The 56,878-nt window shown below is 66.0% G+C and carries 58 protein-coding genes, 1 tRNA gene and 1 pseudogene (2 of these 60 cut by a window edge); 21 read left to right on the forward strand and 39 right to left on the reverse strand.

From position 1 onward, the window contains the following. Positions 1–286, forward strand: partial view of an SDR family oxidoreductase gene (locus tag AC0KTM_RS13155; RefSeq protein WP_064939694.1) — the end only. Its footprint begins 512 nt before the window's first position; the window shows 286 of its 798 coding nt (coding positions 513–798); its start codon lies beyond the left edge, outside the window; the stop codon is at positions 284–286. A gap of 59 nt (positions 287–345) precedes the next feature. Further along, a complete protein-coding gene (locus AC0KTM_RS13160; RefSeq protein WP_080588022.1) occupies positions 346–1,458 on the forward strand; it encodes a cytochrome P450 in 1,113 nt (370 codons plus the stop codon). 1 nt (position 1,459) lies between these two features. Here the strand turns inward: AC0KTM_RS13160 and AC0KTM_RS13165 are convergent. Beyond that, a pseudogene (locus tag AC0KTM_RS13165) lies at positions 1,460–1,674 on the reverse strand (acyl-CoA synthetase); the annotation flags it as partial. 81 nt (positions 1,675–1,755) lie between these two features. On the opposite strand from AC0KTM_RS13165, the gene AC0KTM_RS13170 reads away from it, so the two are divergent. Continuing rightward, complete coding sequence (locus AC0KTM_RS13170) at positions 1,756–2,373, forward strand: isochorismatase family protein (protein ID WP_064939690.1); 618 nt, start codon at positions 1,756–1,758, stop codon at positions 2,371–2,373. Here the strand turns inward: AC0KTM_RS13170 and AC0KTM_RS13175 are convergent. Further along, complete coding sequence (locus tag AC0KTM_RS13175; RefSeq protein WP_064939688.1) at positions 2,357–2,968, reverse strand: TetR/AcrR family transcriptional regulator; 612 nt, start codon at positions 2,966–2,968, stop codon at positions 2,357–2,359. The two genes, AC0KTM_RS13170 and AC0KTM_RS13175, sit on opposite strands and share 17 nt — an antisense overlap. Continuing rightward, positions 2,958–3,971 (reverse strand): Rieske 2Fe-2S domain-containing protein, encoded by a 1,014-nt coding sequence (locus AC0KTM_RS13180; protein ID WP_472415752.1) that lies wholly within the window; start codon positions 3,969–3,971, stop codon positions 2,958–2,960. The genes AC0KTM_RS13175 and AC0KTM_RS13180 overlap by 11 nt, the downstream gene beginning before the upstream one ends. Positions 3,972–4,148: 177 nt before the next feature. Here AC0KTM_RS13180 and AC0KTM_RS13185 point away from each other — a divergent pair, with 177 nt between their 5' ends. From AC0KTM_RS13185 to AC0KTM_RS13195, 3 genes are all read left to right on the forward strand, one after another. Continuing rightward, positions 4,149–5,144 (forward strand): LLM class flavin-dependent oxidoreductase, encoded by a 996-nt coding sequence (locus tag AC0KTM_RS13185; RefSeq protein ID WP_472415754.1) that lies wholly within the window; start codon positions 4,149–4,151, stop codon positions 5,142–5,144. 76 nt (positions 5,145–5,220) lie between these two features. Further along, positions 5,221–6,000 carry a FadR/GntR family transcriptional regulator gene (locus tag AC0KTM_RS13190; protein WP_041785021.1) on the forward strand — a complete coding sequence of 260 codons (780 nt, stop codon included), beginning with the start codon at positions 5,221–5,223 and terminating at the stop codon, positions 5,998–6,000. A gap of 37 nt (positions 6,001–6,037) precedes the next feature. Continuing rightward, positions 6,038–7,267, forward strand: a complete 1,230-nt coding sequence (locus tag AC0KTM_RS13195) for a CaiB/BaiF CoA transferase family protein (RefSeq protein WP_472415755.1) — start codon at positions 6,038–6,040, stop codon at positions 7,265–7,267. Positions 7,268–7,870: 603 nt separating this feature from the next. On the opposite strand, the gene AC0KTM_RS13200 is transcribed toward AC0KTM_RS13195, so the two are convergent. From AC0KTM_RS13200 to AC0KTM_RS13245, 10 genes are all read right to left on the reverse strand, one after another. Then, positions 7,871–8,545, reverse strand: a complete 675-nt coding sequence (locus AC0KTM_RS13200; protein WP_472415757.1) for a hypothetical protein — start codon at positions 8,543–8,545, stop codon at positions 7,871–7,873. A gap of 62 nt (positions 8,546–8,607) precedes the next feature. Further along, on the reverse strand, positions 8,608–9,288 hold the full coding sequence (locus AC0KTM_RS13205) for an Mce protein (protein ID WP_472415759.1): 681 nt from the start codon (positions 9,286–9,288) through the stop codon (positions 8,608–8,610). Further along, positions 9,252–10,724: an MCE family protein gene (locus AC0KTM_RS13210; protein ID WP_472417476.1), complete on the reverse strand. Its 1,473-nt coding sequence runs from the start codon at positions 10,722–10,724 to the stop codon at positions 9,252–9,254. Before AC0KTM_RS13210 ends, AC0KTM_RS13205 begins: the two co-directional genes overlap by 37 nt. 1 nt (position 10,725) lies before the next feature. Then, positions 10,726–11,886, reverse strand: coding sequence for a virulence factor Mce family protein (locus AC0KTM_RS13215; RefSeq protein WP_472415761.1), 1,161 nt, complete (start codon positions 11,884–11,886; stop codon positions 10,726–10,728). Next, positions 11,883–13,223 (reverse strand): virulence factor Mce family protein, encoded by a 1,341-nt coding sequence (locus AC0KTM_RS13220; RefSeq protein ID WP_472415763.1) that lies wholly within the window; start codon positions 13,221–13,223, stop codon positions 11,883–11,885. Before AC0KTM_RS13220 ends, AC0KTM_RS13215 begins: the two co-directional genes overlap by 4 nt. Beyond that, the gene (locus tag AC0KTM_RS13225; protein ID WP_064939887.1) at positions 13,220–14,611 is read right to left on the reverse strand and encodes an MCE family protein; all 1,392 of its coding nucleotides are present in this window, start codon (positions 14,609–14,611) and stop codon (positions 13,220–13,222) included. The genes AC0KTM_RS13220 and AC0KTM_RS13225 overlap by 4 nt, the downstream gene beginning before the upstream one ends. Next, positions 14,608–15,636 (reverse strand): MCE family protein, encoded by a 1,029-nt coding sequence (locus AC0KTM_RS13230; protein WP_014385057.1) that lies wholly within the window; start codon positions 15,634–15,636, stop codon positions 14,608–14,610. Before AC0KTM_RS13230 ends, AC0KTM_RS13225 begins: the two co-directional genes overlap by 4 nt. A gap of 28 nt (positions 15,637–15,664) precedes the next feature. Further along, on the reverse strand, positions 15,665–17,137 hold the full coding sequence (locus tag AC0KTM_RS13235) for an MCE family protein (RefSeq protein WP_064939666.1): 1,473 nt from the start codon (positions 17,135–17,137) through the stop codon (positions 15,665–15,667). Positions 17,138–17,142: 5 nt separating this feature from the next. Beyond that, the gene (locus tag AC0KTM_RS13240) at positions 17,143–17,958 is read right to left on the reverse strand and encodes an ABC transporter permease (protein WP_051019785.1); all 816 of its coding nucleotides are present in this window, start codon (positions 17,956–17,958) and stop codon (positions 17,143–17,145) included. Positions 17,959–17,993: 35 nt separating this feature from the next. After that, entirely contained in the window at positions 17,994–18,779 is a 786-nt protein-coding gene (locus AC0KTM_RS13245) for an MlaE family ABC transporter permease (RefSeq protein WP_014385060.1), read from the reverse strand. A gap of 1,299 nt (positions 18,780–20,078) precedes the next feature. Here AC0KTM_RS13245 and AC0KTM_RS13250 point away from each other — a divergent pair. The 3 genes from AC0KTM_RS13250 to AC0KTM_RS13260 all read left to right on the forward strand — a co-directional run bounded on the left by AC0KTM_RS13250 (position 20,079) and on the right by AC0KTM_RS13260 (position 22,250). Then, entirely contained in the window at positions 20,079–20,708 is a 630-nt protein-coding gene (locus AC0KTM_RS13250; protein WP_064939662.1) for a TetR/AcrR family transcriptional regulator, read from the forward strand. 121 nt (positions 20,709–20,829) lie between these two features. Beyond that, positions 20,830–21,270, forward strand: a complete 441-nt coding sequence (locus AC0KTM_RS13255) for a lipoprotein LpqH (RefSeq protein WP_064939660.1) — start codon at positions 20,830–20,832, stop codon at positions 21,268–21,270. 293 nt (positions 21,271–21,563) lie between these two features. After that, on the forward strand, positions 21,564–22,250 hold the full coding sequence (locus tag AC0KTM_RS13260) for a CAP domain-containing protein (RefSeq protein WP_014385063.1): 687 nt from the start codon (positions 21,564–21,566) through the stop codon (positions 22,248–22,250). 296 nt (positions 22,251–22,546) lie between these two features. Here AC0KTM_RS13260 and AC0KTM_RS13265 read toward each other — a convergent pair whose 3' ends face one another. Continuing rightward, on the reverse strand, positions 22,547–22,894 hold the full coding sequence (locus tag AC0KTM_RS13265) for a hypothetical protein (protein WP_472415765.1): 348 nt from the start codon (positions 22,892–22,894) through the stop codon (positions 22,547–22,549). Positions 22,895–23,401: 507 nt separating this feature from the next. On the opposite strand from AC0KTM_RS13265, the gene AC0KTM_RS13270 reads away from it, so the two are divergent. The 3 genes from AC0KTM_RS13270 to AC0KTM_RS13280 all read left to right on the forward strand — a co-directional run bounded on the left by AC0KTM_RS13270 (position 23,402) and on the right by AC0KTM_RS13280 (position 25,919). Further along, positions 23,402–23,797, forward strand: coding sequence for a hypothetical protein (locus AC0KTM_RS13270; protein WP_472415767.1), 396 nt, complete (start codon positions 23,402–23,404; stop codon positions 23,795–23,797). A 295-nt stretch (positions 23,798–24,092) separates the two neighbouring features. Next, a complete protein-coding gene (locus AC0KTM_RS13275; protein ID WP_472415768.1) occupies positions 24,093–24,485 on the forward strand; it encodes a hypothetical protein in 393 nt (130 codons plus the stop codon). Between the two features lie 78 nt (positions 24,486–24,563). Then, on the forward strand, positions 24,564–25,919 hold the full coding sequence (locus tag AC0KTM_RS13280; protein ID WP_472415770.1) for an AAA family ATPase: 1,356 nt from the start codon (positions 24,564–24,566) through the stop codon (positions 25,917–25,919). Positions 25,920–26,389: 470 nt separating this feature from the next. Here AC0KTM_RS13280 and AC0KTM_RS13285 read toward each other — a convergent pair whose 3' ends face one another. After that, positions 26,390–26,668: a helix-turn-helix domain-containing protein gene (locus AC0KTM_RS13285; RefSeq protein ID WP_041785028.1), complete on the reverse strand. Its 279-nt coding sequence runs from the start codon at positions 26,666–26,668 to the stop codon at positions 26,390–26,392. Between the two features lie 627 nt (positions 26,669–27,295). After that, positions 27,296–27,520, reverse strand: coding sequence for a plasmid mobilization protein (locus AC0KTM_RS13290; protein ID WP_472415772.1), 225 nt, complete (start codon positions 27,518–27,520; stop codon positions 27,296–27,298). 554 nt (positions 27,521–28,074) lie between these two features. On the opposite strand from AC0KTM_RS13290, the gene AC0KTM_RS13295 reads away from it, so the two are divergent. From AC0KTM_RS13295 to AC0KTM_RS13310, 4 genes are all read left to right on the forward strand, one after another. Beyond that, the gene (locus tag AC0KTM_RS13295) at positions 28,075–28,218 is read left to right on the forward strand and encodes a hypothetical protein (protein ID WP_472415774.1); all 144 of its coding nucleotides are present in this window, start codon (positions 28,075–28,077) and stop codon (positions 28,216–28,218) included. A gap of 660 nt (positions 28,219–28,878) precedes the next feature. Next, entirely contained in the window at positions 28,879–29,313 is a 435-nt protein-coding gene (locus AC0KTM_RS13300) for a septation ring formation regulator EzrA (RefSeq protein WP_472415776.1), read from the forward strand. Between the two features lie 205 nt (positions 29,314–29,518). Then, a complete protein-coding gene (locus tag AC0KTM_RS13305; protein WP_008257535.1) occupies positions 29,519–29,728 on the forward strand; it encodes a helix-turn-helix transcriptional regulator in 210 nt (69 codons plus the stop codon). Continuing rightward, entirely contained in the window at positions 29,728–30,933 is a 1,206-nt protein-coding gene (locus tag AC0KTM_RS13310) for a tyrosine-type recombinase/integrase (protein ID WP_472415778.1), read from the forward strand. The genes AC0KTM_RS13305 and AC0KTM_RS13310 overlap by 1 nt, the downstream gene beginning before the upstream one ends. A 37-nt stretch (positions 30,934–30,970) precedes the next feature. On the opposite strand, the gene AC0KTM_RS13315 is transcribed toward AC0KTM_RS13310, so the two are convergent. The 7 genes from AC0KTM_RS13315 to AC0KTM_RS13345 form a co-directional block, all read right to left on the reverse strand. After that, positions 30,971–31,047 (reverse strand) — tRNA-Pro (locus AC0KTM_RS13315). Positions 31,048–31,243: 196 nt separating this feature from the next. Continuing rightward, complete coding sequence (gene der / locus AC0KTM_RS13320) at positions 31,244–32,644, reverse strand: ribosome biogenesis GTPase Der (protein WP_225328518.1); 1,401 nt, start codon at positions 32,642–32,644, stop codon at positions 31,244–31,246. After that, a complete protein-coding gene (cmk, locus tag AC0KTM_RS13325) occupies positions 32,641–33,312 on the reverse strand; it encodes a (d)CMP kinase (RefSeq protein WP_225328517.1) in 672 nt (223 codons plus the stop codon). The genes der and cmk overlap by 4 nt, the downstream gene beginning before the upstream one ends. Then, positions 33,309–34,052 (reverse strand): pseudouridine synthase, encoded by a 744-nt coding sequence (locus AC0KTM_RS13330; protein WP_014380296.1) that lies wholly within the window; start codon positions 34,050–34,052, stop codon positions 33,309–33,311. The genes cmk and AC0KTM_RS13330 overlap by 4 nt, the downstream gene beginning before the upstream one ends. Next, the gene (gene scpB, locus AC0KTM_RS13335) at positions 34,052–34,930 is read right to left on the reverse strand and encodes an SMC-Scp complex subunit ScpB (RefSeq protein ID WP_472415780.1); all 879 of its coding nucleotides are present in this window, start codon (positions 34,928–34,930) and stop codon (positions 34,052–34,054) included. Before scpB ends, AC0KTM_RS13330 begins: the two co-directional genes overlap by 1 nt. After that, complete coding sequence (locus AC0KTM_RS13340) at positions 34,927–35,745, reverse strand: segregation/condensation protein A (protein ID WP_225328515.1); 819 nt, start codon at positions 35,743–35,745, stop codon at positions 34,927–34,929. The genes scpB and AC0KTM_RS13340 overlap by 4 nt, the downstream gene beginning before the upstream one ends. Next, positions 35,742–36,605, reverse strand: a complete 864-nt coding sequence (locus AC0KTM_RS13345) for a ParA family protein (protein WP_225328514.1) — start codon at positions 36,603–36,605, stop codon at positions 35,742–35,744. Before AC0KTM_RS13345 ends, AC0KTM_RS13340 begins: the two co-directional genes overlap by 4 nt. Positions 36,606–36,840: 235 nt before the next feature. Between AC0KTM_RS13345 and AC0KTM_RS13350 the strand changes: the two genes are divergently transcribed. Then, entirely contained in the window at positions 36,841–37,590 is a 750-nt protein-coding gene (locus AC0KTM_RS13350) for an O-methyltransferase (RefSeq protein WP_472415782.1), read from the forward strand. Positions 37,591–37,602: 12 nt separating this feature from the next. Here the strand turns inward: AC0KTM_RS13350 and xerD are convergent, their stop codons facing one another. From xerD to AC0KTM_RS13420, 14 genes are all read right to left on the reverse strand, one after another. After that, entirely contained in the window at positions 37,603–38,544 is a 942-nt protein-coding gene (gene xerD / locus AC0KTM_RS13355) for a site-specific tyrosine recombinase XerD (RefSeq protein ID WP_225328512.1), read from the reverse strand. Further along, positions 38,541–39,164: an NUDIX domain-containing protein gene (locus tag AC0KTM_RS13360; RefSeq protein ID WP_472415784.1), complete on the reverse strand. Its 624-nt coding sequence runs from the start codon at positions 39,162–39,164 to the stop codon at positions 38,541–38,543. Before AC0KTM_RS13360 ends, xerD begins: the two co-directional genes overlap by 4 nt. Then, positions 39,157–40,908: a CTP synthase gene (locus tag AC0KTM_RS13365; RefSeq protein ID WP_472415786.1), complete on the reverse strand. Its 1,752-nt coding sequence runs from the start codon at positions 40,906–40,908 to the stop codon at positions 39,157–39,159. Before AC0KTM_RS13365 ends, AC0KTM_RS13360 begins: the two co-directional genes overlap by 8 nt. Positions 40,909–41,032: 124 nt before the next feature. Beyond that, on the reverse strand, positions 41,033–41,986 hold the full coding sequence (locus AC0KTM_RS13370; RefSeq protein ID WP_225328509.1) for a copper transporter: 954 nt from the start codon (positions 41,984–41,986) through the stop codon (positions 41,033–41,035). After that, positions 41,987–43,168, reverse strand: coding sequence for a putative cytokinetic ring protein SteA (steA, locus tag AC0KTM_RS13375; protein WP_225328508.1), 1,182 nt, complete (start codon positions 43,166–43,168; stop codon positions 41,987–41,989). Positions 43,169–43,360: 192 nt separating this feature from the next. Further along, positions 43,361–45,133, reverse strand: a complete 1,773-nt coding sequence (gene recN / locus AC0KTM_RS13380; protein ID WP_225328507.1) for a DNA repair protein RecN — start codon at positions 45,131–45,133, stop codon at positions 43,361–43,363. A 25-nt stretch (positions 45,134–45,158) separates the two neighbouring features. After that, a complete protein-coding gene (locus AC0KTM_RS13385; RefSeq protein ID WP_225328506.1) occupies positions 45,159–46,085 on the reverse strand; it encodes an NAD kinase in 927 nt (308 codons plus the stop codon). Beyond that, positions 46,082–46,891, reverse strand: coding sequence for a TlyA family RNA methyltransferase (locus tag AC0KTM_RS13390; RefSeq protein WP_472415788.1), 810 nt, complete (start codon positions 46,889–46,891; stop codon positions 46,082–46,084). Before AC0KTM_RS13390 ends, AC0KTM_RS13385 begins: the two co-directional genes overlap by 4 nt. 8 nt (positions 46,892–46,899) lie before the next feature. After that, positions 46,900–47,085 carry a hypothetical protein gene (locus AC0KTM_RS13395; protein ID WP_472415790.1) on the reverse strand — a complete coding sequence of 62 codons (186 nt, stop codon included), beginning with the start codon at positions 47,083–47,085 and terminating at the stop codon, positions 46,900–46,902. Between the two features lie 23 nt (positions 47,086–47,108). Continuing rightward, complete coding sequence (locus AC0KTM_RS13400; protein ID WP_472415792.1) at positions 47,109–48,116, reverse strand: HAD-IIA family hydrolase; 1,008 nt, start codon at positions 48,114–48,116, stop codon at positions 47,109–47,111. Positions 48,117–48,134: 18 nt separating this feature from the next. After that, entirely contained in the window at positions 48,135–48,935 is an 801-nt protein-coding gene (locus AC0KTM_RS13405) for a tetratricopeptide repeat protein (protein WP_225341143.1), read from the reverse strand. A gap of 28 nt (positions 48,936–48,963) precedes the next feature. Beyond that, positions 48,964–49,338 (reverse strand): DUF732 domain-containing protein, encoded by a 375-nt coding sequence (locus tag AC0KTM_RS13410; RefSeq protein WP_225327545.1) that lies wholly within the window; start codon positions 49,336–49,338, stop codon positions 48,964–48,966. Positions 49,339–49,437: 99 nt separating this feature from the next. Beyond that, on the reverse strand, positions 49,438–50,700 hold the full coding sequence (gene tyrS / locus AC0KTM_RS13415; protein WP_238957303.1) for a tyrosine--tRNA ligase: 1,263 nt from the start codon (positions 50,698–50,700) through the stop codon (positions 49,438–49,440). A gap of 93 nt (positions 50,701–50,793) precedes the next feature. After that, positions 50,794–51,438, reverse strand: coding sequence for a DNA-3-methyladenine glycosylase (locus tag AC0KTM_RS13420; protein ID WP_225327544.1), 645 nt, complete (start codon positions 51,436–51,438; stop codon positions 50,794–50,796). 95 nt (positions 51,439–51,533) lie between these two features. Here AC0KTM_RS13420 and AC0KTM_RS13425 point away from each other — a divergent pair, with 95 nt between their 5' ends. From AC0KTM_RS13425 to AC0KTM_RS13440, 4 genes are all read left to right on the forward strand, one after another. Continuing rightward, the gene (locus AC0KTM_RS13425) at positions 51,534–52,811 is read left to right on the forward strand and encodes an ammonium transporter (protein ID WP_225327543.1); all 1,278 of its coding nucleotides are present in this window, start codon (positions 51,534–51,536) and stop codon (positions 52,809–52,811) included. 142 nt (positions 52,812–52,953) lie between these two features. Next, positions 52,954–53,718, forward strand: coding sequence for an ABC transporter ATP-binding protein (locus AC0KTM_RS13430; RefSeq protein ID WP_225327542.1), 765 nt, complete (start codon positions 52,954–52,956; stop codon positions 53,716–53,718). Then, positions 53,652–54,470, forward strand: a complete 819-nt coding sequence (locus AC0KTM_RS13435) for an ABC transporter permease (protein ID WP_225327541.1) — start codon at positions 53,652–53,654, stop codon at positions 54,468–54,470. The genes AC0KTM_RS13430 and AC0KTM_RS13435 overlap by 67 nt, the downstream gene beginning before the upstream one ends. An 18-nt stretch (positions 54,471–54,488) precedes the next feature. Then, positions 54,489–55,112 carry a TetR/AcrR family transcriptional regulator gene (locus tag AC0KTM_RS13440; RefSeq protein ID WP_225327540.1) on the forward strand — a complete coding sequence of 208 codons (624 nt, stop codon included), beginning with the start codon at positions 54,489–54,491 and terminating at the stop codon, positions 55,110–55,112. Here AC0KTM_RS13440 and AC0KTM_RS13445 read toward each other — a convergent pair. Then, positions 55,078–55,305: a Trm112 family protein gene (locus AC0KTM_RS13445; RefSeq protein WP_225327539.1), complete on the reverse strand. Its 228-nt coding sequence runs from the start codon at positions 55,303–55,305 to the stop codon at positions 55,078–55,080. The genes AC0KTM_RS13440 and AC0KTM_RS13445 overlap by 35 nt on opposite strands. Then, positions 55,302–56,878 carry the 3' portion of an acyl-CoA synthetase gene (locus tag AC0KTM_RS13450; protein ID WP_225327538.1) on the reverse strand. 1,471 nt of this gene lie beyond the right edge of the window, so only the last 1,577 of its 3,048 coding nucleotides appear in the window; its start codon lies off the right edge, out of view; it ends in the stop codon at positions 55,302–55,304. The genes AC0KTM_RS13445 and AC0KTM_RS13450 overlap by 4 nt, the downstream gene beginning before the upstream one ends.

Genomic DNA, 56,878 nt, shown 5'->3' on the forward strand with positions numbered 1-56,878 from the left:
GACCGTCTCCGACGAGTACGCCCGATACGGGATCACCGTCAACACCGTCGCACCCGGCTGGATCGAGACCGAGAACGCGCTGGCCTATTTGGATCAACACCTCGGCGCGAGCACCGAGCAGGAGCGCCGCGACTTCATGCTCACCCAGGCCCGCGTACCGGCGGCACGGATGGGGAAGCCTCGGGAGATCGCCTCGCTCATTGCCTACTTGTGCTCAGCCCCTGCTGGGTACGTCACCGGCAGTTGGATCGAAGTCGACGGCGGCTTGCATCGCTCGGCGTTCTGACGGGAGGAGAACACGTGAAACCCCATGCCGTACCGGAACTCTCCTTCGCAGGGCTGCCGATGGCAGCGGACCGCGGGGTGGGATGGAAGACCGTGCGCGACGCCGGGCGGGTGGTGTTCATCGACGGCTGGTACTACTTAGCGCACCGCGAGGACGTGCTTGCCGCGCTGCGCAATCCGGAGTTGTTCTCGTCAAAGAAGGCCTTCGACGTGCTCGGCGCCCCGTTGCCGTTGGTACCCATCTCCTTCGACCCGCCCGAGCACACCCGATTCCGCAAGATCCTGCAGCCCTTCTTCAGTCCGCACACTTTAAAGGCAATGCTGCCCTCCCTCCAGAGACAGGCGATCGACATCGTCGACGACATCGCCAAGAAGGGCGAGTGCGAAGTCGTAGCCGACCTGGCAATCCCCTACCCGTCACAGGTGTTCCTGACCTTGTTCGGGCTGCCTCTGGAAGATCGCGACCGGCTCATCGCATGGAAGGACTCAGTCATCGCGCTTGCAGAGTCACCGACGCTCGAAGGCGCTGACCTCACGCCCGCAATGGAATTGCTCGCCTACGTCTCCGAGGCGATCAACGAACGAAGGGCCAACCCCGGACCGGACATCCTGTCCCAAGTGCTCACCGGTGAAGACGCCCTCGACGATGCCGAGATGATGGGGCTGAGTTTCCTGTTCGTGCTCGCCGGGCTGGACACCGTCACGGCGGCGATGAGCACGGCGCTGTTGGAACTGGCCCGTAACCCTGAGCTGCGCACCACGCTGCGCGAGGATCCCAACCAGATGAGCGTGTTCGTCGAGGAGATCGTCAGGTTGGAGCCCCCCGCGCCGATGTTGCCCCGGGTCACCACCGCGGAGGTCACCATCGGCGACATCACCCTTCCCGCCGATACCCGGGTGCGGCTGTGCATCGCCGCGATCAATCGTGACGACAGCGACGAGACCTCGACCGACGACGTGGTGATGGACGGAAAGGTCCACCGGCACTGGGGCTTTGGCGGAGGGCCGCACCGCTGCCTCGGCTCTCACCTGGCACGCATGGAGCTCACGCTCGTCCTCGACGAATGGCTCAAGCGCATCCCCGAGTTCTCGGTAGAGGACGGCTACGAACCGCACATCGTGTTCCCCGCGCAGACCTTCTCGCTGGAACGCCTGCCGCTGAAGCTGGGCTGAGCTAGTTGCCGTGCGAGTATTTCTTGTCGAGTTCCTGTTTGTACAGCTTGCCGGTGTCCGTCCGGGACAGCTGCGCTTCGAACGAGAGCGACCGCGGACACTTGTAGTGCGCCAACCGGTTTCGTAGCCAGCCCAACAGCTTCTCGTTGATGTCGGCCGGATCGATCCTCTGCACCACACCTTGCCAGCTTGACTCATCTCATCGTCCGGAGTGACCACAAGAGCCGAATCTCCGTAGCGTGTAAGGAATCTACCGACTGTTTCATCACGGGTGTCAAAATCGACTAAGGTTGAGAGATGGCTGCGACACCATGGGACCCCGAGACTACGGCCGTTATCTGCGTGGAATGCCAGAACGGTGTACTGGGTCCCGAGTCCGTCCTGCCCGCCCTGGCCGCCGACAGCTCCGAACTCGTATCCAGCGTGCGCCGACTTCTCGATTCAGCCCGCCAGTTCGGCGCGCGGGTGGTGCATGCGACCTACGAGGGCAGCCTCGGCGGCCGGCCCACCGGGACGGCGCGCATCTGGCGCGCACTGGGCCCGGCAACCGCACAGTGGGCTCCCGGAAGCGCTGCCACCACAGTGCTTCCCGAGCTACTGGCGCCGACCGACCTGGTGCTACCACGTCATCACGGGCTATTCCCCACGCTCGATTCCGAATTACTGCCGGTACTCAAGGGCTTGGGCGTGAGTACCATCGTCCTCGTCGGCGTTTCGCTCAACCTGGCGATCACCCACACCGCCGGGCACGTCACACAGGCCGGCTTCGACCTCATCGTGCCGCGCGACGCCGTCGGCGGCACTCCTCAAGACTATGCACAACAAGTGCTGGACAACACCATTGCCGTGCTGGGCCGGCTGACCACGGTCGATCAGCTGATCGGCGAATGGACCCCGGTCAAGTCTGACCATTGACCGTTCGCCATAGCATTTCGCCGGCCGCGACCAGCACCGCTTGGCGCGTCGTCGATGGAATCTCGTTGTGCTGGACCATCAGCCACGAGCGCTCGAGCATCGCCATCACCACCAGCCCGGTTGCCACCGGATCCACGTCAGGCGGGGTCGGCGCCAACTTTGCGATACCCTCACCAAGTGCGGCGGCAGTCCGCCGATGCGAGCGTGCCACCGCTGCGCGGAATTTCCGATCGGGAGGCATGTCCGCTGTGGACCGGATGACGAACGCGCCGTTGCGGTCGAGGTAGCTGAAGTACCTGGCAACCCAGGTATCGATGTCCTCCCTGCTCGGCGGGCTCCCCTGCTCCATGAAACCGTCGACGATCGCAAGTGCTTGGCGGTAGGTATCGGTGCCGAGTTCGATGAAGAGCTCGGTCTTGTCGGAGAAGTAGTAGTAGAAGTTCGCCCGGGTGACAGCAGCGAGGTCAGTGATGTCCCTGATGGTGACGCCCGAGAAACCCTTGCGCGCGAATGCCGTCCGCGCGGCGTCGAGAATTGACTCTCGGGTGCGGTCGGATTTCCGTGTTGCCCGCCGGGCCGAGCCCTCAGGCGCCATGCGTGACCGGTTCTGCTGCGGCCTGCGGTTCTGGATAGAACCCGCTCGCCCACCGGCGCAGTGCGCGAAAGCCCGCCCCCTCCGAGGTTGCCAGGCCCGGCCGTTCGAGATACTTCTGGTGCTCCCAGATCCGGATGTCGTCGGGCAGGGCGAGTTTCGCAGCGGCCAGCCGCGCCTCGAAATCACCCGGGCCTTCGGATGCTTCCTCGCTGATCCAGTAGCCGGCGAAGATGTCGGATCTGGTGTCGTCCACCGGTGTCGCGCAAATCGAGATGACCCGGATTCCGTCGCGGACGTGTTCGCCGTTGTAGCTGAGACCAACGCCTGACCAATAGATCTCGATCGTGTTCATCGTGTCGCCGTCGCGGTCCAAGCCGTCGCTCCACCTCCGGCCAAAGCCGACCTTGGCCGACCAGGTAGAGCTGTCAGTCCTCTCACGCAGCACCACGGGGCTGATCGCGGTGCTGTGTACGAACTGGAAGTGGTGCGGGTCGACGGCGTTCTCGGCGATTACCTGGGGATGCACCTTCACTCGCTCGTGCCGCGTCCGGCAATCGCTGCCCAGCGGGTGGAACCGCTGCGATCGGACGTGATCGCCAAGCACCGTGAAAGCGTCTGGTGCTTCCCATAGTGGCTCCCTGCCGGCGCTGTCATGCCAGATCAAAATCGAATCGTTGAGCTCCGCGACTGGATAGGAACGTACTCGTCGGGCCTTGTTGGGCCGATCCTGGTACGGAATGCGGACGTTGCGGCCAGCTCCGTTCCACACCCAGCCGTGAAATGGGCACTGGATGCCGTCTTCGACCACGCAGCCACCATGGGCCAAACTCGCGCCAAGGTGCTGGCAGTGCGCGTCCAGCACCTTCACCACCCCGTCCAGCTGCCGGAAGGCGACCAGATCCCGGCCGAAGTAGTGCAGCGGGACCACCTCGGCGACGGCGATGTCGCCACTCCAGGCGACCTGAAACCAACCGGTGGGCAGCATGCTCGGCAAGCTTTGCATTATCGGAACGTCCCTTCCACGTACGACACCTGGCACAGCAATACCTCGAGGCTACTCATTTTTGACACAATTGTCGAAAAAAATTGGCCGCCGGGCAATCGACTATGGCTGCCAATCGGGACGTACAATCACATGTATTACTAGGTAAGTGATGTTTGGCGACGGATGCGAGGACACATGGACTGGGGTCTGCCATGGCCAGGGGCCGCGCTAGCGGCGCAGGCCGAAATCTCCGGGGCGCAGGCATTTTGCGCCGGCGAGTTCGCCAATCTGAACGCCTACATCACCGCGACTGAGATGGCCCTCGGTACCTCGCAGGCGAAGGTCGGCCCTGGGATCGCCTATGCGTTCGCCCGGTCCCCGTTCGTGCACGCCGCTGCGGTCCGACACCTCGCCACGCTCGCCCCGGGCAGGGTCTTTCTGGGACTCGGGTCCGGAACCTCACGGATGAACAAGGACTGGTTCGGTGTCGACGCCGCCCACCCCGCACCCCGGATGGCCGAACTGATCGAGGTGATCAGGGCGTTCCTCCACGCCGAGAACGGCGAACACATCCGCTACGAGGGCCGGTTCTACAGGGTCGACGCCGACATCCGTGCACCGGTGCTCGGCCGCTTGGACGTGCCCATCCTGATCGGAGCCTTCAACAAGACCATGGTGCGGACGGTAGGTCGCACCGCCGATGGCGTGCTCGGACACGGACTGTTCACCGATCGGTGGTGGACCGAACTCGTAGAGCCCGAACTGGCCCGCGGCGCCGAATCAACCGGACGCGATCCCGCGGAGCTACGACGATGGGGCTGGCTGATCACCGCGATCGACAACGATGACCCGGCCCGGGCTGTCCGGGACGCGCGGCTTCAGATCGGCTTCTACCTCACTGTGAAGACCTACGACTCACTCGTCGAACTGCACGGCTGGGGGGACGCGGTCGCCAGGATTCGTTCGGCCTTCCGTAGCGGCCATCCAGAAACGATCGCCGACCACGTTAGCGACGATATGCTGTGGTCGATCGCGATCTGCGGCAACGAGACACAAGCCCGCGAGATGCTCGCGGCTCGCAAACGACTGCCCGACATGGCGTTTGCATCACCGCCAAGCTTCTTGGTCGGACGCCGACGACGCGCTGACTATAGTGCAGCCGCGACACGCGTTCTGTCGCGGCTGCACTGACGAAAGCCACGAATGTCCCAGATCAGCGTCCTACATGGTGTACTGAGTAGTACACGTCGAGATTCAGGAGGTCGCGATGCCCAAACGGGAACCTCTCGCGCCGATGACCACGTCAGAGAACGGTGCGGTGCGGTCGCCCAAGACGGCCGAGATCGTGGCGGATACATTACGGCGGATGATCGTCGAGGGACAGCTCAAAGACGGTGACTTCCTCCCCTACGAAGCCGAACTCATGAATCACTTTCAGGTCAGCCGGCCATCGCTACGAGAAGCGGTGCGGGTCTTGGAGTCCGACCGACTCGTGGAGGTGCGGCGCGGCTCACGCACCGGCGCCCGGGTTCGGGTCCCGGGCCCCGAGATCGTCGCGCGACCGGCAGGCTTCCTGCTCGCTCTGGCAGGAACGACGCTCGCCGACGTGATGACGGCACGGATGGGTATTGAACCGTATGCAGCCCGACTGCTTGCAGAAAATGGCACCGTAACAGCCCACCGCGAGTTACGGGACCTCATCGAAGAGGTCCCCGCTGCGTGGGAGACGGGCAAATTAGCCGCAGCCTCCACTACCTTGCACCGTCGGCTGGTGGAACTGTCGGGCAACGCGACCCTGACCGTGATCGCCGGCATGCTGCACGAGATCTTCGAAAAGCACATGACCGCAGCATTTCTGAGTGTCCAGAACGTTGTGCCCAAGGCTCAGTACACCAAGCTGATGCGATCGTATACACGGCTCGCCGACCTGGTGGCCGCCCGCGAAGGCGCTGAGGCCGAAGCGCATTGGCGGCGACATATGGAGAACGCCAGTGCGGCACTGCTCAAAGGCTACGAGAAGACGAAGGTTCAGGACATCATGCATTGAGTGGGCACCGCGCCCACTTCCACTCGAAGGACACCTGATGCACAAGCCGCTCAACGGAGTTCGCGTTCTGGAGGTTGCACAGTTCACCTTCGTGCCATCGGCGGGCGCGGTGCTCGCCGACTGGGGCGCCGACGTGGTGAAGATCGAGCATCCCGTCACCGGCGATGCCCAGCGCGGGTTGGTCAAGGTGTTGGGCGCCGCGGCGACGGTACCCGGATCGTCGTTCGCGCCGATCATGGAGGCGCCCAACCGCGGAAAACGCAGTGTCGGGTTGGCCCTCGACAATTCCGAGGCTCGACCTCTGCTCGACGAACTGATCCGGCGAAGCGACGTGTTCCTGACGAACTACCTGCCGTCATCGCGCAAGAAGCTGTCCATCGACGTCGACGACGTCCGCCGCGTCAACCCCGACATCATTTATGTCATCGGCAACGGCTTCGGCTCCGACGGACCTGACCGCGATGCCGGTGCCTACGACGCGACGGCTTTCTGGGCCCGAGGCGGCAGCGCGGACGGCCTCACATCGCTTGACGCCCCACACAGCCCGTTCATGCCCGCCGGGGCTTACGGAGACAACATCGGCGGGATCACCATCGCTGGGGGTGTCGCGGCGGCACTCTACGGCAGGCAGGCCACGGGGGAACCGTCGGTGCTCGATGTTTCGCTGCTGGCGGTCGGTGCTTGGGCAACCCAATTCAACGTGAACATGGCGATGCTGATGGGCGGCCCGCTGCCGAAGATGGAGCGCCGAACCCAGGCCCCGGGCAACCCGCTGACCGGCGCCTATAGAACGTCGGACGGACGGTTCGTCCAGTTGTCGATGCTGCAGCCGACGCGGTATTGGCCGGAGTTCTGCCGGCTGATGGGTCTGCACGATGTCGCCGAAGATCCACGGTTCACATCGATCGAGGCGATGGCCGAGCACAGCGAAACTGCTCAAAGCATCGTCGGCGATGTGATCGGCAACTTGACCTTCGAGCAGTGCCAAGCCTTGTTACGCAAGGGCAGAGGGCAGTGGGCGCCGGTACAGGATGCCTGGGAAATAGCCAATGACGAGGCACTGACCGCCAACGGTCGCATAGCCGAAATCATCGATGCCGAAGGTCATCCGCAAAGGCTGGTAGCCAATCCGGTGAAGTTCGACGATGATGCGGCAAGCCTGGCCAGGGCGCCGCAGTTCGCTGAGCACACCGACGGGGTGTTGCGCGAACTCGGCGTCGACGACGACCGCCTCATTGAGCTCAAGATCGCCGGCGCAATCACCTGATCACCGCGTTGTAGCGCCGACGAGGCGCGTAATCTCCCGGGCGGGTTTGGGCCGGCAGACGGTGTCGTCGTAGCACACCACTCGTGGAACTATCGGCTTCCTGAAGACATATAAACATATAACGGATATCATCTTTCGCATGTCGGCGTTAAGGTCACTGGCAGCGCTCTGGGCCGGTCTATCGACGGCATTCATTGCTGTCTATCCCGCGGGCGTCTCACGTGCGTCGCCATCCGGCGACGACGGACCCGGACAGTGCTCCTTCATCCTCACGCCGCCGAAAGTCGTGCAGGTGTCCGGATTGAGCATCGTGTCAGCCACTTTGCGGCCTGGCCCGTGCACGATCCACGCCAGCCCCAACTTGTCGGTGGTATGTCTGTCCGTGGCCGGCGGGGGTTCGCAGGGAGAGTGCGCATCGATGAACGGGCAGAACCCGGCGGAGGTGCGCTATCCGTACCAGCCTGGCACGACCTACGTCGTCAAGGCCCAGGGATGCGCCAGCACCTTCCAGCCACCGTATACGCTTTGCCAAAATTTCGGCCCAACGCAAACCACCCTCTGAGGTCAGGGCGGGACGACGTCGCGTCGCCCAGGGTATTCCATCTAGACAGGATCGAACGAGGAAATAAGCCAGCGGGCACCGGTCTTGTCCAAAGTCACCCGGACGGTGGACGCGGTTTCGGTGGGTGCGTCGTTGCCAACGGTCACCGTCTGGTCGACGCACACCAGGACGACCGCATGCTGTGGAGTCGCCGAAACCGAAGCGGCAGCGGGAACGGTGGCGACCGCCGAGATGTGCTGCTTCTTCGCGCCGGGGATCACCACGTCGTGGGTCAACTGCGTGTAGGAATCCTTGAAGGTGCCGGTCAACCGATCGCGGGCAGCCCCCAAATCCTTATCGACGGTGTCGGGCTGGTAGGACAATAACGCCGCGGTGGAATCTTTTGCCGCCGCAACGGACTCGAGGCTGGCGACTCCAGACCCGCGGATCCATGCGTCTTGCCACTTCAGATAACCTGCGGCCGCCGCTATCACTAGCGCCAAGACCGGCAGCACTCCAAAGGCCAACACTCGCGACCACCTAACCCGGCGCCAACGTGCTGGTGGCTCAATATCTTCGGTGTCCTCCGATTCTGCAATCTGTTCGGTGTCTCTGGTGTGCTCGGTGGCGTCCCCGGTGTCTTCGGGGTCGTCAACCTCTATCGCAAACTGCTCGGTTTTCTCCGCGAAGACCTCGGCCGCGTCCTGGCCGGTCTCGCGTTCCGTTTCAACCCGCACGGGGAGGGTTCCTTCTCTGGTTCGTAGGATCGGTAGTCGGCGCATGCCCTTCTGCCATTTCCTCACTGCACAAACTCGACGTTGGAGACCTTTGCCTCGTCGCCGACTTTTTTCACTGAAATTCGCATTCGCCAATGTCGCGGCTCCTCTTCGGGCGCACCGGCATTCGAGGTTTTGACGGTAACGGCAACCAGCACCTGGCCCTCATCGCCCGATTGCGACTCGAGGCCCGCCTCAACGACCGTCCCCGCTGACTTCGACTGCGCCTTCTTGACCACTTCAACGAAGGGTTTCGAGCGCTTGGAGAAGTCGTCGTAAAAGCTGCCTGTGGCGGAATCCAGAATGCGCTGTATGTCGCTGTCGGCGTGCTGCCAGTCGATCGTTGTGAGGTTCAGCGCGCCCTGCCGCCCCACCTGAACCAACAGCGCGCGCTGTTGCTGGATCTGATGTGCCTGATAATCCCGTAATCCCAGCCAGCCGGCCAGCGCGGTCGAGGCGGTCACCAAGACCAGACCCAACACTATTGCCAGCCGGACCGGCGACATCGGTTTCTTCTTAGTGCCAACGTCTTTGGGCGCGTCGTCCACATCGGCGTCAACTGCGCCGTCGTAATCCTCGGCGTCCTCGGTTTGGACTTCCGCCGCCTCGGAACCTGTCTCCTCGGCGGCGACCTCATCGGGCGATTCAGATGCACCCTCGTCGGTGTTCAATTCTTCGGGGGAGGCATCAGCATGCTCTGCCATGTTTGCTCCTTTACGGCGCCTGGGGTCAACTCGGCCTTTGTGTAAACATGGCCGTCGGGCCCCATGTACATACCGGTGCCTGGATCGTATTGAAAGGCCGCTATCGGTGGTGGCGGTGGACCGGGGGGCAGCCGAGGTGGCGCCTGACCCGGCGGCTCCTCGCCTGGCCTGTACTGCGGGACACCCTGCCCCGTATATGTTGCGTTCGGATCACCCTTCCAGTTCCACCCGTCGTTGAGCGGAACGTAGGCCTGGTCGCTCTCGCACATTTTCACCGTCGGGGCGCGCTTGCCCGGACGGGTCTCGCACGGATAGTTGCGCGCGCCGCGCACGTTGAGCATCGAGTCTTGCGGCACCCGGCAGTAGAAGTCGCCTTTAGGGGGGTCTGGATAGTCTTCGTAGCTGGCGGCCCGCTGCTGCTGGGCCGGCAGGAATCCGGTGGTGCATGCTGGCGGCCATCCGAGGTTCAGGTTGAAGCTCAGGTAGGCACCGAGGTAGTCCTGCTTCGTATTTCGGTTGGCCACCCCGACCGCCTGGATGTCGGCCGCGCCTTGCGGCAACTCCACCAAGAGGCCTTCGAGGTTGTCCCGATAGGTGACCCCAACCTGGCCGACACTGACCAGGTTGGCCAGCACGATCGCCAACGTAGGGCTGAGCCGGTCAATTAGCGCCCGGGCCTGGTCGACCGCTGGGCCGCCTTTTTGCAGTAGGCCCGCCACAGCGGAGTCGTTGTTCCGTAGCTGCGAAGTGATGGTCGCCAAGTGGGCGGCCCATGCCTGGACCGAGTCCGATGACGCGGTTTGGCTGTCGAGTAGCGGCTTCGACTGGTCGATCAAGGTAGTGATCGCGTCCAGGTTCTTGTGGGCGCCGATCGCCAGATCGGTCGTCCCCTTCACCAGCCGGGAGAGTTCCGGCCCGAGCCCGCCGAAGGCGACATACCCCTCGTCGACCACCGTTTTCAGGTTGTCACGTGGGATGGCTGACAGGCCGCGGTTGGTCGCCTCCAGGAGCGAGTTGATGTCCGGCGGAACATAGGTACGGTCCATGGCGATCACGTCACCATCTTTCAGCGACGGCCCTTGTGCGCTACGGGGTAGCAGCTCGACGTATTGCTCGCCAACTGCCGAAACGCTGTGTACTTGCGCGTTGAGGTCGGCGGGGACGTGAATGTCCGATTTCAGCTGAAGCACCGCCTCGGCACCGGTCTGGGTGAGACGTACGGTCTGTACCCGGCCAATCTCGACTCCACGGTAAGTGACGTTTCCGCCTGGGTACAGGCCACCCGCTTGAGGTAACTGCACCGTGACCGAGTACCGGTCGATCCCGAAGAAGACCGTCGGTACCTGCATGTAGGCGAAGAACATGATGGTGCCCGCGATCAAGCTGACCACGGCGAAAACCGCCAATTGGATTCTGGTGCGCTTCGTTAACACGATGTCACGGACCCTGATTGAAGTGGTAAGGGACGACTAATGGGTTGCCGGGGTTGTACTGGCTGCCGCCCATGCAAGGACTGGGCATCTGCCCGATGGTGCGGCCCCACTGCAGCTCGAGCTCGGTCAGATTGCACTCAAAGCGGGTGCCGGTGAAGAACCCCGCGTCGAGCCGGCTCAGCGTGAGGTCGAGGACCGCTGTCAAGTTCGCGTAGTCACCGCGTAGCCACTTGTTGAGGGTGTCCTTGGGGAAGGGGAAGGTTCCGAAAAACCCGAGCGAGCGAGTCAGCGCCGGTCCAGCGTCGGCTAGGGATTGGAGTACCGGGCCGAGGTCGTTCAGTTCTTTGACCAGGTTTGACTTGGTTTTGTTCACCGAATCAGTAGCAAGCGCTCCGAATTTGCTCAGCTCCCCGAGCGCGTCGGCGAGGTTGTCCCGTTCGTCCTTGAGGACGGTCAACGCACCCGGCAGTGTCTTCAGCGCCTTATCGATCACCGGCTTCTGGTCGGCGAATTGACCGACCACGTTGTTGAGGCTGTCGGTTGCGGCGAGGATGTCGTCCTTTTGATCGTTGAGGTAGCCGACGAACTTATCGAGTTGTCCGAGAAGGCTTCTCAGGTCCTGTTCGCGACCGGTAAACGCTGTGCTCAATGCCTTGATGATGTCCTGGATCTGGCCTAGGCCACCGCCGTTCACCAACAACGACACTGCGGCTAGCGTCCGTTCGGTGGACGGATACGCGCTAGCGGACGTCAACGGGATCACCGATCCCGCTTTGAGCTTGCCCTTGGCCGGCACACCGGCGGGTGGTGCCAGCTCTACGTGCACCGAGCCCAGCAGGCTGGTCTGCCCCAGAGTGGCCGTTGCGTTAGCCGGCAGATCGACGTCCCCGTTGATCGTCATCGTGACCACCGCATGCCAACCCTGAAGTTGGATGTTGGTCACGGTGCCGACAGTGACGTCGTTGACTCTGACGCGGGAATTCTGTTGGAGGTTTTGAACATCGGGCATCTGTGCTTGGACGGTGTATGAGCCTGGACCGCCGCCCTTGGTGCCCGGCAATTTGAACGAATTCGCGCCGTGGAAACCGCACCCGGAAAGCGCGGCGACGGCCAGCACCGCCGCGAGCCCGCGGGTAACGCGCAGCCGGTGTCGCACCCGAATCATTGTCCGCCTCCGGGAGGCACCATCATCCCGCGCAGGCCGGCGGCTGGATCGGTCGGAAGCGATTGGGCGCGTGGCGCTTCCGCCCCCAGTGGTGAGCTGCCGGCCGCCGGCGGTGCATTCGCCGCAGGCGGGGGGTTGCCCGGGTCGGACGCCGGCGGTGGCGGGGGAACGTAGTCGGGCCGCAACCAGTCCTCGCTGTAGGTGATTTCGTTGGGACGAGCTGAGGCTCCGACGAACAGATTCTCGCCCAGCGGCGGGAAGTTGTATTGGCGGTTTTTGAAGATCGGCGCCAGATACTGCACGCATAGCTTCGCTGACTCCTCGGCTCCCCGACGGGAAGCGGCCTGTATTGCCGAACACAGGAACTGAATCGGGTTGGCGAAGTTGTTGAACGCCAGCGCTCCACTCAGCGTGCCTTGTGCAGGCTGGTAGATGTTGAGGAAGTTCTGAAAGGCCGTGGGCGCAACGTGTAGGAGTTGTTTGACGTCGTCGAGGCTGTCGTTCACTGCCTGCGTCACCGACGCCAATTTGTCCGAGGTGGTTCCCAGCGACTCTTGATTGTCGGCCACGAAGTTTCGGACGTCGTCGACCACGTCGTGGAGATCCCGAACCGCGTTGCCGACCGCATGGGGGTCGTCGGCCAGCAGGTTCGTCACCGCGGCCAGGTTTTGGTTGAGGTGTTGCAGCAGATCGCCGCTGTCGTGCAACGCCGAGACGAGAATCGACAGGTTTTTGACAGTGGTGAACAGGTCGTCGCTGTGATCGCCGAGAGCGGAAATCGCCTGCGACAGCTTGATAATGGTGTCACGGATGTCTGGGCCCTGGCCGCGCAAGTTGTCGGCCGCAGTGTTGATGAACGCTCCTAGTGTGCTGGTCCCGCCGGCTGTGGTGGGCTGCAATACCTGCGTCAGCTTCTCGAGTTGCTGGCGGAAGTCGTCCCATTCCACCGGGACTGCGGTGCGTTCCTGCGGGATCACCGCGCCTGCGCGCATCATCGCGCCACCCGTGTAGGCCGGCGTCAGCTGGATGGATCGAGGCGTCACCAGCGACGGCGACAGGACCACGGCCTTGGCGTCAGCAGGCACCTTGTATTTGTCCTCGTACCAGAAGGTGATCTTGACGCGGTCGGGCAGCGGCTCGATCTTTTCGACCTTGCCGACGGGGACGCCGAGAATAACGACGTCGTCTCCGTTGTAGATGCCTGTGCTGTTCGCGAAGTATCCGACGACGTTGGTGCGGCCGATGTCGTTCGCCAACCGTGCCACCGTGACGATGCCCCCGACCAGGACTAGCACCAGCACGACGGCTACGCCGATCTTGGCGTTGCGAGACGTCACTGTCCACCTCCAGCTGGCGGGCTAATGGGGCCCGGGCCGCTCATCACGGGCGGTTGCGCCGGCGGCACCTGCCCGGGTGCCGGCTGCTCGATCGGTCCCGACGGCGGCGGCAGGGATTGGCCTTGGCCGGGACCCGGCGGCGCGGGCGGTCCTGGCGGCGGCCCCCCGGGTGGTGGCGCGGGCACCGGCTCGCGAGCCGGGTAGCAGCCAGGACCAGGCAACGCCACCCCGGGCGGACCGCACTGATGGTCGCTCGGGTTGCCGGTGATCGCGTCAGGAATGGTCATCCGGGGTGGTCCGCCCTGCCCGGTTCGCGGGTACGGAACCGGAAGCGGCGGCGTCCCCGGCTGGCCGACCTGCGGGTCAGTGCGCTGCGAGGGCAGCAACACGTTCGGGTCCAGGCCGAGGTCGGAGAAGGCGGCATCGATGAACGGCTGCAGCCACTGTCCGGGTAGCAGGTTGACAACATAGGCCTTGAAGAACGGCCCTGATCCCACCGATTCACCGAGCCCCAAGGCGTATCTGTTAAGCCCGACGAGTGCCTTCTGCACGCGGTCTTTGCGGTTGTCGACGATCGTCAACACGCCGTTGAGTTTGTCCAGCGCCGGTTTCAACGTCTCGCGGTTCTCGGCGATGAGGCCTTTTAACTGCTGGGCCAGCGCGGAGAGGTTGTGAGCGATTTGGTTAAGTGCGTTGCTTTGACTTCGCAGCTGGACCAGCAACGCGTTGGTGTTGGCGACCAGGTTGACCAGTTCGTCGCTGCGTTCAGACAGCACCTTCGTTGCCTTGTTGGCGTTACTCAACAGGTTTCGCAGCTGCGCGTCGCGCTCGTCTAATGTCTGCGAGAAGCGTGCGACCCCTTGAACCGCGGCCTTCAGGTCGGGTGGCGTATCGGAGAAAGTGTCGGACAGCACTGCGAGCGAATCCGACAGTCGTTTGGTGTTCAGGCCGCTGATGGTTGTCGTGAGGTCACCCAGGGCGTCGGGCAGTTGATAGGCCGGTGTGGTCCGGTCGAGGGGTATCGGACCGCTCAGCTTCCCCTCCCCTCGCGGGGTGACCTCGAGAATCTTGGTTCCGAGCAGAGTCTTCAACTTGATCGCCGCCTCGGTGCGGTCACCGAGGCGGATGTTGTCGGCGACGTCGAACTTGACCAGCACCCGGGGTCCGTCCAACTCGACGCTGGAGACCTGCCCGACCCGGAAGCCGGACACTTGGACCACGTTGCCAGACATCAGCCCGCCCGCCTCAGCGAAGTACGCCGAGTAGGTCTTCCCGTTGCTGAAGAACGGCAACTTGTCGTAGTTCACGGACACCAGCATCAGAACGAGGATGATGCCGACGCCGATGGCGCCGATGACAAGTGGGTTGCGCTCGGAGAAGGGCCTCATCGCGGCGTGCACCTCCCGGTGGGCTGACCGGCCAGCTTGACGTATACGGGTTGGCCGCCCTTGCCGTTGACCTTCAACACGATTTCGCAGAAGTAGAAGCTGAAGAAGTCGCCGTACATGCCCTGCCTGTTGAGTATCTGAGTCGCATCGGGCCAGGTGTTGAGGAAGTTGTCGAAGTAGTCGTGATCGGCCAATATGGTTGCGGCCGTTCGATCCGCCTCGTGAACCACTTTCTTCAGCGGTGGGCGAGCCTGCGCTAGCAGGCCGGCGATTGACCCGGCAGCTGCGTTGGCGTAGGCCACGCCGTTGCTGATGTCTTGCTTGCGGGCGTTCAGGCCAGCTACGAGTTCAGACAACGAGTCGACGGCCTTGGCGAACTGTTTGCTCTGGCCGCTCAGCGAGCCGAGCACGGTATTCAGATTGACGACGACTTGACCGATCAGTTGATCCCGGTCGGCCAGGGTGTTGGTCAGAGCTGCGGCCTGGCTGAGGAATGAGCTGATCGTGGCGCCCTGTCCCTGGAAGGCAGCGATCAGTTGACCGGTCAGTTTGTTCACCTGGTCTGGATCCAGTGCGCGAAACAGCGGCCGAAAACCGCCGATCAATGCGTCCAGGTCCAGCGCAGGTTCGGTCCGGCTCAGTGGGATGGTCCCGCCCGGATTAAGTCTCTTGACTCCCCCGGCTCCTTCTTCAAGCGCCACGTACCTGCCGCCCACGAGGTCGGCGAAACGGATCGCGGCCCTGGTGCCCTCGGTGAGCACTACCGAGTCGGAGGCGGTGAACTCGACGCGCACCGTCGAGTCGGGCTGGACGGCGATGTTCTTGACCTTGCCGACCTCGACACCTGCGATGCGGACGAAGTTGCCACCCTCCAGCCCCGATACATTGACGAACTGGGCCGTGTAGGTCTTCTCCGACTGGAAACGCATCTGCGCGAAGACGGCGATCAGTCCGAACGCACCCGTTACGCAGACGACGGCGTAGATGGCGAGGCGCCACAGCGCGCCTCCCAAATTCTCTCGCATCTCTGCCTTCCTCTATGACTTTCGGCCGTTAGGGCGCTGGGGCAAACGGCGGCGGTGGCGGCGCCTCGCACGGCCCGGTGACCAGTCCGCATGTTGGTTGCGGTCCGCCCGGTGTTGCGGGCAAGAACGGTTCGGATCCGGCCGGCGGCGGCCCCGGTTCCCGAGGCCTGCCCGGCGGGGGCGCCGGCGGCAGCCCGGGATACAGCGGCGTTCCGTCCGGGGCGTACATCGGCGCCCCGTACGGTGGTGCACCCGGGTACGGGATCGGGCCGGGAGCCGGACCTCCCGGGTGGCGCAGGCTGGGCGGTTTCGGTGTTCCGCGGGTGACGGGGAAGTAATCGACGTAGCCCGGGAAGCCGATACCGGGGTTAGGACGCACATCCATCCCGGTGCCCCACCCCGAGTTGGTGACCAGGTAGCGCTGCGGGAAGTTTTTCGACACGTCTGGCAACGATCCACAACCGGGCTGGCCTCCGGGGCCGCCCTTGATGCCGTTGATCGGCAGATTCTCGGGGAAACTGTATGTGTCGTCGCCCAATAGCAGTCCGGCGTCCAGGATCACCGAGAAGCCGTTGCGGCCACCGGCAACATCCAAGAAGCCGAAATCAACGACGTTCTTGCCGCCGACCAGCAAACAGGTCAGTTCCGGGTTGTATTTCATCAACAGGCTGGTGGTCGACTCGAGCAGGTTAATGCCGTGCACCAGGTTGTCCTTGTTCGGACCGAGCAGGTTGACCCCGCTGCGGGAAAGTCCAGTGACGTCGAGCAGCAACGAGTCAAGCTGCTTGGCGTTGTTGGTGATGGTGGAGCTAGTCGCACTGGCAGCGTCCAGTACCGTCACGATGTCGCGTGCGGCTGCGGCGTAGGTGTCGCTGAACCCCTTCAGCGCATGGAAATCCGCGCGGATGGTTTCGCTGCGGGGGTTGATCTCCGTCAGGACCTGGTTGAGGTCGGTGGTCGCCTCGCCGATGGCCGGACCCTTGCCGCGAAGTCCTTCGGCCAGCGCCGTGAGGACACCGTTGAGTTTGGCGACGTCGACCTTGTTCAGCACCGCCACCAAATTCTGGAACACCGTGTTTACTTCGGTGGTCACATTGCGTGACTCCACCACCGCTCCGGCCGTCAGCCGCTTCGGGCTCGGGTCGGTGGGGGTGAGCAGGTCGACATACTTGGCGCCGAACGCTGTGGTGGCGGTGATCTCGGCTCCGACGTTGGAGGGAATGTATTTGAGCTGCTCTGGGTACAGTTCCAGCTGAAGTTTCACCGGGTCGCCCTGCTGAATCGACGCCACCCGGCCGACCTGGACGCCGCGCAACTTCACCTTCGCGCCGGGTTCCATGACCAGGCCCGACCGGTCCGAGGTGAGGGTCACCCTGGCGTACGGCCTGAAGTCTCTGTTGAACGCCCCTAGCGTCAGCACTACCGCGCCGATGATGAAGGCGAAAAGGATCACCGTCCACAGCGCCGGGTGCAGGCCGGCCTCGCGCCGTTTCCTTGTCATCGTCGCTATCCCGACAGGTTGAAGTCGCCGGACACACCGTAGGCGGCCATCGCCACCGCCAAAGTCACCGCTACCGCAACGACCAGGGATGCGCGTACCGCACGACCGACCGCCTCACCGACGCCCGCAGGGCCGCCAGAGGCGTTAAAACCGTAATAGGTGTGTACCAACATGATCGATGTGGCCGTCCCGATGACTTGCAGCATCGACCAGATAAGGTCTTTCGGCTGCAGGTAGGTGTGGAAGTAGTGGTCGTAGACCCCGGGAGCCTGCCCATACGCGAAAATGACAAGGGTCCGCGTGGCCATATAGCCGGCCAGCGAGGCCATGCACCATAACGGAACTGCGACGACCACACCGGCCACCACCCGGGTGGAGACCAGGTAGGTGATTGTGCGGATGCCCATCACCTCGAGCGCGTCGACCTCCTCGTTGATTCGCATGGCGCCCAACTGCGCAGTGGCACCGGCGCCGATAGTGGCCGCGAGGCCGATACAGGCGACCAGCGGCGCGGCGAGACGCGTGTTGATGTAAGCGGAGGCAAAACCGCTCAACGCCTGGACCCCCACATCGGACAACGACCGGAATAGCTGGATGGCGACAAGTCCACCGACAGACATCGTCAAGGTGGTGACGATGACCACGGTGCCGCCGATCACGGCCAGCGCACCAACACCGAGACTCATGTTGGCGATCAGTCGCAGCGTCTCCACTTTGTAGCGGACGACGGCTTCCCACATGAAGCCCAGTGCCCTGACGTAGAACGCAGTCTGGCTTCCCAGCCGATTCCACTCGTTGATCAGGCCACGCACGGTATTCATCAGCCGCGGCAGCCGCAGTCCGGCGGGGGCGGCGCTCACATCGTCGCCTTCGTCGTGACTGCGGTGAGCACCACGTTGATCACAAATAAAGCCATGAACGTGTACACCACGGTTTCGTTGACCGCGTTGCCGACGCCTTGCGGGCCTCCGCCCACAGTGGTGCCCTTGTAGCAGGCGATGAAGCCGGCGATCACGCCGAAAAGTGTTGCCTTGACGAACGCTATGACGACCTCGGTGACCCCGACGAGCAGTGTCAAGCTCGCCGCGTAGGAACCGGGGTTGACATGTTGGAAGCCGACGGAGAAGAAGTAGCTGGTCACCAGACCGACGATCGTGTTGATGGCATTCAGCAGTAGCCCGTTGACAGTGAGCGCAAGAACCCTCGGCACTAGCAGTCGCTGGACCGGGTTGATTCCCATCACCCGCATGGCATCGATTTCTTCGCGGATGGTGCGGGCCCCCAATTCGGCGCACATCGCGGTGGCGCCACAACCCGCGACGACCAGAACCGTCGATATCGGGCCGATGTACACGACGCACGCCAGCGCAGCGCCGGTGCCGGAGAGGTCAGCGGCGCCGATCTCGACCAGCAGGATGTTGATGATGAAGACGGCGAACGCGTTGAACGGGATCGACACGGCAACGGTCGGGAAGATGGTCACCCGGGCCACAAACCAACTCTGATGAATGAACTCTCGCCAGGCGAAGGGCGGACGCACCATTTGCATCGCGATGTCCAGCGACAACGCGAAGAAGCTGCCGACCTCGCGTAGCGGCTTGGTGTAGGTCTCCGGCCTAGGGTCGATGCCCCCAGTCCGCAAACTGGTGGCCGGCGGGTCAGGCCTAGTTTCCGTCGCGACCACTAAGGCTCCCGTTCTATCCTCGCCCGACATTTGAGCGGATGAATCCTCTCCGTAGCGGTTTATGCATGTGCACCCGTTCCACAGTGTGGCCCACGGCACAGCGGGACGCTACCACGACTTTCATGGAGAGCAACATAAACCGCTTTTATTCTCCATAACCCAGATTCGGTAGACATCTGTCGAACTATGACTGCTTTGCTGTGAGCTTCCGACAAAGTCAATACAAATGTCGCAATCATTGATGAACCTGATCGATCACGCGCTCCTTGCTCGGCGCCGGCCGCTACGCCCTCCAGCAGGTGAAACCCTTAAGCGCAGGTCTCATAGAGTGGGCCCCCAGGGCACGACCGTGCCGCACATAGCCGAGCCGGAGCATCCGTTCCAGATCAGTGAAACCGGTATCTTTAGCTTTCAGTCATTCGCTGAGATCAATCTTTTTCATCAACTTGGTCGCCTCTAAGATCAGAATATATTGGCACGCCGCACTTTGCGCCAAGATTCCTTGTGAGCACACAAATAGGACTTACCGCAACTAAAATAAAAAGCTTATTTGTGCAGACACTCGATGCTTCTAAACCTTATTTAGTCACGCATCGCGCAGACATCGAATAGTTGCGAGCCGAGAAGATAAATGGTGGTAAATTCGCGCTCTGTATCTCAACCTGGGGCGCTGCGGCCCGAGTGCGAAGCGGCGCACCGCAGGAGGCGTACCACGTCGCACATGGTGGCGCCGGCCTCAAAGCCACCGAACGGTTGGCAGCCCGCCGGACGTATGACCAGCACTTTTGGGCTGCGCGGGTGTTCGCTGGCGTCGGCGGTGCGGTTGCAACGCCGAGTTGCCCTCAAATCTTGCCGCTTGCGCCACCCTCGAACAGATTCGGCAATTTTTCTCCGCCAACAGGCTAGTCGGTCAACCCGTCTCGGCTTAGGGTGTCGGCCGAGCAGAAGAGGAGCATGCGAATGAGCCGCGTCGGGCATTAGCTCACAACAGCAAAACATTTATCTATTTATCTCATTAGACCATTAGCTGGTTTAAACACGTTGCTGATGAGCCGGACGACACCCGTCAGATGCTCCACGGCGGCGAGCCGCGCCCACTGTATATCCGTTGCCGAGTCGGTCCGGATATGACCGCGATGGTGCGCCTGCCTGCGTGTCCTCCTGATTACGGTCGGTCGACGGATGCTTCGACCAAGGTGTCCGACCGTAACTGCGAAGTGCGTCACCGGAATGCCAGGAAACCCATAGTGTGCTCTTGTGACCGCTCGACCCGAGAAACACCGCGCGCGGTCGTGGGGCGCCGACTCACCTGCTGATGAGGACGAGGCGCGCCGAAGGCTACTCGCCGCAGCCGATGCCTGCTACGCGGACAAAGGCCCGGTACGCACCCGGATGAGCGACATCGCCCGGCGCGCAGGCGTGCACCGGTCGACGGTGTACTACTACTTCCCAACGAAAGACGCCCTGCTGGCTGCCTCCTTTGTGCGGGTCCTCGCCGCCACCGCGGAAGCCGTTGAACGATGCTGGCAGACAGACGACCCATTTATGACTCAGCTCGTCGCAGCATGCCTGCGGGGCACCGACATCGCCCGCAGCTCACCGATAATGCGATCGCTGATCGAAGAACATCAAGCGCTCGGTGTCGCCTATCACGCCGCCGAAGGCTCCGAGTTGTGGCGAGCCAAACTCGCTGACACGCTCGTGCGGCGGCTCGAGGCCGCTGCGGTTGCCGGCGAGATTCGGCGCGACCTACCAGCCAGCACCCTTGCCCGCTGGATTGTCCGGATCAACTTCAGCCTCATTGCTGAACCGGCTAGTCCCGAAGACGGTGGTGACGAGGGCCTGCTGCGGAACCTGCTCGTCGCCTCACTGACTCCTCGGGCGTAGCGGGATCGGCGTGCAGGCGCCATTGTTGGTTGAGCGATTCATCACCGGTGGCCCTCGCGGCGGCTACATTTCTCTAGCGGAAGGTTGGGCAGAAGTGACGAGACGAAACCGAGGCGGGCTCGTGCAGAAACGGTTCTTCAACACGACGGCGGCGGCTCTGGTCGCATCGGGTATCGCGGCGTGCTCATCGGCGCCCCTTGCCTCGCCTCCGTCGGACGCACTGGCCGCAGGAACCGCGAGGGTGACGATTAACGATAAGGAACTCCCGGCGACGACTTCGGTGAAGTGCTCGCCAATAGGAGCATTAACGACGATCACTACTGGTGACACGGCTGCAGGCGTTACGGCACTGATATCCAACGAAACTGGGCTCACTGCCAAATCCGTCAGCATCACTAACTTGGGCGGTTTCACCGGGAGCTACATGAAAGGGCTCGACGGCAACGCCGGCGTAAGTATGACGGGTCAGACGTACATGATCCGTGGTACCGCCGACGGGTTCGACACCGACCACCCCAGCGTGCGGACAACAGGCACATTCGCAATCCGGGTCGCGTGTTAGCCCGTTGCCGCCGATCACGAACCAACCCAGTTGGCACTCAGCCCGGCGACAGTGGTTGAGCAGATGCGCCGCGTTCGGGCGGTCGCGAGAGCGGCCCCGATGATCCACCTGAGCGAAAGCTCTCCTTGCTTCGTGGCGGCTAAAGCGTAATATGTCTGTCTAATTCTGGTCGCTCGAAAGCAAGGGCCGAACTGTGGCGCAATCACCATGGCCAAGGCAGTAATTGGTCGTAGGCGCTTCCGCAGCGCGCCACCGGCCTCCGCCTACTCGGTGGCGGACAAGGAGGAAACGACATGCAGTATCGGCCGCTGACACCGCGCGCCTTGTTGTTAGTCGCCACCAGCGCCCTGCTGTATGCCCCTGCCGCGCATGCGGATAATGACAACAACACGCTCATACCGAACAACAAACGCCTTAACGACGGTGTCGTTGCCAACGTCTACACCATGCAGCATCAGGCAGGCTGCACCAACGACGTCAGGATCAACCCACAGCTGCAACTCGCCGCGCAGCGGCACAGTAGGGATGTGCTGAACAACCGCAACCTCGACGGCGACATCGGCTCAGACGGATCCACCCCCCAGGACCGCGCGAACGCGGCAGGCTTCCACGGTCAGGCCGCGGAAACGGTGGCGATCAACCAATCCATCGCAATCAGCGGAAACGATTTGATCAACCGGTGGTACTACAACCCCGGCTACAACGCCATCATGTCCAACTGCGCCAATTCCCAGATGGGAGTCTGGTCGGAAAACAGCCCGGATCGCACCGTCGTCGTGGCTGTTTATGGACAGCCCGTACAACCGGCCGGCACCGGGGCAAATGAAGTGTCGCCCATGGGCGCAGCGCAAAGCGAGACCAATATACCGATCGATCCCAGCCCCGACTATGACGCCAGCGACGAGCTCGAGTTCGGCATCAATTGGTTCCCCTGGATCCTGCGGGGTGTCTACCCGCCGCCTGGCAATCCGCCGCAATAGGCAAGGGCCAGAACGTCATCGGAGCCCGGCGCGTAAACCGATTAGGCCGCGAGAGCCCGCTAAACTAAGCTTGATTCGAGCGCTCACCGAGCGAAATCGGGCGCTCTGCGGCCCCTACCTTTGCTTGATGAAGCCGGCATCTCGGCACCGCCTCCGCGAGAACAGTTGCCTGACATCAAAGAACACGAGGTTCGGCTTGTCGGTTGTATGGCTGTTCGCGGGACGCGCTGCCTCGCGGAGGCTGTCTGACCCACCCCGAACCCGCTGATAAGCACGGCGCCGTTGCGTTGTGCAGATCAGCCGAACTCAGCCCATCCCAGCATTTCCCGATAGAGAAGCTCGTTTGGCAGCGCGTCTGGCATCGGGCGAGGATCGTCCGCCCAGCAACCGAGCACGGGATGTTTCTGCGTTGTGATCGTTAACAGCACCTTGTTGCGAATGATGAAGTGAGAGAACTCCTCCAAGTAGCACAGCGTCTCCCTGAAGAGGGTTGTCGCCAGGGTGGCGATGTCTGCAGAGTACGTGCGCGGCTGAAATGGGTTGGATGACTGTGCGTTCCAGACCCCAAGCCTGTCCAGTTGGACTCGACTGAGCGGTGTGTCGGCGGGGTCGAACTCTGCAAGACCGTTGAGGGTGATCGCCACCGTTGTGGACGAGCCGTAGCTGCGAGACAGCCTATGTTGTGTGTCGAGGGGAAGCGCGTGGATTCGGTTGCCGCAACTGTCCAATGACCCAGGCGTACGAGCCCAGTGATTCCAGCTGTGCCGTATCTGTCGGCTCGAACTTCGCAATAACCGACCGCAATTCTTTGGTGAACGTGAGGGAGCCGCGCTGGTTGTCGGGATCTAGGGTCGTATCGAACAAGGTCCGGGTGACGCGGGCATACCTGTCCATCGCGGCTTACCGAGCACAACGAGCACGAGGGCGCAGCGCTCCTGGCCGAAGGTGCCTTCGCAGGCTTCCGAAAGCCTTGGGGCCCACGAACCCCGGCTGGACCGAGCAGATGCGCTCGATGTGCTCGGGACGATGTCGAGGATCCACCGCGAGCTCGACGCTGCGCGCCAAGTGACGTGAACTGATCTGCCGCCACTGCGAGCGAACAGCGGCGCGCCCTCCGCCAAACCCCCGGTCTACGCCTCATCGGCGATGTGGTGACCAATCCGGTCCGGCTCGGATTTTGCCGACATTGTCGTGAAGCTACCGCCCATCGCGATAGTCAGCAGATCCGGTTTATCGCAATACGCCACTACCCTGATGGGGTGACTGGTAATGCCGATCAGTGGGCCGACGACGACACCGACTTCCGGTTGGCACTACCGGGCGTTCGTGAATCGCTCATCGAAGCAGAATCCGACTACCGCGCAGGCCGCACATTCAGCGAGGGACACATCCGCGCTCACTACGGCTTGCTGCCGCGACACGCAGACCAGGACGAGTTGCGCCTGCGATGCACGGCGCACGGCAACTGGATGTCCGATCATCCCGATGCCGTGGCGGCCGCGGAAGAGTGGGCTGACGGAAACCTCGACGAACTTGATCACACCTGAAGCAACCATGCCAGCCGGGCCTCCGCCCGCGGACGCCAGCATGAAAACAAAGACAGAATCTCGCGGATTACTTCACGTGTTCGCTGTTCTGTTGGCAGCGGCCGTACTTGCCGCGTGCTCGTCGACCAATCCAACCAAGCACACAGGGTCGGGGCCATCAGCCCCGTCCGGCGCGACAATGATTCCAGGAGGGCCCATGGAACCCACACCCATTGCGCCGTCACCGAAGATCCCGAAAAGCCAACAAGAGGCCCAGGACTCAGTGCTTCGGTACCTACAGAAAACAGTCGACGGGTTGCCGCCGGGCACCGGCCTAGACACGAGCGACACCATCGGCGGCAGCAACCTCGGCTGCGATGACAACTACACCGGCCCCGGCCCCGGCCCCACCGAATTTTCGTTGTTCGCCAAAGTGATCGGGCCCGCCGGCGTGAAGCCGGCAGATCTCATCGCACACGCCGGAGAACTTTGGCGAAGCTGGGGCATCACGGTGATCGAGCGCGACGGCTTCGAAAAACCCAACCAATTCGGTTACTTCCCAGACGGATACCGCATACAAATCAAGGCGGCATATCCTCCCGACTATCCACCGACCATCGTCGCAACAACGCCGTGCTTCCCCGGCGACCTACGTAGAGATGGCCTACCGGTTCCCAAGGTGATCCAGCAAGGCTCGCCGGGCAGCTAGTTGTTGCCGGTCGCCGCCGGAAAACGGTCGGCGACCCTATTGCGCCCGCTATTTCCACACGGGCCAAAGGTGTCAGCGATGGCAGGTCCTGCGGTGCTGTCGGTAGGTGCGGGCATACTGCTGAGCATGTCCGACGTTGAGCCACCAGCCCTAGCCGCGGTGTTGGCCGGTGAGGATTCGTCGGTTCGGCGGGCAGTGCAGTTAGTCGGCCAAATCTTGACGGGGTCGGTAACCACGCAAGTCACCCTCGCGGGGTTTCTGCATGCGATGTTGGGCCGATCGGGGTCGGATCTGGTCTGTGAGTCACGGCGGTTGTCCTCGATCGGACACGTCGCGGCCGGATTGGCGCTGGCCGCGTTGATCGACCGCTTCGATCCCCCGATCGGGCCCAGCGATGACGACGAGCCACCGACCTGGGCGCACATCGAGATTGGCGACAAACACCTTGCGCCGCCTGCGCGGCTGTCGGCGTTCTTCACAGCCGGCCAGCTCGCCCCCGCGCCCGTCGTGGTCCGGTTAAGTTCATCGACGCTGTACTCCGATACGCCACGGCTGCAGGTCTACACCACCCCTGCTGATCGCGGTCATGCCGTCGCCGTGATCGAGGCGATCATGACCGACGCCGATGGCGCCAAAAACCTCTACCGTGGTCGAGCGCTGACCGCATCCGAGAACAATGGCCTGGTTCTTGAGGTCACGGACATCCCAACCCTTAGCCGCACGAATGTGATTGTGCCCGAGTCGGTATGGGAAGAGATCGACCTCAATATCGCCGCGTTGACCACCCACCGGCAGTTGATGACCCAGTTGGGGCTGGGAGTACGCCGCGGAATCTTGCTCGCCGGGCCGCCGGGCGTCGGCAAGACCGCGATCTCGCAAACCATCGCCGCCGAACTCGTCGGGCCGTTCACCGTGATCAATGTCGACGCCCGCGCAGGCAAATCAGTGCTGTCCGCCGTGTACAAAGAGGCCCGTGCACTAGGGCCGACCGTGATCGTGCTCGAGGACATCGACCTCATCGTCGGCAATCGCCGCCACCACGGCGAGGTTCGTCCTCTCTCGGAGTTCTTGGCTGTCATGGACACAGACCCCTCAGCGCCGATCTTGACGCTGGCTTCCACAAACGACGTCGCGGCGTTGGACGCGGCGGCGATCCGGACCGCACGATTCGACTCGATCATCGAGATCGGCTATCCCACACGCGAGGCGGCCGCACAGATCCTGACCACCTACCTGCGGGGCATTCCCGGAGCCGAATCCATTGATGCCAGCCAAGTCGCCGCCCACTTCAACGCCGAAACCAACGGCGCCGACATCCGCGAAATCGTTCGGCGTACCGTCCTAGCCACCGGGACGGTCAGCGAGACCGCGCTCCTGGCCACCATCCGGTCCGGCCGCTTCAAACCCGAACTACCCCAAGGCAACTACCTGTGATCAACAGCGCAGTCCTAGGCTCAACCAGTCACTGATCGGCGCCGCGGGCCCGCAGAAGCGCACGGATCAGCGCAGCTAGGGCTGGAAGACTTGGTCGATTGGGAAACGATGGCTGAACTCCTGCGCGGTCATGTTCTTGTCAACCGACGCGACGCGCCGTAAATCGTAAATCGGATTGGCGTCGCAGATTCGCGGCCAAGGCGATCCGAATAACGTGATCGCAAGCGCTTTCGTTCGAGAAACGGGATGTGATGCAGCACTACTAGTAGTACGATCGAGAGTGCCCTGGGTGTGGCTGTTCCGAAGAGTCGGCGTTCGGGTTGGAACCGACCGCGCAGGACGACCAAAGTAATCGACGCACCCGCTTGCCCTCCCAGGGCCTGACGAACGTACCGGCGCCTTTCGAGGAGCACCGGTCGTTACATCGGCCCGGCGCGAAACAGATCGCCGGTTGCGTCAAAAAACCTGCTTTAGCGCTTGTTTCGGCGCCGCGTACGCGCAACCAAGAGCTCGTTTACCGGAACTTGCAGGGCCTCGGCAATGTCGAAAAGGCGCTCATAGAGCAATCCGCGGCGCCCGTGCTCAACATCGATGAGGACATTGCGTGTAACACCCGACCGCAATGCAAGCGCCTCTTGAGTCATCCCTTGCTGGATCCGTAACTCGCGGATGTTGTGCCCCACGACGGATCGCCAGCGTTCCCACTGGGCGACCCGCTCCGGACTGTTTTGGCTCGGGCGCGTGGGCACGCTCTCAAGTAATCGGCGTCAGCGCCCAACTGTCTGCCCTACTAGTAGTACATTCTGCCGTCGGTCTTGGCGTCTTTTAGCCCTGACCGACATCCGCGTCTATCCGTACTTTTTCCATCCGACTTCAAAGTCATGGCCAGCCCGAGGGTGAGGCGCTCAGCTCATGGCAGGAGGGGCGGGCTACTCGTTGCATCACCGCATGAGGCAACTCGGTTGCCGGCGTTGGGCGTTGATGCCCTTGACCGGCCCACGGAGGCGATCTACTACCTCGACGGGACTGGTAGCTGGAATCGGCGTTGGGGGCATCCGAACATTTGCGCAACCAATGGGTGTCGACCCCACTGCGATTGATGCGATGACGCTTGATCAATTTCGGGCGGAAGGAGACGCCGGTCGGTCATGGCACTTATGCAGGCAAAGGCCCGCCGGGCCGGCTGCATTCGTGGGGATCACGATACTGCCCGGCCGAGGGTGGTGGCCGCTGGAAATCATGCTGGCGCGGAAATTGGGCATTCGCCTGCCCAGTGCACGTAGAGCGTCGAGGAGGCAGCGAGTACGTCAGTCCTGTCCCAGCGGCACAACGACCTCTTCGGCGTAGGCACTGTCAGCGGTTGCTGAACCCCGCCCTCACTTCTTGATGTTCGGTGGTTCATTCCGTTCGCCAGTCGCCAGCACAGGCTCGCGCATATGGCCGCTGATGGACTCGCGCACGAGGCGGACGACGCTGATGCCCATTCGCGCCGCCGCTTCTTCCAAGATCTTCTTTTCAGCCGGTGCAAGACGAACGACAACCGTCTCAGTCAGACGTCGGCGCTCGGAGCCGCTACGTCGCCCCCGTCTGGAACCACTCATAACGCGCCTTCCTGAAGCGATCCGTACAAACAGGGCAGCAACCCTTTCCGGAGCCGAATGTACTACTAGTAGGGCGTGCCTCGATTGGCGGCCTTCTCCGGCAGCGTTTCCAGAACCGGAAACGACGCATCGCCCACGGTCGGCAATGCGCTCGGACCCCGCTGCGCCGGCCGACGACTCCCCAAGTCGGTCAGCGTGCCAGGCAATATTCAAGCCTTCGTTCGGTCCGGGGCTGGAGCCGCTAGGTGTTCCGCTGCCCGCTCCGCACTCTGCGCCGCTCCGCGAGCCAATCACGACCACAGTCCCGCCAGCCGTCGCCATCTCGCGCCAACATGCCGCCATCATTGTTCGGGACCACCGCCAGGGTGGCGCGCCAGCTCGGAAAAGCCGCCACTGCGCGCCGCTCCCCTGCCACTCATACGTCGTGACACCCGACCTCGCGTTTCAACGGCCAAGAAACCGTGGGGGCGCACGTTGGGGCTTCCACGTCGGGTACCGCGTGTTGGCACACGCGGTACCCGCGTCGGCCCCGAGCCCTCGGTAGTCTGCCGCTGATGGAGCAAGCGTTAGCGCAAGCCTTAGTTGCGATGGACCCTGTGCCGCTGTCAGTGGTGCACGGAATCGTCAGCGACGACTGGCTCGCTGCGGACCAGACTCATTTTGACGTGTGCTTCCCGCAATTGACGTTCTCGGTGTAGACCTCGCCGACTGCCGAAACGAAGGGCGAGAAGGCCATTCGTCTCCGTGCCCTAGGTCGTGTCCGTGCCAGAGCCGCTCTCCCCTCGAGCGTGGCGGGATAACCCGGCGCGCGGTTTTCTAGGTCGCACGACGGAGGACCATCGGTTCGCAGAAGCGCCGCGCGCAGGGAGAACCGCCACCGCGCCATGGCTCAGCTATCCGCGCCCCGATCATTTCGGTTCACGTCCCACCGCGCTGGCTGGCGCGTCAACCGGCCAAACGCTCTTTGCAGTGCAAATGACCCGTGCGCTCGGGTGCACTTTCCTGGAAGTTAGCGCTGCTAATTTTCACCGTCCGCCGAACATCACACCTCTTGCACTTAGGTCTCGCATTGATAACGTTTCGTCCAGACGTTTTCTAGGAGCAGCGTGGTAGGGGGCGTTGACGCAGTGGTCTTGGAGGCAAGAACGGTTTCGGAACGGGTGTGCCCGCGCTGCGGTACGTCTTTCGAAGTACCCGATAAGGGGCCGGGTCGACGGCCTGTGTGGTGCTCCGCGCGTTGCCGGCGGCGAGCATCCGCGGAGCGCATCGCAGCCCTTGATTCCGGCGCTGCGGTGCGTGTCGTCGAGGTGCCTCGCGCGCATCGTCCCGACCCTGATGCGCGCCTACCGCTGCCCTCCATGGAGACCTTGGCGCGCCTGTTTCTTAGCTCGGACTACCAATGCAAAATTCTCCTGCAATCCCTTGTGCACCGGTACGCGTCGGGCGACATCGGCGACGAGCTGCGGTCCGCGATGGAGCAGTTCGCGGCCTCGGTAGATCTCCACCGGGTCCTGTCGGAGGATCCGTCGTACCGGCAGGCCCGCGACGAGATCGAGACGCTCCGCAAGCGTCTCCGCCATGACGTCGACGCTGCCGATCAGCGCGACCAGGAACTGGCCCGCCTGCGCCGTGAGTCTGAGGAGTTGCGGCGATTGCGAATCCGCGTGGCGGAATTGGAGTCTGTCGTGGCGAGCGCCGCTTACCCACTGCACCAAGCTGGCCAGCACGACGTCATGCTCAGCCGCCAGCAGCGCCGCGCAGCAGAACGCGCGGCCCGCAAAGGTCGCTACTAAGCCGGCGGCCACACACACCGAGCCGGAGTGGAGCGGCGACGCACGACTGCCGACCACCCGGTGAGCGCGGGAAGATGCGCCAATTCTCGTCCCGGCCGACCGTCGCGTAACGCCACCGCCAGCTCTAGCCTTTAGAAACGAGGTACCGCATGACACTGGCGCCCGAAAGCTCGCGCCGGCCGATGCGGGAAGGGAACGCAGCACGATGGCCTTGCTAGACGGGCACTGGTACAGCTCAGCCGAACTTGCCGAGCTGCTCCACGTCGACGCATCCACCATTCGACGCTGGCGTACGTCGCATCCGCCCAAAGGCCCGGCCTTTGTACGCGTTTCGGACCGGGTGTACATGTATAACTCCAACGACGTCGAGGCATGGTTGTCCAGTCGGCACGTTGACCCCGGCGAGGTCGCGTGATGGCCGAAGAACTGACGCTTCCACTTGGTGTTTCGTTATCAGTTGACATCGAGGAGCGCCCCACCCGGGCCGCTCCCTTCCGCGCTCGGGTTCGGTGGATCGACCCAATCACCAAGAACCGCGCTTCGAAATCAGCTTCGTTTGCAACGCGTGAAGCCGCGGTCGACTGGGCCGCCCGGATGGAACGCGCCGCGGCGCACGGGGTCGACCCGAAGACGGCCACGACGACGCTGGCGGAATACGGCACCACGAACATGGCATTGGCGCTGCGGGGGCTTGAGTCCAAGACCACCGATCCCTACCTGGCCGGCTGGCGCAAGCGCGTTGTCCCGACGCTCGGGCACCTGCCCATTGCCATGGTCACCAATGGTGCAGTGGATCGAGCTGTGCACGCGTGGATCGCGGACGAATGCAGTCGATCAACTGTCAAGAACAGCCTCGCCGTGCTCGTCCGCATCATGGAACAAGCGCTGCGAGACGGCATCATTGACCGCAATCCGGCTCGAGTCTCCGGTTGGCAGCGCCAATACAAGCTCGCCGAGGACGAACTCGACGATCCACGGGCACTTGCGCTCCCGAACTGGACTGCCCTCACCACCCTTGCCGATGCACTCGTCGCCCGGTCGGCGGGCAGTTATCGGGGTTGGGGTGACGCAGTCATCTTCGAGGCGTGCACCGCCGCCCGCATCGGCGAAGTGGCCGGATGCCTGGTGCGCGACATCAACACCCACGAGTGGATATGGACGGTGCGCCGTCAGACCACCCCATCGCCGGGTGGCTTGGTGGACAAGAACACTAAGGGCAAACGTGCGCGCGAAGTCCCGTTGATCCCGGCTGTCCGCGAACTCGTCAAGCGACGGATGGACGTCGTCGCAAGCAACCCCGATGCGCGACTCTTCATCGGCCCCAGGGGCGGAAGGATCACCACAGCCACGCTGCGCGACGCCACCTCTTGGGATGCCGTGGTCACCCAGCTCGGCTACGAAAAGCTCACGCGCCATGGCTTACGGCATACGGGACTGACATGGATGGCCGATGCCGGTGTCCCGGTACACATCCTCCGCAAGATCGCCGGTCACGGAGCGCTGACAACGACCCAGCGCTATCTGCACCCCGATCGGCAATCCGTCATCAATGCGGGCGATCTGCTTGAGCGGCACTTGTGGTCCCCAAGTGGTCCCCAACTCCGCGTCATCTCATCCTGACCTAATCGCGTCACCGCAGATCAGGACACATTTCCTCTGGTCGGGCTGACAGGATTTGAACCTGCGACCACTTGACCCCCAGTCAAGTGCGCTACCAAACTGCGCCACAGCCCGCGCGCCAGTGGTTCCACCGGCAGCAGGTCGAAAGCCTACCGCAAGCGCTCCGCCAATCCGCCAGGCGCCCATTCGTGGAAGGCCCGGTATCTCTCGGCACCATGAGGTGATGCGCAAACGTGCTAGCGCATGCGCTATCGGATTCGAGAGTCACCACTCGGTTCGGGAGAGGCGCCACCTTCCAAACGCCCAGCGCTCAGCGCCGCCGGGCACCCCGCTTTTCGCGCACCCGCACGTTGATCCGGATCGGCGACCCCTCGAAACCGAAGGTCTCGCGCAACCGGCGCTCCAGGAAACGCCGATACCCCGCCTCGAGAAACCCGGTGGTGAACAACACGAACGTCGGGGGCCGGGCGGTGGCCTGGGTGGCGAACAGGATGCGCGGCTGCTTGCCGCCGCGCACCGGGGGCGGGGTGGCGGCCACCACCTCTTTCAGCCAGGAATTGAGTGGGCCTGTGGCGATCCGCGCGTCCCACGACGCCAGTGAGGTCTCCATCGCCGGCACCAGCTTTTGCACGGCGCGGCCGGTCTTGGCCGAGATGTTGACGCGCGGCGCCCACCGCAACTGCGCCAGCTCGCGGTCGATCTCACGCTCCAGCAACTCGCGCCGGTCCTCGTCGACCAGATCCCACTTGTTGAAGGCCAGCACCAAAGCCCGGCCGGCTTCGATGACCATCGACAGCACCCGCTGATCCTGTTCGGTCAGCGGGTCCGACGCATCGATCAGCACGATCACCACCTCGGCCGCGTCGATGGCCGAGTGCGTGCGCACCGAGGCGTAGAACTCGTGTCCGCTGGCCTGACCGACCTTGCGCCGCAACCCGGCGGTGTCGACGAACCGCCACACCCGGTCGCCCAGCTCGATGAGCGAGTCCACCGGGTCCACCGTCGTCCCCGCGACATCGTGCACCACCGAGCGCTGATCGCCGGCCAGCTTGTTCAGCAGCGAGCTCTTGCCGACGTTGGGTTTACCGACCAGCGCCACCCGGCGCGGCCCACCGGGTTTGGGCCCCACCTCCGACACCGCGGGCAGCGCGGCCAGCACCTCGTCGAGCAGGTCGGCGACCCCGCGGCCGTGGATCGCGCTGACCGCGTGCGGCTCACCGAGCCCCAGCGACCACAACATCGCCGCGTCCGCTTCCGCCTTGTCGCTGTCAACCTTGTTGGCAGCCAAGAACACTGGCTTTCCCGACCGCAGCAAGATGCGGGCGGCGGCTTCATCGGCCGAGGTGGCGCCGACGACGGCGTCGACCACCAGGATCACCGCGTCCGCGGTGCGCATGGCCACCGAGGCCTGCTCGGCCACCAGCTGTTGCAGCCCCTTCGCGTCCGGCTCCCATCCCCCGGTGTCCTGCACGACGAACCGCCGGCCGGTCCACAGCGCGTCGTAGGAGACCCGGTCGCGGGTGACGCCCGGGATGTCCTGAACCACCGCTTCGCGACGGCCCAGAATCCGGTTCACCAGCGTCGACTTGCCGACGTTGGGCCGGCCGACCACCGCCACCACGGGCGCCGGGCCGGCCTCCTCCTGTTCGTCGAGGCCGAATTCGACGGATTCCCAGTCGCTTTCGTCGCTCCACGTGCCGTCCTGAGTCACCGCACCGCCCCGCTTCGCTGCTTGACCAAGTCCCGTAGGTGGGTGATCACCTGCGCCTCGGTCATCTCACTGGTGTCGACGATCACCGCGTCGGGGGCCGCCCGCAGCGGCGACACCGCCCGGGTGGAATCCAGATGGTCGCGGCGGCGGACGTCGGCGAGCACGGCGTCGTAGTCGTCTGCCAGCCCGGCCGCCACGTTCTGATCGTTGCGCCGACGCGCCCGCGTTTCGGCGGACGCGGTCAAAAATATCTTTACCGGTGCGTCGGGCAGGACGACGGTGCCGATGTCGCGGCCCTCGACGACGACATCGCCCGGCCCAGCGGCCATCTCACGCTGCAGCTCGACCAGCCGGGCGCGCACCGCGGGCACCGCCGACACCGCCGAGACGGCGCCGGTGACGGCATCCCCCCGAATCTCGGTCGAAACATCCTCTCCGCCAAGGAAACACCGATCGCCGTCCACCGACAGCTGCGCTGTCGACCCGATCCGGCCGACCGCGTCGGCGTCGCCCGGATCGACGCCCGCACGCAACGCGGCCAGCGTCACCATCCGGTACATCGCCCCGGTGTCGAGGTAGCGGGCTCCTAAGGCGCGCGCCAATCCCTTTGACACCGAAGACTTTCCGGTCCCCGCCGGGCCGTCGATGGCCACCACAACCCCACTCACAGGCCCACCGCCTTGTAGAGCTGCCCGATCTCGTCGCGACCCAGCGCCCGGAAGCTGCCCGGCCGCTGCTTGCCGAGCGACACGGGTCCAATGTCGGTGCGCACCAACGCTTCCACCGGGAATCCGGCGGCCGCCAGGAGCCGACGCACGATGCGATTGCGGCCCTCGTGCAACGTGACCCGCACCAGCGTCTTGCCCGGGATCGCATCCACCACCGCGAACTCGTCGACCCGCGCGGGCCCGTCGTCCAACTCGATCCCGGCGCGCAGCGCCTTGCCGACCCCGCGGGGCACCGACCCGGTCACCGTGGCCAGATAGGTCTTGGGCACCTCGTGGGAGGGATGCATCAGCCGGTGCGCGAGTTCGCCGTCATTGGTCAGCAGGATCAGCCCTTCGGTGTCGGCGTCCAACCGACCGACGTGAAACAGGTTCTTGTTACCGCGAACTCGGCGTTCGATCAGATCACCGATACACGGCCGGCCGCGGTCGTCCGACATGGTCGAGTGCACGCCGCGCGGCTTGTTCAGCGCCAGATACACCTGCGAATCGTCCAGGACGATCCGGGCCCCGTCGACACGGATCACCGAGGCGTCCGGGTCGACGCGGGTGCCCAATTCGGTCACCACCTGCCCGTCGACCTCGACGCGGCCCTCGATGATCAACTTCTCGGCGGCCCGCCGCGACGCAATTCCGGCTTGGGACAACACCTTTTGCAGCCGGATCCCCTCAGCTTCGACCATCAATCCTGGTCCACGTCGAACGTCAGCGCCGGGTCGGCCGCCTGGCCACCGGAAAGTTTGATGAAACGTGGCTCGCTGTCCAGGGATTCGCTGAGGTCCTCGATCGTGTCCACGTCGGGCAGCAGCGGCGCGATGTCGGGCAGGTCGGCGAGCGACGTCAGCCCCAGGCGCTCCAAGAAGAGCTCGGTGGTGGCGAACGTCGTCGCGCCGCTGTCGTCGTCCACCCCGGCTTCGGTGATCAGGCCGCGCGCCAGCAGCGTGCGCATCACGGCGTCGACGTTGACGCCGCGGACCGCGCTCACCCGCGCGCGTGTCACGGGCTGGCGGTAGGCGACCACGGCCAGTGTCTCCAGCGCGGCCCGGGTGAGCTTGGACCGCGCCCCGTCCAGCAGCAGCTTCTCCACATACGGCGCGAACCGGGCGCGGGTGTACATGCGCCAGCCCTCGCTGTTCTTCCGCAGGTCGATCCCGCTGTCGCGGGCGGTCAGTTCCTCGGCCAGCTCCTGCAGCCTGGTGGCGATCCGATACACCGGCTGTTGCGTGGCCGACGCCAGCGCCTCCGCGGTGACCGGCGTGTCCACCACCAGCAGCAGCGCCTCCAGCACGGAGCCGAGTTCCTCGGACTCCATCGGCGCGGCCTCGGCGATGTCCGGGATGCCGACGTCGAGGTCGGAATCCAGGTCGACGTCGGGATCGATGTCGTCGCTGGGTCCGGCACCGTTCAGATGCCGTTCCTCCGCATCGCTGCGCTCTGCGTCGTCACCGGCAGTGCCGAAGCGCCGTTCCTCCGCATCGCTGCGCTCTGCGTCGTCACCGGCAGTGCCGAAACGCCGTTCCTCCGCATCGCTGCGCACTGCGTCGTCACCGGCGCCGTTCATGATTCGTCCCGCACTTCTACCAAGGCTTCACTGACCGGACGTTCCCCGGTCCACGAAATTTGGAGCACGCCAAGCGGCTCTGACTGGTCGAATGCTACCGCCCGCGACCGATACAGTTCGAGCAGCGCCAGGAACCGCCCGACCACCTCCATCGACGCCTCACAGTCGGCGACCAGCTCGGAGAACGTCGCCCACGCCCCGCTGCCCCGCGCCTGAAGGATCGCCAACAGCTTCTTGGCCTGCTCGGGAACCGAGACCTGCACCTCGTGCAGGTGGGCCACCGACACCGTCGGGACGGGCCGCGGGCTGAACGCGATCGCCGCGATCTGGGCGAATCGGTCCGCGTCGACCCCGATCATCACCTCGGGCAGCAGCTCGGTGAACCGGTCCTCCAGCGAGACGGCGCGCGGGTAGCTGCGCAGCGCGGTGGCCTCCAACTCGGCGAACATCTCGGCGACGTGCTTGAACGCGCGGTACTGCAGCAACCGGGCGAACAAAAGGTCGCGCACCTCCAGCAGCGCCAGGTCCTCGTCGTCGTCGACCTGCCCGGCCGGCAGCAACCGGGCGGCCTTCAAGTCCAGCAGGGTGGCGGCCACCACCAGGAACGCGGTGGTCTCCTCGAGCTCCATCTGGGGACCGATTTCGCGGGTGTAGGCGATGAAGTCGTCGGTGACCTGGTGCAGCGCCACCTCGGTCACGTCGAGGCGATGGGCGAAGATCAGCTGCAGCAGCAGATCGAACGGCCCCTCGAAATTGGTCAGGCGGACCTGAAAGCCGTTCTGTTGGGGCGCCTCACCGTTTGCGGTCGCGTTCACGCGCCGAATCGGTCGATGAACTCGCGGGCCAGCGCGCGATAGGCGACGGCCCCGGTCGATCGCGGGGCCCACGTGGTGATGGGTTCGCCGGCCACGCTGGTCTCCGGGAACCGGACGGTACGGGTGATGACGGTGTCGAACACCAGGTCGCCGAACCGCTCCACCACCCGGGCCATCACTTCGCGCGAGTTGACCGTGCGCGGGTCGTACCGCGTCAGCAGGATCCCGCTGATCTCCAGCTTCGGGTTGAGCCGGTCGCGCACCTTGTCGACGGTGTCGGTGAGCAGCGCCAGGCCGCGCAGCGAGAAGTACTCGCACTCGGTGGGAATCACCACCCCGTCCGAACAGGCCAGGCCGTTGACGGTGAGCAGGCCCAGCGACGGCTGGCAGTCGATCAGCACGTAGTCGTAGCGATCCAGCACCGGGTGCAGCGCCCGGCCCAGCGTCTGCTCGCGTCCCACCTCGTTGACCAGCTGGATCTCGGCTGCCGACAGGTCGATGTTGGACGGCACCAGATCCATGTGCTTGACCCGGGTCTGCAGCAGCACGTCGTCGATCGACACCCGCGGCTCCACCAGCACGTTGTGGATGGTCTTTTCCAGCTCGTAGTGCGGGACGCCCAGGCCGGCGGACAGCGCGCCCTGCGGATCCATGTCCACCAGCAGCACCCGGCGCCCGTACTCGGCGAGCGCGGCACCCAGGTTGATGGTCGACGTGGTTTTCCCGACCCCACCCTTCTGGTTGCACATGGCGACGACTTTGGCCGGGCCGTGCGAGGTGCGCGGCTGTGGCTCCGGGATCGCCCGCGGCGGCCGCCCGGTCAGGCCGAGCTCGACGCCGTTGTCCGGCTGCTCGGTCATGGCGGGGGTGTTCGGGAGGTGAACATCGACCGAAAGTCTAACGGGTCCGCGCGCCGAAACCCGGCGACCCGCAGGCAATTAACCAGCCAATATGAGGGGAAATCGGTGGTGAAACGCACATCCCGACAGCCTATTCACTCCAGTCACAGCAGCACCAGTTTGGGGGGCGATGTGCCTGCCGAAAGATGCTGGCGCCGGTGCTAGCACTGTCGGTGATCGGCCTATCGTGGCCCCTATGGATCTCAAGCGACGGATACCCCTGCTGCGATGGTCGGTCTGGCGGATGGCCCCCGGGGTCAAGAACATCAACACCACGGGTCAGATCGGTGACGGGCGCGAAGCGGCCGCCGTCGAGTACGTCCTGCGCAACGCCCGGGCGGGCGACGTCGACGACGTGCTGGCCACCATCGACAAGTTCGCCTACGAGAAGTCGATGCTGATCAACGTCGGCGACAAGAAGGGGCTGCTGCTCGACGCCGCCGTGCGGCGCGCCGATCCGGCGCTGGCCCTCGAATTGGGCACCTACTGCGGCTACGGCGCGCTGCGCATCGCGCGGGCCGCGCCGAAGGCCAAGGTGTACTCGGTCGAACTCGCCGAGGCCAACGCGGCCAACGCCCGCCAGATCTGGGCGCATGCCGGGGTCGCCGACCGCGTGACCTGTGTGGTCGGCACCGTCGGCGATGGTGGCCGCACCCTGGATGCGCTGGCCGATCACGGGTTCGCCGCCGGCGCACTCGATTTCGTGTTCCTCGATCACGACAAGGACGCCTACCTGGACGACCTGAAGAGCATCCTCGATCGGGGCTGGCTGCATCCGGGGTCGATCGTGGTCGCCGACAACGTGCGGGTGCCGGGCGCGCCGAAGTACCGCGCGTACATGCGCCAACAGCAGGGCAAGCTGTGGAACACCGTCGAGCACAAGACCCACCTCGAGTACCAGTCGCTGATGGCCGACCTGGTGCTGGAGTCGGAATACCTGGGCTGAAAAGAGCGGGGGTTACCGCGCCCGCGGGTGGGCTTCGGCCCACACTTCGCGCAGCGCGTGCACGGTCACCATTGTGTAGATCTGCGTCGTCGTCACCGAGGCGTGCCCGAGCAACTCCTGCACGACGCGCACGTCGGCGCCGCCCTCGAGCAGGTGGGTGGCGAACGAATGCCGCAGCATGTGCGGCGACACCCCCGAGGTGATCCCGGCGCGCTCGGCCGCGTCCTGCAGGACCTGCCACGCGCTTTGCCGCGACAGCCGCCCGCCACGCACATTGAGGAAGATGGCCGGCGTCCCGCGCCCGCGGCGCGCCAGATCCGAACGCCCGCGCACCAGATAGGCGTCCAGCGCGGCCACGGCGGGCCGCCCGATCGGGACCAGTCGCTGCTTACCGCCCTTGCCGCGCAACAACACTGACCTGGCCTGGGTGTCGACGTCGTCCACGTCGAGGCCGACGGCTTCGGAGATGCGCGCGCCGGTGGAGTACAGGAGTTCCAGCAGCGCGCGGTTGCGCAGGGTCAGCGGGCCGTCGGCCGGGCTCTCGCCCCCCGCACCCTCCAGCAACGCCAGGACCTGGTCGATGGTCAGGCTTTTGGGCAGCCGGCGGCCGGGCGTGGGCGGGCGGACCGCGCGCGCCACGTCGAGTTCGGCCAGCCCTTCGGCCGCGGCGAAGCGGTGCAGGCCGCGCACCGCGATCAGGGCCCGAGCCGCCGACACCGCCGACAGCGCCGCCGCCCCGGTCTCGGGGTCGCCGCGGCGCAGCGCCACCAGAAACTCGCTGACGTCGTCCTCGCCCACCTTGGCCAGATCGTGAATTCCGCGGTCCGACAGGTGTTTTGTGTAGCGGCGCAAGTCGCGGCGATACGAGCTCAGGGTGTTCGCCGCGACGCCGCGCTCGATCGTGAGGTGGTCAAGGTAACCCTGAAGTTGGGTATCCAGCGCCACCGTCGTCATGGCCCGGCCTTTCGGGCCGCGAACGCCGTCGGCCTGTCGATCCAGGGACTGTCCACCGGCCGCGGCCGCGCGAACCCTTCGGTGACGGCATGGGCCGCCAAGATCCCGGCGATGGCAATGGAATTCACGACGTCACCGCTGAAGACCCGGCGGGCGGCCTCCGCGATGGGAACCCAACTCATCGTCATGTCGGCTTCCTCGTGATGCGCCTCGGGCCTGCCCACCTCGGTCAGGCCGGTCGCCAGATAGATCCGCACCGATTCGTCGCTGAATCCGGGCGCGGAGTTGAGGTCGACCAGCACCTGCCAGGTGCCCGCCCGCAGCCCGACCTCCTCGTGGAGTTCACGGGCCGCCGTCTGCTGCGGCGGCTCCCCCGCGACGTCGAGCAGCCCGGCGGGCAACTCCCAGAGCCGCCGGCCGAACGCGTGCCGGTACTGGTAGACCAACGCGATGTTGTTGTCGGCGTCCAGCGCCGCGATGGCGACCGCCCCGTAGTGCTCGACGACCTCACGCACGGCGGTGGTGTCGCCCGGCATCCGCACCCGGTCGCTGCGCAGCGCGAAAATCTTTCCGGTGTACAGCGTTTCGGAGGACGCCGTTTCGAAGACGTGCTCAGCCACGGGACGCGGGCTCAGGTATGGGCCGCGCGGCGCTGTCCCGATGCTGGATGCCGTTGGACGACTGCTCGGGGATTTCCACCGGCAACCGTTCGCCGGCTTTGTAGTCGAGGGCCGCCCCGACGAATGCGACGAACAACGGGTGCGGCCGGGTGGGCCGGCTCTTGAGCTCCGGATGAGCCTGCGTGCCGACGATGAAGGGGTGCACGTCCGGCGGGTACTCGACGAACTCGACCAGGTGGCCGTCGGGTGAGGTGCCGGAAAACCTGAGGCCGCTTTCCGCGATCTTGTCTCGGTAGGCGTTGTTGACCTCGTAGCGGTGCCGGTGCCGTTCGGACACCTGCGTCGTGCCATACGCCTGGGCCACGATCGAATCCGGTTCCAGCACGGCGGGATAGGCGCCCAGCCGCATGGTGCCGCCGAGGTCCGCCTCGCCGGCGACGATGTCGACCTGGTCGGCCATCGTGGAGATGACGGGATCCGGTGTGTCCGGGTCGAATTCGGCCGAGTTGGCCTCGGTCAGGCCGGCCGAGCGGGCGGCCTCGATCACGATGCATTGCAGCCCGAGGCACAGGCCCAGCACCGGCAGGCCCCGGGCGCGCGCGTAGTGGATCGCGCCGAGCTTGCCCTCGATGCCGCGGATGCCGAACCCGCCCGGAATCAGCACACCCTGCACGTCGGCCAGCGCCGCCGCGGCACCGGGCCCGGTCTCGCAGTCATCGGACGCCACCCAGAGCAACTCGACCTTGGCGTGGTGCTTGAAACCGCCGGCGCGCAGCGCCTCGGTGACCGACAAGTAGGCGTCGGAGAGCTCAACATACTTGCCCACCAAGGCGATTCGCACCGTTTCATGGGGCTCATGCACCCGGCGCAGCAGGTCGTCCCATTCGGTCCAGTCGACGTCGCGGAACGGCAGGTTGAGCCGGCGCACCACATAGGCGTCGAGTTCTTCGCGGTGCAGCACCTTCGGAATGTCATAGATCGACGGCGCGTCCGGGGTGGAGATCACGCCGTCGATGTCGACGTCGCACATCAGCGCGATCTTGTTCTTCAGCGCCTCGGGAACGTCGCGGTCGCAGCGCAGGATCAGCGCGTCCGGGGTGATACCGATGCTGCGCAGCGCGGCCACCGAGTGCTGGGTGGGCTTGGTCTTGAGTTCGCCCGACGGGGCCAGGTAGGGCACCAGCGAGACGTGCAGGAAGAAGACGTTCTCGCGACCCAGGTCGTGACGCACCTGGCGGGCCGCCTCGAGAAAGGGCTGCGACTCGATGTCACCGACGGTGCCGCCGATTTCGGTGATCACCACATCGGGGCGGTTGCCCTGCGCGTCGGGCTGGGCCATCGCCATGATGCGCCCTTTGATCTCGTCGGTGATGTGCGGGATCACCTGGACGGTGTCGCCGAGGTACTCACCGCGGCGTTCCTTGGCGATGACGCTCGAATACACCTGCCCCGTAGTGACATTCGCCGAGCCGGACAGATCGCGATCCAGGAACCGCTCGTAGTGGCCGACGTCGAGGTCGGTCTCGGCGCCGTCCTCGGTGACGAAGACCTCGCCGTGCTGGAACGGGTTCATGGTGCCCGGGTCGACATTGAGGTACGGATCGAGCTTTTGCATCGTCACGTACAGCCCGCGCGCCGTCAGTAGCTGACCGAGGCTGCTGGCGGTCAATCCCTTACCCAACGAGGATGCGACGCCCCCGCTGACGAAGAGGTGCTTGGTGGCGGTTTGCGGGTGCTTTCGCAACAGGCGACCTCCGTGAAGACGGGCAGGGCTTGAAAAATGTTTCTAGCGAACAACTAGATGGGCCTGCCGACCCACGGAAACCCACCCTAACATCCACGGCGCCGAGCGGCGTTGAACACGCCCGCTACTGCGGCACCGTGATCGACGTCGCCCCATGACCCGTGCCGTACTGGCCCGCGTGACCGCCGCCCAGCAGGTCATGCAGACCAAGCACCGCGGTGATGCGTCCCGGCGCGGCGTCCACGTCGTCGACCGTGCTGATCGCGGAGTTCAGGGCGGCGTCGGCGCGGGCCACGGCGACGGCGGCACCGCCGGTCGCCGAACCGTCGCGCCCGGCGAGCAGCGTGCCCGAGCCGTGCGGGGCCAGCGCGGCCGCGAACCGTGCCACGCTCGCCCCCTGGTTCCCGGCGTCCTGAGGCAGCGATCCGCCGGTGACGACCAGCGCGGCGTTGGCCGCGCCCATGTGATCGGTGGCCTGATACGTGATGAAGCCGGTGTCGCGCAGCGCCGCCAGCACCGTGTTGCGCTGGGTGTCTGACACTTCTGGCACCGCCGGACCTGCGGGGTTGGGGTTGGCCAGCAGCGCGATGCCCATCAGGTCACCCGCCTGCGAACCCTGGTCGACGAGCTTGGTGCTCAGCTGCTGACCGGCGGGCAGCACCGACGAGTTCACCACCGTCTGCAGCTTCTCCGCCGAGTTGGCCTCGACGAATTCCTGGGTCAGCGACACCGTCCCGGTCACCGTGCCGCCGGCCTGACCGATGAACTTCGACACCGTAGCCACGTCGTCGTCCTTGGCGTCCGGGGTGCGAAACACCACCACCGACTTGCCGGCCAGCGCGTCGTGCACGATCCGGCCGACCAGCTGGGTGTCGAAATTGTTTGCCGCGCTGAGCTTTTCGTTCAGCACGTTCTTCTGGTCGTTGAGCCCGCTGATCTGGGTGTTCAGGTCCTTCTTCTCGTCACGCAGGCTCGACAACAAGGTGTCCGACAGGAAGCCGGAGCCCAGCACGACGCCCACGGCCAGCGCCAAGAACACGGCGGCCAGCGACAACGCATGTTGGCGTAACGAGATCATCTAGGTCACCCACTTCTGCACCATCAGGCAGAAGTGGTTCCAGTAGTCGGTGACCCAGTGCAGCACCACGCCGTCGGTGCGCGACACCCACAGCGCGACGATGACGGCGATCAGCATCGTCAGCGCCAGCAGCGCGATGGCCCCCGCCGAGATGTGGTTGCGGTACAGGGTGGCCACGGCCTTGGCGTCCACCACCTTCTCCCCCACCCGCAGCCGGGTCAGGAAAGTGGACGGGTTGCTGTGGGCGCGGGTGCGGTCGAAGAACGTCTCGATGTTGGCGGTGTGGCCGGCGGTCACCAGCAGCGCGGCGCCGTGGTGGTCGGCCAGCAGCAGGGCGAGGTCGATCGCCGACCCCGCGGCCGGGAACGTCATCGCCCCGACGCCGAGATCCTGGATGCGTTCGAGCCCGGGCGCGTGCCCGTCGGCGTCGGCGGGCAGCACGACCTGGGCCCCGCACTTGAGCGCGTCGGTGCTGATCTGGTCCGGGTCGCCGACGATCACCTGCGGCCGATAACCCGCCTTGCGCAACACGTCCGCGCCGGTGCCCACACCGATCAGCGCCGGCTGATACTCCTTGATGAACGGCTTGAGCGACTTCAGGTCGTCCTCGGCGCTGGGCTCGTCGGCGACGATCACCACGTGTCGGCGGCGCAGGTCGACGTCCACGTCGGGGATGCCGATGCCGTCGATCAGCAGCGGGCTCTCGCTCTTGATGAACTCGATGGTGTTGCCGGCGAACGCCTCCAGATGGGCCGACAGGCCGCTCTTGGCCTCCCGCATCAGGTCGGCGATGTCATGGTCGGTGCGTTCGGTGCCGCGGACCAGCCGGCGATCGCCGGCGTACACGCCGCCCTCGTGCAGGCGGATCTTGGCGCCGTCCTTGACCTTCTTGAAGATGTCGGGTCCGGCCTCGTCGATCAGGGTCACCCCGTTGTTGACCAGCACCTCGGGTCCCAGGTTGGGGTAGCGGCCCGACACCGACGGGGATGCGTTGACGACCGCGGCGATATCGGCCTCCACCAGGGCGTCCGCGGTGATGCGATCCAGGTCCAAAATGTCGAGCACGACGATGTCGCCGGGGCAGACCCTGCGCAGCAATCGATCGATGTTCCGGTCGACGCGCGCGGTGCCGACGAGGCCCGGCCGGGCGGGATTACGGGAAAGCAGGCCTGACATCTTCATGGGGGCGATTCTGTCGGTGATGCCCGGACGACGCGGGGAGGCGCGCCGTAACATTAGCCCCAGAAGTTATCTAGAGTCCCATTAGTAACAGCTGGGTGCCGAACCGGTCTCGAACGTCGGCTTGATGCGGCGACACGCCGTCGATGCCCGCCACACGTCCACGCTCGCGGAGAAGGGGCGGCCGCTCGGGCCTCAGATCTCGTCCTTCTGCGCCGCCTCGAGCAGCTCGCGGGCGTGCGCGCGGCCGCTGTCGGATTCGCCCAGCCCGGCCAGCATCCGCGCCAGCTCGGCGACCCGCTCGTCGCCGCCCAGGCGCCGCACCACGCTGGTCCCCTTCGGCCCGGCCGCATGCACCACCAGGTGCACGTCGGCGTACGCCGCCACCTGCGGCAGATGCGTGACCACGATGACCTGGTGGGTGCGCGCCAACCGCGCCAGCCGGCGCCCGATCTGCACCGCCGCCCGTCCGCCCACCCCGGCGTCGACCTCGTCGAACACCATCGTGGTGCCCGCGGCCTCCTTGCGGGACGTGGCCAGCACCACCTCCAAGGCGAGCATCACCCGGGACAGCTCGCCACCGGAGGCGCTCTTGGCCAGCGGCAGCTGGTCCATGCCGCGGTGCGCCGCGAAGCCGAACTCGACCTGGTCGACGCCGTCGGCGCCGGCCCGGACGAGCTCGCCCGACGGAAGCCGCAGCGCGGCCGAGTCGTCGGAGGCCGACGCGGCATCCGTTGCGGCATCCAACGTCACGTCGATGCTGAATTGGGCGTCAGCCATCGCCAGCCCGGACAGCTCGGCGGTGACCTCCTTGGCGAGTCGCTTGGCGGCCTTGCGCCGTATGTTGCTGAGATCGACCGCGGCCCCGGCCAATTCGCGGCCGAGCTCATCGACCCGGGCCGCCAGCGCCGCCAACCCCTCCTCGGAGACGTCGAGCTGGGCCAGCCGCTGCCGCGACTCCTGTGCCCACCCGAGCACCCCGTCGACGTCCGCGGCGTACTTGCGGGTCAGGGTGCGCAGTTCGGCTTGCCGGGCCAGCTTGGATTCCAGCGCACTGGCGTCGACCGGCAGCTCCTCGAGGAACCCGCCCAGTTCGCCCGCCGCGTCGACGAGCACGGTCAGCACCTCGCCGATCTGGCCGGCCAACGCCACCAGCTTTGCGTCATCGGTGGATTCCAGTGCGGCCCTTGCCTTTCCCAGGCTGTCGGTCGCACTGAGGCCCGAGCCGTCCGTCTCCTCGGAGGACAGCGCCGCGCGGGCGGTGGCCGCGGCCTCGCGCAGGGTGTCCAGTTCGGAGAGCCGCACGATCTCGGCGACCAGGGCTTCGTCCTCACCGGGTTGCGGGTCGACGGCGTCGATCTCGTTGAGGGCGAACGTCAGCCGGTCGGCCTCCAGCGCGAGCTCGCGCATGCGGTTGCGGCGGTCGAGCAGGTCGCGCCGCGCCGACAACCAGGCGTCGCGCAGTTTGCAGTACCGCTCGAGCGCGGGCCCGGCCTTGGCGAACCGGTCCAGCGCGCCGCACTGCTCCTCGGGCCGGATGAGGCGCAGTTGGTCGTTCTGCCCGTGCAAGGTCAGCAGCCCGGCGGTGAAGTCGCCCAGTGACTTTGCGGGCACGCTGCGCCCGCCGAGGTAGGCCCGCGACGGCCCGTCACGGCTGACCGAGCGCAGCGCGATCACGCTGCCGTCCTCGTCGCGTTCCGCGCCCGACGCGTCCAGCATCTCGTCGAGCTTCGCGACCATGGCCTCGTCGAGATCGGCTGTGGCAAAACGTCCTTCGACGACCGCCCGCTCGGCCCCCGACCGGACCCGGGTGGCGTCGGCGCGGGCGCCGCCGAGCAGGTGCAACCCGGTGACCACCATGGTCTTTCCGGTCCCGGTCTCCCCCGTCAGCACGGTCAGGCCGCGGTCGAACTCGCCGACCGCCGAGCTGATCGCCCCGAGCGACTCGATACGGATTTCAGTCAGCATTCAGTCAGGATCCTGTGCTGCGCCGTCAGTTTCCGCGCCACCCGGTCACCGGCAGCCGGAACTTGCGCACCAACCGGTCCGTGAACGGGGCGCTGTCCAGCCGGGCCCACTTCACCGCCGTGTCACAACGTTTCACCTCGATCCGGCTGCCGGCGGGGATCAGCATCTCCCGGCGGCCGTCACAGAACACCAGGGCGTCGTGGCCGTCCGCCTCCACCTCGATCGCGATGGTGGCGTTCGGGCTGGTGACCATGGGGCGACCGAACAGCGCGTGAGCGTTGTTGGGTACCACCAGGATTGCCTCGAGGTCGGGCCAGAGCACCGGACCGCCCGCGGAGAACGCATAGGCGGTGGAGCCCGTCGGCGTCGACACCAGGACGCCGTCGCAGCCGAAGGCGGACACCGGCCGCCCGTCGATCTCGACCACCACCCCGAGCACGCCGAGCCGGGGACCCTTTTCCAGGCTGACTTCGTTGAGCGCCCAGCCGTGCGCGGAGACTTTCCCGCCCTGGCGCACGACCACGTCGAGCGTCAGGCGGTTCTCCACCCGGTAGTCCTGTGCGACAACGTGATCCAGCACCCGGTCGATGGCTTCGGCCTCGGCCTCGGCCAAAAAGCCGATCCGCCCGAGGTTCACGCCCAGCACCGGGATGTCGGCGTTGCGCGCCAGCTCGGCGGCCCGCAGGAACGTCCCGTCGCCGCCGAGGACCAGCACCAGTTCGCAGCCTTCGGCGGCCTGCGGGTCGGCGTTGACGACCTCGATCTCGACACCCATCGCCCGCATGTCGTCGGGGGCCAGGTGCAACGGTCCCCTGTCGACCGCCTCGGCGGACAGCACCCGGAGCCCGATTCCGTTGTCGCCCAGCGTTTTCTGTACGCGGCGGGCCGTCTCGGTGGCTTCTTCGCGGCCGGTGTGGACGACCATCAAGACGGTACGTTCGGCTGGAGTCACTGCGGCCCGCTTTCCACCGCGTGCCGCACCGCCGTCACCAGGGCGTCGCCGACGAGCGGACGATCGGCCTGGGCGCGCAGCCGAAGAAAGTATTCGACGTTGCCCGACGGCCCCGGTAGCGGGCTCGCGGTGACGTCGACGGTGTGCCAACCCAGCTCGGCGGCGCGACGCGCGACGGACGACACGGCGTCGGCGCGCAGGCCCGGGTCGTGCACCACACCGCCCGCACCGACCTGGCCCTTCCCCACCTCAAACTGTGGCTTCACCATGGGAACGATATCCGCGTTCGGTGCGGCGCATCCAGCCAGCGCCTGCAACACGGTGGCCAGCGAGATGAACGACAGGTCGGCCACCACGAGGTCGGCGGGGCCGCCGATCGTCTCGGGTGTCAGGTCGCGAACGTTGGTCCGCTCGACGACGACGACCCGCGCATCGCTGCGCAGCGACCACGCCAGCTGGCCGTATCCCACATCCACGGCGACCACTTCGGTGGCCCCGCGATCCAGCAGGACTTCGGTGAAGCCGCCCGTCGACGCGCCGGCATCCAGGCAGCGGCGGCCCGCGACGGAAATCCCGAAGGCGTCCAGGGCGCCGATGAGTTTGTGCGCCCCGCGCGAGACCCAGCCGCGTTCGCCGTCGGTGGCCACGGTCAGGGCGGCGGTGACGGCGACGGCCGTGCCGGGCTTGCGCGCGGGCATCCCGTCGATGCTGACCTTGCCGGCGTCGATCAACTCCGCGGCCTGCTGACGCGACCGGGCCAGGCCGCGCCGCACCAGCTCGGCGTCAACGCGGGCGCGTCGAGACATGCGCGCACTCAGCCCTTCTCCGCCGACTCCAGCGCGGCCAGCAGGACGTCGTGCGCCTCGGAGAGCCGGCGTGCGATCTCTTGGAGCTCGTCGAGCGAGGGCGCCTTCTCGGGGTCCTCCTGGTCGCCGGGCTGGGGCAGCCGGGCCAGCAGGGCATCGATTTCGGCGCGAATCTGATCGGGGTCGATACTCATCGCGTTCCTACGCTAGTCACCCGTCAGTCGGTGTGCACCAAAGACCAGCGCTGCAGCGCGGCGCGCGCCCGGCCGTCGGCGGCCTCGATGCGCACGGCGTCAGGGTCCGGTGTGCGCCACAGCGCGCCGGCGACCGCGCGGACGATCGACAGGCCGTCACCCTCGTCCGGGCCACTGCCCCTGACCGTGATCGCCCCGTCCGCGACGTCGACGCGCCAGTCCGGCTGCGGACCCACCGCGAGCTGCTCGGCGTCGGCGTGCAGCGAGCGCAGATCGTGGCCGATGTAGGTGGGGCGCTGGGCGGGCTTGGCGTACACCGCGTCCCGCGCGGAGTTGACCCCGGTGAGCACCATCAGGCTGGGCAATTCGGCGGCGTTGGCGCCCTCGATGTCGGTGTCGAGCCGGTCGCCGATCACCAGGGGCGCGCGGAAGTCGCCCCTGGCCGCCGCGTCGCGCAGCAGGGCGGGCGCCGGTTTGCCCGCGACCTGGGGCTCGGCGCCGGTGGCCGCCCGCAGCGCGGCCACGAACGATCCGTTGCCGGGCAGCAGCCCGCGTTCGGTGGGCAGGGTGAGGTCGACGTTGGAGGCCACCCACCGCGCGCCGGCCCGGATGGCCAGCGCCGCCTCGGCCAGCTCCGGCCACCCGATGGTCTGGGACAGGCCCTGCACGACGGCGGCCGGGTCGTCGTCGTAGCTGCGCACCGGGCGCAGCCCGACGGCGGAGATCTCGCCGGCCAGGGCCTCGGTGCCCACGATCAGGACCGGCGAGCCTTGCGGCAGTTGGTCGGCCAACAGCCGGGCCGCGCTCTGGGCGCTGGTGGCGACGTCCTCGGCGGTGGCGGTGAAGCCGAGTTCGCTCAGGTGCGCGGCGACCTCGTCGGCGCTGCGGGAGGCGTTGTTGGTGACGAAATACGCGCGGCTGCGCACCTCGGCCAGCGCCTGCACCGCGCCGTCGGTGGGCCGGCGACCGCGGAACATCGTGCCGTCCAGGTCGATCAGCAGGCAATCATATTCCTGCGCAAGGCTTTTCACGTCGTCAATTCCGTCGCGTCAGCCGAGTTCACTGACCCGGTCTTCGGCGTCGGTGACGCCGTCGACGTCGGCGGCCGCCGAACGCAGGAACCATTGCAGCGCCTCGTCGGCGCGGTCGAGCGCGAGCAGCGTGTCCGCGTAGGCGTAGAACAGCCGCGCCGCCGTGGAGCCGGTGCGGCTGGGATCCAGTTGCGGCGTGGACAACACGGTCAGCGCCTGCTCCAGCTGGCCGAGGTCCGCGCGCGCCCCGGCGGCGACGATGCGGAGCTCGTCGGCGTCGTCACCGGACAGCTCGGCGGCCTCCGGTCCGCGCGCGAGTTCGATGGCCCGCTCCGGACGGCCAAGTCCGCGTTCGCAATCGGCGATCAGCGGCAGCAACGAGGACTTGCTACCCATGCGGCGGGCGGCGCGAAACTCCGCCAGCGCCTGCGACCAGTCGCCGCAGTGGTAGGCGGCGATCCCGACCGCCTCCCGGATGGTGGCGATCCGGCTGGACCGGGCCCTTGCCGCGCGGGCGTGACGCAACGCCGCCTCCGGGTCCTCGTCGAGCAGCTCGCCCGCGGCGACGAGGTGGCGCGCCACCGCGTCGGCGGTGGCGCGGTCCAGGGTGCTCAGTTCGCGGCGAACGTCGGGCGCCAGCTGCTTGGCTTCCACGCCGGGCGGGATCGGCGGCCCGTCCTGCGGCGCGCGATCGGCCCGGGCGTCGCGGCGCGCGCCGCTCTGCGGCTGAGCCGGCCGCGCGCGACCCGGACCGGACCAGCTGCCGGATGCCGGCCGCGCCCCCCGCTCGCCGCGGTGCCTCTGCCTGTCGTCGACCACGCTGCCGAGAATACGGGCAGCCCTACACCTAGCTCGGCAGCCGGTTGCCCAGCAGCGGCGCGATCAACGCCGGGCAGTAGGTCGCGATCGCGACGATCGTGAACCGGCCGGCCGTCTCGTACGACATGCCGTTGCCCTCGGCCATCTTGGACGTCACCGCGTCGAAGGACCCGCCGGGCTCGAACAGCATCGGGCACACCGACTGGCCCATCGCCGTGGTGCCGGTCGGCTGGCTATAGGAGATCCCGGCATTCGTCAGCGCCGACAGGAACGCGTTGCTGAGCATGTCCGCGCGGATCGGCGCCGACAACGCCCCCGACAACGCCGCCGTCAGCGCCACCAAGCTGGTAATCACCCCCAGGCTCCGCAGGACGGTCAACCGCACACGCGTCGCGAAAATCACCGTGACAACAGTGGTCCCCGTGGGTCACGCCCACGACACGGTGAGGTAAAGATCTGTGCACGCACGTGTTTTGCGGAGGCCGTCTGGCGCCCGGGCGGTCTAGACCTTCTCGACCCCGGCGACGGTCCGTTTGCCGCGGCGCAGCACCAGCCATCGGCCGTGCAGGAAGTCCGACGGCTGCGGGGCCCACTCCTCGCTCTCGATGCGGACGTTGTTGACCGAGACGCCGCCTTCGCCGATGGTGCGCCGCGCGGCCTTCTTGCTCTCGGACAGGCCGCTGGCGACCAGCAGGTCGACGATGCCGTCGGGGCCACCGGGTTTGAGCTCGGCGACCGACGTCTCGCGCAGCGCCGCGGACAGCGTGGCCTCGTCCAGCCGGTCCAGCTCGCCCTGCCCGAACAGCGCCCGGCTGGCGTGCTCGACGGCCTCGGTGGCCGCCTCGCCGTGCACCAGAACCGTGAGTTCGCGCGCCAGCCGCCGCTGCGCGGCGCGTTGTTGGGGACGCTCTGCCGTGGCCGCTTCCAGCTCGGCCAGCTCGTCGGCCGACAGGAAGGTGAACCAGCGCAGGTAGCGGATGACGTCGGCGTCGGCGGTGTTGAAGAAGTACTGGTACCAGGCGTACGGGGTGGTCAGCGCCGGGTCGAGCCACAGGCTGCCGCCGCCGGTGGACTTGCCGAACTTGGTGCCGTCGGCAGCGGTCACCAGCGGCACGGTCAGGGCGTGGACCGAGGCGCCGAGCTGCTGACGGACCAGCCGGACCCCGGCGATGATGTTGCCCCACTGGTCGGAGCCGCCGATCTGCAGCGTGCAGCCGTAGCGGCGGTGCAGTTCGACGTAGTCGTTGGCCTGCAGCAGCATGTAGCTGAATTCGGTGTAGGAGATGCCGTCGCCGTCCAGGCGGCGCCGGACGGTGTCGCGGTCCAGCATGACGTTGACCGAGAAATGCTTGCCGACGTCGCGCAGGAACTCGATCGCCGACATCGGGCGCGTCCAGTCCAGGTTGTTGACGACGATGGCGCCGGTCGGTGTGTCGTCAAAGTCGACGAAGCGTCGCAGCTGTCCGCCGATCCGTTCGGTCCACTCGGCGACGGTGTCGGCCTCGTTGAGGGTGCGCTCACCGACCTCGCGGGGGTCGCCGATCATCCCGGTGGCGCCGCCGGCGAGCACGATCGGGCGGTGGCCGGCGCGCTGAAACCGGCGCAACGCCAGCAGGGGCACCAGGTGCCCGGCGTGCAGGCTCGGCGCGGTGGGGTCGAAGCCGGCGTACACCGTCATCGGCGCGCGCTGGGCTTCGGCCGCCAGCGCATCGAGGTCGGTGGACTGCGCGATCAGGCCGCGCCAGCCCAGCTCGTCGAGGATCATGGTGTACGAGTCTTCCAGAGCGCCGCCGCCGAGCGCCGACTTGTGGTGCGGTTCCGCGGGGTTCTCGCCCAACAACTCGACGTTCGGCGCGCCTTAGTCGCTGGCGCCCGGGGCCGGCGCGCGGGGGCTGCGGCGGTATGCCGAGACCTCCGGGCGCCCGGGAAGCCACAACCGCCACGGCCGGTCGGCGGCCTGGCTGACACCGACGCGTGGGCCGGACAGGGAGCTCAGCGGTTCGTGCAGCTCGAGGGTCACGGGACTGTTGCCGTCGAACAGGTCGATTCCGTTGTCGTCCATGGTGATTCCCATGGCCGCGCACAGGTTTCCCGGTCCCCGCGCCAGCGCCGCGGTGTGCACCAGCTCGCCGCGGCGGGCCCGGGCGGTGTCGGTGCCGTCCTCGATGGCGGCGGCTCGCAGCAACACCGCGGCCGCGGTGCCGTCGGGTCCGCACGAGACGTTGGCGCAGACGTGGATGCCGTGGCTGCGGTAGGTGTAGAGGCGCCCGGGCGGCCCGAACATGACGAAGTTGCGGGCGCGCAGCCCCTTGTACGAGTGCGCGGCGGCGTCCGGCCACGGACCGTCGGGCACTCCCCCGTACGCCTCGACCTCGACGACGACGGCCGTCACGCCCCGCGCGGTGAGGGTGGCGCCCAACAAGCGGCGCGCGGCCTCGACGGGGTCGACCAACAGCTGAGCCGCGGCCCTGCTTGCGCGAGATCGTCGTCCAGCCTCGACCAATTGAAGATCCTGAATCCTCGTTTCAGTAACCCAACGAACCTACCGGCGGCCCGAACATGGCAGTATCCCGGTGTCCGGGACCCGAAGGAGCCCACATGCACGCGATAGACCCTGCCGCCACGGCGTGGCTGCTGGCCAGCACCGCGCTGGTCTTGCTGATGACCCCCGGCCTGGCGATCTTCTACGGCGGCATGGTCCGCACCACCGGGGTGCTCAACATGATGATGATGAGCTTCATCTCCATCCCCCTGGTGACCGTGGCGTGGCTGCTGATCGGCTACACCCTCGCGTTCTCCGAGGACGGGGTCGGCGGGCTCGTCGGCAACCTCAGGCATTTCGGGATGCTCGGCATCACGCCCGACACCGTGCACGGGACCGTGCCCGAACTGCTGTACGCCACGTTCCAGTTGACGTTCGCGATCATCACGGCCGCGCTGGTCAGCGGCGCGATCGCCGACCGCGCCAAGTTCGCCGCCTGGATGGTGTTCGTCCCGGTGTGGACCATCGTCGTGTATTCGGTTGTGGCGCACTGGGTGTGGGGCCCCCGCGGCTGGCTGGCCCGGCTGGGCGTCCTCGACTATGCGGGCGGGCTGGTCGTCGAGATCGTCTCGGGTTCCTCCGCGCTGGCGCTGGCGCTGGTGCTCGGGCCGCGCATCGGCTTCAAGAAAGACGCCATGCGGCCACACAATCTGCCGCTGCTGTTTGTCGGGGTCGGGCTGCTGTGGTTCGGCTGGTTCGGGTTCAACGCCGGTTCCGCCCTGGCCGCCAACGGAACCGCTGCCGCCATCTTCCTCAACACCCTGGTTGCGGGGTGCCTGGGCATGCTCGGTTGGCTTGCGGTCGAACAGATTCGCGACGGCAGGCCCACGACTTTCGGTGCGGCATCCGGTGTGGTCGCCGGCCTGGTGGCCATCACCCCGTCGTGCGGGACCGTCAACACCCTCGGCGCGACGGTCGTCGGCCTCGCCGCGGGGGTCGTGTGCTCGTTCGCAGTGGGCGCGAAATTGCGCTTCAACTATGACGATTCGCTCGACGTGGTGGGCGTGCACTTCGTCGGTGGCGTCGTCGGCGTGTCCTTGATCGGGCTGCTGGCCACGGCGGTCATGACCGCCGGCCCGCGCGGCCTGTTGTACGGGGGCGGCGTCGGCCAGCTGGGCAAGCAGACGCTGGCGATCGTGGCCGTGGCGTTCTACGCGTTCACCATGTCGTTTGTGCTGGCCAAGGTGATCGATCGGGTGATGGGCTTCCGGCTCAGCACGGAAGACGAGACCACCGGTGCCGACCTCACACAGCACGCCGAAACCGCGTACGCCGAAGGTGTGCACGGACATCTGCCGCAGCGCCGCCCGCCTCTCGGGGAACGTTTCAACTAGTCGCTTTGGGCCGCGAAGGCCCGGATGCCGCGAGACTGTAACTACCGACGCATTTCGCGAGTGCGACCGTCGGTAGTTACAGCCTCGCGGCGCTGGACCCACCCCCTTGACAGCGCGGCCGCGCGCGACGAATATTCATCACATGATGAGTTCATCCCGTGATGAATTAATCTCCGGGGCCACTGCTCCGGCGGTAGAGATCGATCACCTGCGCGTGATCCGGGGCAAACGCCCGGCTCTGCACGACTTCTCCGTGCGGATCGCCACGGGCAGCATCACCGGCCTGCTCGGCCCGTCGGGCTGCGGCAAGACCACGCTGATCCGCTGCATCGTCGGCACCCAGATCGTGACCTCGGGCGGCGTCTTTGTTCTCGGCAAGCCGGCCGGCTGCGCCGAACTGCGCCGCCGCGTCGGCTACCTGCCGCAGGACCCGACGATCTACAACGACCTGCGCGTCGTCGACAACGTTCGCTACTTCGCCACGCTGTACGGGTTCGACGGCGGGGTCGCCGACGCCGCCATCGAACGGGTCGGGCTCACCGATCACCGAACAGCGTTGTGCGGCAACCTGTCCGGCGGTCAACGCACCCGGGTGTCGCTGGCGTGCGCGCTGGTCTGCCAGCCCGATCTGCTGGTGCTCGACGAACCCACGGTGGGACTCGATCCCGTGCTGCGTGCGGACCTCTGGGATCAGTTCGCCGAACTGGCCCGCGCCGGGACCACACTGCTGGTTTCCAGCCACGTCATGGACGAGGCCGACCACTGCGGGGACCTGCTGCTGATGCGCGAAGGCCGGCTGGTCGCCCACACCACCCCGACCCAACTGCGAGAGGACACCGGATGCACGTCACTGGAGGACGCGTTTCTGTCCATCATCAAGCGCAGCACCATGCGCGAAGCCGGTTAGGGCTCAAGGGATATACGGCGACCACGACGCGGATTCTGCGCCAGTTGGCCGCCGATCACCGCAGCGTCGCGATGATCCTGTTGGTGCCGATCCTGGTGATCACCCTGATGTACTTCATGTTCGAAAACGCCCCGCATCGCCCGGGCGGCCCTACCCCGTTCAACAACGCCTGCCTGATCCTGCTGGGCCTGTTCCCGCTTTTCGTGATGTTCATCATCACGGCGATCACCATGCAACGCGAACGGGCCTCCGGAACGCTGGAGCGCATCTTGACCACTCCGCTGCGCCGGCTCGACCTGCTGATCGCCTACGGCACCGCCTTCTCCACGGCCGCTGCGGCACAAGCCGTTCTGGCGTGCATCGTGTCGTTCTGGCTGCTGGGCTTCGACACGGCCGGCAGCCCGCTCTGGGTGTTCGTGATCGCGATCGTCAACGCCGTGCTGGGAGTCGGCCTGGGCCTGTTGTGTAGCGCGTTCGCCCGCACCGAGTTTCAGGCCGTGCAGTTCATCCCGTTGGTGATGGTGCCGCAGCTGTTGTTGGCCGGCATCATCGTGCCGCGGGCGCTGATGCCACACTGGCTGCAATGGATCAGCAACGTGCTGCCGGCCAGCTACGCGCTCGAGGCCCTGCAGCAGGTGGGCGCGCACCCGGAACTGACCTTCATCGCGGTGCGCGACATCATCGTGGTGTTGGGATTCGCCCTGGCGGCGCTGTGCCTGGCCGCGGCGACGCTGCGGCGGCGGACGCCCTGACGTGATGGACGCACTAGCGTGACGGCCACGAACGCCCGGCGCAGGCGGCCGGGGCGACCGGCCGGGAGCTCCGGCACCCGGGAGAAGATCCTGAACAGCGCCCGGGAACTGTTCGCGCGCAACGGAATTCGTAACACGTCGATACGAGCGGTGGCCGCGGCGGCCGGCGTGGATTCGGCCCTGGTGCATCATTACTTCGGCACCAAGGAGCAGCTGTTCGCCGCGGCCGTCCACATCCCCGTCGACCCGATGGACGTCATCGGCCCGCTGCGCGAGGTGCCCGTCGAGGAGTTGGGCTACCAGATTCCGTCGATGTTGCTGCCGCTGTGGGACTCCGAGATCGGCGCGGCGTTCATCGCGACACTGCGGTCGATCCTGGCGGGATCGGAGATCAACCTGTTTCGCGCGTTCATCCAGGACGTGATCGCCGTCGAAATCGGTAGCCGCGTGGACGATCCGCCGGGAAGCGGAACGATTCGCATCCAATTCGTGGCGTCACAACTGGTGGGTGTGGTGATGGCGCGCTACATCCTGCAACTGGAGCCGTTCGCGTCGCTGCCGCCCGAGCGGATCGCGCGAACCATCGCGCCCAACCTGCAGCGCTACCTCACTGGGGATCTGCCGGAGGGGCTTGCGCCATGAGCCGGGCGTGCTCGTCGTCGTCGACGTCGCGGGCCTCGTCGATGAGCAGCACCGGGATGCCGTCCTCGATCCGGTAAGCGCGGCGCAGCCGGGGGTTGTAAAGCACTTCGCCGCCGCCGGTTTGGGACACCAAGATCAGCGGCCCGCGGTCGGCCGGGCACACCAGGATGTTCAGCAGCGCGTCGTCGATCATGACCGCGCGCCGCTCAGCTCGGAACGCACCCCGGGAGTCAGCCGGCGGTAGTGCCCGGTCTCCGCATCGAAATACCAGACGTGGCGCCCCGCCTTCGGAATCCCGGCGGCCCGCAGCGCGCTGACGGTCGGGCGGTAGGTGGCGCTCAACGTCATCTCCGGGACCACGCAGACGATGTCGGGCCCCAGGCCGATCTGGACCTTGGCGAAGGCGTCGGTCAGGTCGGCCGCCGTGATGGAGGCGCCCGGCAACAGCGTCACCGCCGACACCGCGACTTCGTGGTCGCCCACGGGCACGTTGTAGGTCACCGCGAGGTCGACACCGTTGATGCCGCCCAGGGCGTCGGTCACGGGCTCGGCGTAGACCAGGCCGCGCCGGGTGCGCACCACCGAGCCGCGCCGGCCCGCCAGCCAGTAGTCGCCGTCGTCGTCGCGGTAGAACAGGTACTCGGTCGAGATCCAGGTGTCGCCCGCCGCGAACACCCCGCGCTTGACCGAGGCGCTCGGATCGATGGGGCCGTTGGAGGCCGCGAGCAGGACCCCGACCTGGTTGGGTTCGGCGATCTGCACGAAGCCCCGCTCGTTTTCCAGGATCAGGTCGTGTTCGGTGTCGTAGGCGCCCAATTCGATGCGCCCGGCGCCCGGCAGTGGCCGGCCCTTGCTGCCGACCTTGGCGCCGGAGACGTTGGCCAGCACCGCCTGCCCGTCGGTGGTGGCGAAGAACTCGACGACGTGGGCGGGCGCGAACGCCTCGACGACACGCTCCCACAGCCCGGTCGGCATGCCGGAGCCGATGAACAGGCGCACGGGGTGGTTGCCGTGCAGGGCGAAGGGCGGATCGGCCGGGTTGTCGAGGATCTCGCCGAGCATCGCCCAGGTGTAGGACACCACGGTGACGCCGTACTGGCGGACCTCCTGGATGAACCGGTTCCGGTCGAGGCCGCGCGACAGCGCGATGCGGGTGCCGCCGACCACCGCGCCACCCAGGCTGACCAGCAGCGCGGACTCGTGATGCAGCGGCGTCAGGCAGTAGACGGTGTCGCGGCGGTCGAGGGCGGCCGTCGAGGCCGTACCGAACGCCGACACCGCCCAGCGGTAGTTGGTGATCTGCTTGGCCACCAGTTCGCCGCCGGCCGCGCTGAACGCGATGAACGCCAGGTCCCGGGCCAGTCCCGGGTTGGGTCGATACCAGCCGGGCAGCTCGACGGCGTCCGGGTCGATCTGTTCCATGTCGATGACTTGGGGCTGCCCGTCGGAGTCTTCGGGCAGGTGCAGGTCCCGCGTCTCGCCGCCGCCGAGCACCAGCACCTGGCGCAGCAGTTGACCGTCCGATTCCAGCACCGCGTCCAGGTTGGTGGGGTCGGTCAGGATCTCGGTCACTCCCCCGAGCCGCACCGACGCGGTGAGGTCGCCGTCGGGACGCATCACCACCGCGATGGCGCCCAGGCGGGACAGCGCGGCGATGGCCACCAGCGCGCTGGGCCGCGTCTCCATCAGCACGCCGACGCGGTCGCCCTGGCGCACCCCGACCTCGATGAGGCCGCGCACGACGTTGTTGATGCGCCGGTTCACCG

Source organism: Mycobacterium sp. NTMscope_Eco_3 (assembly GCF_976985685.1).

Bases quoted from the DNA above. Each gene is read 5' to 3' on its own strand.
- AC0KTM_RS13160 (WP_080588022.1), top strand. From the start codon at position 346: ATGGCAGCGGACCGCGGGGTGGGATGGAAGACCGTGCGCGACGCCGGG.
- AC0KTM_RS13170 (WP_064939690.1), top strand. From the start codon at position 1,756: ATGGCTGCGACACCATGGGACCCCGAGACTACGGCCGTTATCTGCGTG.
- AC0KTM_RS13175 (WP_064939688.1), bottom strand. From the start codon at position 2,968: ATGGCGCCTGAGGGCTCGGCCCGGCGGGCAACACGGAAATCCGACCGC.
- AC0KTM_RS13180 (WP_472415752.1), bottom strand. From the start codon at position 3,971: ATGCAAAGCTTGCCGAGCATGCTGCCCACCGGTTGGTTTCAGGTCGCC.
- AC0KTM_RS13185 (WP_472415754.1), top strand. From the start codon at position 4,149: ATGGACTGGGGTCTGCCATGGCCAGGGGCCGCGCTAGCGGCGCAGGCC.
- AC0KTM_RS13190 (WP_041785021.1), top strand. From the start codon at position 5,221: ATGCCCAAACGGGAACCTCTCGCGCCGATGACCACGTCAGAGAACGGT.
- AC0KTM_RS13195 (WP_472415755.1), top strand. From the start codon at position 6,038: ATGCACAAGCCGCTCAACGGAGTTCGCGTTCTGGAGGTTGCACAGTTC.
- AC0KTM_RS13205 (WP_472415759.1), bottom strand. From the start codon at position 9,288: ATGGCAGAGCATGCTGATGCCTCCCCCGAAGAATTGAACACCGACGAG.
- AC0KTM_RS13215 (WP_472415761.1), bottom strand. From the start codon at position 11,886: ATGATTCGGGTGCGACACCGGCTGCGCGTTACCCGCGGGCTCGCGGCG.
- AC0KTM_RS13225 (WP_064939887.1), bottom strand. From the start codon at position 14,611: ATGAGGCCCTTCTCCGAGCGCAACCCACTTGTCATCGGCGCCATCGGC.
- AC0KTM_RS13230 (WP_014385057.1), bottom strand. From the start codon at position 15,636: ATGCGAGAGAATTTGGGAGGCGCGCTGTGGCGCCTCGCCATCTACGCC.
- AC0KTM_RS13235 (WP_064939666.1), bottom strand. From the start codon at position 17,137: ATGACAAGGAAACGGCGCGAGGCCGGCCTGCACCCGGCGCTGTGGACG.
- AC0KTM_RS13240 (WP_051019785.1), bottom strand. From the start codon at position 17,958: ATGAATACCGTGCGTGGCCTGATCAACGAGTGGAATCGGCTGGGAAGC.
- AC0KTM_RS13260 (WP_014385063.1), top strand. From the start codon at position 21,564: ATGCAGTATCGGCCGCTGACACCGCGCGCCTTGTTGTTAGTCGCCACC.
- AC0KTM_RS13280 (WP_472415770.1), top strand. From the start codon at position 24,564: ATGGCAGGTCCTGCGGTGCTGTCGGTAGGTGCGGGCATACTGCTGAGC.
- AC0KTM_RS13290 (WP_472415772.1), bottom strand. From the start codon at position 27,520: ATGAGTGGTTCCAGACGGGGGCGACGTAGCGGCTCCGAGCGCCGACGT.
- AC0KTM_RS13295 (WP_472415774.1), top strand. From the start codon at position 28,075: ATGGAGCAAGCGTTAGCGCAAGCCTTAGTTGCGATGGACCCTGTGCCG.
- AC0KTM_RS13300 (WP_472415776.1), top strand. From the start codon at position 28,879: ATGGAGACCTTGGCGCGCCTGTTTCTTAGCTCGGACTACCAATGCAAA.
- AC0KTM_RS13305 (WP_008257535.1), top strand. From the start codon at position 29,519: ATGGCCTTGCTAGACGGGCACTGGTACAGCTCAGCCGAACTTGCCGAG.
- AC0KTM_RS13310 (WP_472415778.1), top strand. From the start codon at position 29,728: ATGGCCGAAGAACTGACGCTTCCACTTGGTGTTTCGTTATCAGTTGAC.
- AC0KTM_RS13330 (WP_014380296.1), bottom strand. From the start codon at position 34,052: ATGGTCGAAGCTGAGGGGATCCGGCTGCAAAAGGTGTTGTCCCAAGCC.
- scpB (WP_472415780.1), bottom strand. From the start codon at position 34,930: ATGAACGGCGCCGGTGACGACGCAGTGCGCAGCGATGCGGAGGAACGG.
- AC0KTM_RS13345 (WP_225328514.1), bottom strand. From the start codon at position 36,605: ATGACCGAGCAGCCGGACAACGGCGTCGAGCTCGGCCTGACCGGGCGG.
- AC0KTM_RS13350 (WP_472415782.1), top strand. From the start codon at position 36,841: ATGGATCTCAAGCGACGGATACCCCTGCTGCGATGGTCGGTCTGGCGG.
- xerD (WP_225328512.1), bottom strand. From the start codon at position 38,544: ATGACGACGGTGGCGCTGGATACCCAACTTCAGGGTTACCTTGACCAC.
- AC0KTM_RS13370 (WP_225328509.1), bottom strand. From the start codon at position 41,986: ATGATCTCGTTACGCCAACATGCGTTGTCGCTGGCCGCCGTGTTCTTG.
- steA (WP_225328508.1), bottom strand. From the start codon at position 43,168: ATGAAGATGTCAGGCCTGCTTTCCCGTAATCCCGCCCGGCCGGGCCTC.
- recN (WP_225328507.1), bottom strand. From the start codon at position 45,133: ATGCTGACTGAAATCCGTATCGAGTCGCTCGGGGCGATCAGCTCGGCG.
- AC0KTM_RS13390 (WP_472415788.1), bottom strand. From the start codon at position 46,891: ATGTCTCGACGCGCCCGCGTTGACGCCGAGCTGGTGCGGCGCGGCCTG.
- AC0KTM_RS13395 (WP_472415790.1), bottom strand. From the start codon at position 47,085: ATGAGTATCGACCCCGATCAGATTCGCGCCGAAATCGATGCCCTGCTG.
- tyrS (WP_238957303.1), bottom strand. From the start codon at position 50,700: ATGATCCTCGACGAGCTGGGCTGGCGCGGCCTGATCGCGCAGTCCACC.
- AC0KTM_RS13425 (WP_225327543.1), top strand. From the start codon at position 51,534: ATGCACGCGATAGACCCTGCCGCCACGGCGTGGCTGCTGGCCAGCACC.
- AC0KTM_RS13430 (WP_225327542.1), top strand. From the start codon at position 52,954: ATGATGAGTTCATCCCGTGATGAATTAATCTCCGGGGCCACTGCTCCG.
- AC0KTM_RS13435 (WP_225327541.1), top strand. From the start codon at position 53,652: ATGCACGTCACTGGAGGACGCGTTTCTGTCCATCATCAAGCGCAGCAC.
- AC0KTM_RS13445 (WP_225327539.1), bottom strand. From the start codon at position 55,305: ATGATCGACGACGCGCTGCTGAACATCCTGGTGTGCCCGGCCGACCGC.